Genomic DNA, 56662 nt, shown 5'->3' with positions numbered 1-56662 from the left:
AACTCACCGAGTCGGTCCTGCCGGTCGGTCCGCCGCCGCACCGGAAGGGCGGTCCGGTACTGCATGTCGGGACCACCGGGCCGAAGACGATTCGTAGCGCGGTTGATTGGGCGGACGGAATCGCCGGAGTCACCCTTGATCTCGATGCCGGCAAGCAGAACGAGCTCTTCGATGTTGCCCGGTCGGCATGGGCGGATGCCGGTCGGGCGGCACCGCATCTCGCGACGTCGTTCTGGTTCGCGATCGGTGAGGGCGACGGTCCCCGAGCGCAGGTGACCCGGCACCTGCATCACTACATGAACTGGATCCCGTCGGAGTTCGTCGACGCGATCGCACCCACCACCGGGTGGGCGGGCACCGAGGCCGAGCTCGCCGAGGTCCTGCGGCGGTTTGCCGACATCGGTACCGACGAGGTGCAACTCATCCCGACGAGTTCGGACCCTGATCAGCTCCGGCGCGCCGCGGACGTGGCGGCGGCGTTCTCCTGACGACGCGGCGTCCCGAGATCTAGGGTGTGGCGGTGGCCTCCCTGCGCCGGATGCTCGGCATCGGCAAGCTCCCAGACGACCTCCGTGCGCAGGTCGTCTCCGACGGCGCCTACCTCATCGTCGAATTCGTGCCCGTGACACTGAGATTCAGCGGGCAAGTGCCCGGTCGATCGGCGCAGGGCAACGTCCGGCCCTTCACCGGTGCTGTAGTCCTGACGCCTCGACGCGTCCTCGCGACGATGTCGAGCGTGCCCGGTCGGGCGGGTCGTGCCATCGACCACGAGTGGACGACCCCGCGCGGTTCGATGGTCCGCGCGGTCATCGACGACGGCGGGCTCGTCATCGAGATCCCGGCGCTCGAGCGCGTGAACCCCGACTTCAGCGGAACATTGAGTCTGACCTACTTGACCGAGCTGCCCGGCTCGGTGCTCCAGCAGGCCCCGGTGCGCGAGGTGTGGTTCGACGTCCCGGCGCGCTACGTCACCTCACTCGTCGGGGGCCGCCGGAGCTGACGGACCGACCGGCGGTCAGCCCGCCGGCTGCTCCTCGACGGCCCGCCCGGGGCGCAGCATCACGAGTGCGAGGATCGCAGCGGCCGCGGTGAGCACGCCGGAGAACGTGAGGCACAGACGCATTCCGTCGAGGAAGGCGTCGCCGACGGCGCTCATCACGGCCGGGGCGTCGGCGCCGAGGTTCAGGCCGCTCGCGGCGGCCAGGCCCTCGGTGTCGACCGCACCGATCACCCGGTCACGTACCGGCTCGGCGACACCGGCATCGATCAGCTTCTGCGGCAACGAGTTCACCGCACCGGCGGTCAGGAGGGCGCCGAGCACGGCCGGGCCGAGCGCGCCGCCGACCTGACGGAAGGCGTTGTTCCCAGCCGCGGCCATCCCCAACAGGTGGTAGGGCACGGCCGACACCGCGGTCGCGGTCATCGGCGCCATCACCAGTCCCATCCCGAGCCCGAGCACGACCAGACGCCACGAGATGGCGGCGAAGGAGGTGTGGGCGTCGAGGGTCAGCAGCGCGAACTGGGCGCCGGCGACCATCAGGAGTCCGCCGCCGATCAGGAACCGGGCGTGAATTCGATGCATCATCTTGCCGGCGAGCCCGCCGACCAGCATCGAGGCGCCGTTCATGAGGGCCAGCCGCCAACCGGCCTCGACGGTGCCCAGTTGCTGAACCAGCCCGAAATACATGCTCAGCACGAAGATGAACCCGATCAGAGCCAGGAAGGCGATCATCGCGACCAGGGTGGTGGCGGTGAAGGCGCGGCTCCGGAAGAGGTCGAGGTCGAGCATCGGACTCGCCGAACGCTTTTCGATGACGACGAACCCGACTGCGGCGACCGCGGCGGCCAGCAGCGCGGCGACGACGCGGGGGTCGCCGAAGCCGTAGACGCCGGCCTCGATGACGCCGAAGACGAGTGCCGTGACGGCGATCGCGGCCGAGATCTGGCCGGACCAGTCGAGGCGACGGGCATGGGGTGCGCGGGATTCCGGGAGCATCGTCGCGGCCACCGCCAGCGCGATGAGGGCGATCGGGATCGGCAGCAGGTAGATCCATCGCCAGCCGGCGGACTCGGCGACCGGACCCGCGACCAGCGGCCCGACGGTCAGCGAGAGCATGAGCGCCGACGCCCAGATGCCGATGAACTTGCCCCGTTCCCGGAAGTCGGGGACCGCGTGACTGATCAGTGCCAGGGTCGTGGGCAGGAGGGCGGCCGCGCCCGTTCCGGCGAGCGCCTGTCCGATCCACACCATGCTGATCGATTGCGCACACAGCGCCACCAACGCGCCCGACGCCGTGAGGCAGAGCCCCACCAGATAGACCTTGCGACGGCCGTGCACGTCGCCGAACACCCCGGCGGTGAGGATGAATGCGGCCATCGGCAGGACGAACGCGTCTTGTACCCAGGACAACTGGGCGGTCGAGGCGCCGAAGGCGGTGCCGATCGCCGGCAGGGTGACGGCGACGCTCGTGATGGGCAGGTAGGCGACGAAGACGCCGAGGCAGGCCATCACGACGGTGGCCGTCCGGCGTGCCGGGGGAGTCGGTACGCCGGTGGGAACGGGGGAGATGGTCGCGGTCAACGCGCTCGCTTTCGCAGGTCGATGAGGGTCGCCGAACGGCGCAGGAGTTCATTGTCTGGTCCGCGTCTGCGAAACCACGCACAGATGCTGAGTGCCGGTATCGATACGGCACTGTGGGTCGCGCGGCGATACACTTCCTCCACCATGGACGACATCGACGGCACGATCCTCCGTGCGCTCCAGGTGTCGCCGCGTGCGACGTTCCGCCAGCTGGGTGAGGTGGCCGGGATCTCGGAGCAGACCGCGGCGCGCCGCTACCAGGCGATGCGGCGGGCCGGCGTGATGAAGGTCGTCGGGATCATCAAGCCGTCCGTCCGCGGCCAGTCGGAGTGGGTGGCGCGGGTGCGGTGCCGTCCGGACCGGATGGAACCGCTCGCGTCCTCGCTCGCCCGCCGGCGTGATGTCGCCTTCGCGTATGTCGCGTCCGGTGGTGCGGAGATCATCTGTCTCATCCGGGCGCCGCTCGGCGTGGCCGGTGAGGAGGCCATCGCCAAGACGTTCCCCGCCCGAGCCTCGGTGACCGACGTCCGCATCGATCTCGTCCTGCACGCCTTCGATCCCGGTCACCCCGCGTCGAGGTGGACCGGATTCGGTGGCCACCTCTCTGATCGGGACCGCGACCTCCTCGCTTCCGCTGCGGCTGCTGTGGTCGACGACCTACCGGAGGACCCCGAGCAGGACGATCCGTCGTCGGATGCCCCGGCGGGTGGCGCGCGGTTGACGGCCGACGATGCCGTGCTGATCGACGCACTGACCCAGGACGGTCGGCGAGCGCACCGCGAACTGGCCCGGATCTGCGGATGGACGGTCGGACGAGTGCGCCGCCGGCTCCGCACGCTCGAACGCGGGGGTGCGCTGTTCTACGACGTCGAGATCCTCCCCGACCGGCTCGGCTTCGGCCTGAGCGCCACGCTGTGGTTGACGGTGACCCCTTCGGCTCTCGATCAGGTGGGCACCGAACTCGCGGCTCACGACGAGGTGGCGTTCGCGGCGGCGGTCAGCGGCGAGTGGAACCTCATGGTGTCGGTGATCTGCCGGGACACCGCGCATTTCCACGACTATCTGCGCACCCGGGTCGCCGCGATCGGCGGCGTCACCGGGTACTCGGTCAGCATCCGGATGCGCCGGCTGAAGCAGAACGCCTCGCTTGTGGTGCAGGGGCGGTTGATTCAGCCGGTGTGATACCCGCGGCGGGGTAGCGTCCACGTGTGATCTCGCCACAGCGTGCCGACCGCGGCCTGGTGCGGTTGTGTCTGCTGGCGGTCATCGCCGGTCTGCTGACCGGCGTACTCGGTGGAGCCTTCCGCTGGTGCCTGGACCACCTGGACCGCTGGCGGGTCGAGATGCTCGACTGGTCGGCGGGACTCGGTGTCCCCGGGTGGCTGTTCCCGATCGCGGTCACCGCGACCGGTGCGGCGCTCGGCGCGCTCGCCGTCCGGCTGGTGCCGACCGCGGCGGGAAGCGGTATCCAACACGTGGAGGCCGTCGAGCGCGGTGAGGCGTCACCGGCGCCCCTGCGCCTCATCCCGGCCAAGTTCGTCGGCGCGCTCGCCGCGATCGGGTCGGGACTCGTGCTGGGCCGCGAAGGTCCGACGGTGCACATGGGTTCGGTCGTCGGTGCGGAGACCGGCCGGCGCGGCGGTCTCGACGACGCCGACGTCCGGGTGATGCAGACGTCGCTCAGCGGCGCCGGACTCGCGGTGGCGTTCACGGCTCCGATCGGCGGCGCGCTCTTCGCACTCGAGGAGGTCGGCCGCTCGGTCCGGTTGCGCCTCGTGGTGCCCACGGTGTTCGCCGTGGTGGCCGCCGTCGCCGCCGGACGGGTCATCCTCGGCGACCGCCCGGAGTTCGACGTCCCCGCCCTCGACGTCCCGTCGGTGACGGTGCTGCCCGTCTTCGTGGTCTTCGGGCTCGTGTCCGGAGTCATCGGGATCGCCTACAGCCGAGTGGTTCTCGGCACCCTCGGCTGGGTCGGCCGGTTCTCGCGGGTGCCGCCGATCGGTCGCGCTGCCCTGATCGGCGCGGTGATCGGTGCGCTTCTCGCCCTCGACGCTCGCACCGCGGGCGGCGGGGACGGCCTCACCCAGGCGGTCGTCGACGGTGGTGTCGTACTCCCCGCACTCGTCGCGCTCTTCCTCGTCCGGTTCGTCGCGGGTCCGCTCTCCTATGCCGCGGGCACACCGGGTGGCCTGTTCGCACCGCTGCTCGCGCTCGGCGCCCTGTGGGGTGCCGCCTTCGCCGAGGTCGCCGACATCATTGTGCAACAACCGGATTCAGGTGCGTCGGGACTCCGGGGCGCGATGATCCTCGCCGGGATGGCGGCGCTGTTCGGCGCGGTCGTCCGGGCCCCGCTCACCGGGATGGTCGTCGTGATGGAGATGACCGCGACGACGACGGTCGCCCTCCCCATGCTGGCCGCGACGGCCGCCGCGGTGCTCGTCGCCCATCTGTCCGGGTCGCCGCCGGTCTACGACTCTCTTCGCGAGCGGATGCTCGCGAAACCGGCTGGACGAGAAGAGCCTCCCCCCGCTCCCTGATCGGATCAGGGCGCGGTGGGGGTAGCGCGGGTCCGGGAGTCCAGCGGCACGATGAGCGGGCCACCGGTGATCGGATCGGTCATGACGTGCGCCCGGAGGCCGAACGCCGCGTCGAGGGTCTCGGCGTCGATGACCTCGGTGGGCGAGCCGGTGGTGACGATGGCTCCGTTGCGCATGACGAACAGCGAATCGCTGTAGCGCGCGGCCAGATTGAGGTCGTGCAGCACCATTACGACGGTCTTGCCGTGCTCGTCGCGGAGCCGGCGGACCAGGTCGAGGACGTCGATGGAGTGCGCGAGGTCGAGGTAGGTGGTGGGCTCGTCGAGCAGGATGAGATCGGTGTCCTGCGCGAGCGTCAGCGCGATCCAGACCCGTTGCCGCTGACCGCCGGACAGGGCGTCGAGGGTGCGGTCGGCGAGGTCGAGGGTGTCGGTCATCTCCATCGCCAGCGCTACCGCCGCCTCGTCGGCCGCGCTGGCCTGCGCGAACCAGCGCTGGTGCGGATGACGTCCCCGCCCCACCAGATCGGCGACGGTGAGCCCTTCGGGCGCGATGGGATTCTGCGGCAGGATCGCCAGGGTGCGGGCGACCTGTTTGGGCCGGACCGAGGAGATGTCGTCGCCGTCGAGGTAGACCGCACCGGCCCGGGGTGGCAACAGCCGTGCGAGACAACGCAACAGTGTCGACTTGCCACATCCGTTGGAACCGATGATCGTCGTGACCTGACCATCGGGGATGTCGATGTCGAGGCCGTCGATGACGATCCGTTCGTCGTAACCGACGGTCAGTCCGACGCCCCGCAATCGGGCGGTGGTGGCAGGGGATTCGAGGGATGACGCGGTCATACGCTCGCCTTTCGGGACATGACGATCATCAGGTAGATCAGGAACGGGCCGCCGATCGCCGCGGTGACGATGCCGACCGGGAGGCCGCCCGGCAGAACCGTACGCACCAGCAGGTCGCCGCCCAGTACCAACGACGCACCGATGACACCGGACACGAGCGGCGTGGGCACGGCGGTACCGGCCAGCCGCAGCGCGATCTGCGGGGCCAGCAGCGCGACGAAAGCGATCGGCCCGGCCGCGGACACGCTCAGCGCGCTCACCAGAACCGCGGTCAGGAGCAGCGTCGTCGACACCGCGCCGGTCCGGACTCCGAGTCCGCGGGCGAGATCGGGTCCGAGGCTGAGCATTCCGATCTGGCGGGCCAGGACGACCACCACGATGATGCTCGCGACGACACCGGCGGCGACCGGCCACACGTTGGACCAGCCGACGTTGGACACCGACCCGACGATCCACACCTGCGCACGAGCCACATCCCGGATGTCGGCGCGCGAGAGGAGGAACTGGGTGAGCGCCTGCAGCAACCACGTCATCCCGACGCCGATCAGCACGAGCCGGAACGGGTTGATGCCGCTGTTGGCCTTGCGACCCGGCCAGGCGAGGACGTACATCGCGACCGCGGTGAGCAACCCGCCGATCATCGCCGCCGCCGGGACGCCGAGATCGCCCAGCCAGGCACCCCAGCTGGTGGTCGAGAACGCGATGGCGGTCACCGCCGCCACGCTCGCGCCGGCGGTGATGCCGAGCATGTCCGGTGTGGCCAGGGGATTCTGGGCGATCAGCTGGGTCATCGAACCCGCAAGGCCCAGACCGAATCCCACGAGCAGGGCGACCAGCGCACGGGGCAGCGCGACGTCGAAGACCACCACGTTCTCGACGCGGGTGCCGCCGCCGAGCAGGATGCGGGCGACGTCGACGGGGGTCAGCGGGAAGTCGCTGACACCGACGCTCGTGAGGAACAGGACGACCGTGACGGCCGTGGACACGACCGCGACGGTGAGCATCCGTGGTCGCACCACCATCGACAGCGGTTCGACGGCGATCCGATAACCGCCGGGGTGCGGTGCGATCCGGCCCTTCGTCGTGGTTCTGGACGTGATGTCGGTCTTGATGGAGGTCGGCGGATTCACACGGTCCCCAATCTCTGTCGGCGGACCATGACGATGAGGAAGGGTGCGCCCACCAGTGCCAGCATGACGCCGACCTGCACTTCGCCGGGACGGGCGACGATCCGGCCGAGGATGTCGCATCCGACGAGCAGGATGGCGCCCAGCAGAGCGGAATACGGGATGATCCACCGATAGTCGGCGCCCACGAAGGCGCGGGCGATATGCGGTACGACCAGGCCCAGGAACACGATCGGCCCGCACGCCGCGGTCGCCGCGCCGATGAGCAGCGTGATGGTCAGGACGCCGAGGGCGCGGATGAGCACGACACGGGAACCGAGGGCCTTGGTCATGTCGTCGCCCAGGCTCAGGACGTTCAGGAAGAAGCCGCTCGCCAGCGCGAGGACGAGGCCCACCGTGATGAACGGCAGGCTCGCCCAGAACACGTCGATGCCCCGACCCGCGGTGGAGCCGACGCTCCAGAAGCGCCACTGGTCCAGCGAATTGGTGTCGACGAGCACGATCGCGGACGTGATGGCGGTCAGCATCGCGGTCAGGCCGGTGCCGGCGAGGACCAGGGTCAGTGGGCTCGAGCCGCTCAGCGACGACAGTCCGAACACCACGGTGGCGGCGATGATCGCCCCGACGAGACCAAAGAACATGAACGCGATCGGACTGGTGATGCCCAGCAGGTAGATGCCGCCGACGACCGCGCAGGCGGCACCCGCGTTGACGCCGAGCATGCCGGGATCGGCGATCGGGTTGCGGGTGTGGCCCTGGGTGATGGCACCGGCCGCGCCGATCGCGAGTCCGGCGGCGAGGCCGAGCAGAGTGCGCGGCACGCGCAGATCCCACACGATGCCGTCGACATCGGAATCCTTGGGCACCTGCGGCATCCGTAGGTTGATCAGCGCGTTCCAGATCTCTTCGACACCAGCGGTGAAGCTGGGCCAGATCTCGTCGACCGGGACCGGTCGGGTGCCGAAGAGAACCGACGCGACGACCAGCGCTGCGAGGACCGCCAGGAGCAGCGGGATTCCGAGAAGTCGGAGGGATCGGCGCACGAAGGTAAACCTTACCAACCTTCTTCGACGCGGCGTCGCGCGCAGCGTCGAGCGCCTCGGCGGGTGTCGTTCGTATAACGAATTGCCGACGAAACCTGAGGGATCGCTGTGCGCGCGGTAACACTTCGCTCAGGCTGGGTCGATAGTCCCGGTGTCGGTGGGCATCTCGGGCCGACCGCAGCAAGACCGGTCGTCGGTGGGGTGGCGTGAACCGCTCCCACGACGGCGACGTCGGGAAACACAGTGTCGCCTACGAACGAGGAGGATCGATGAAATCGCTGAAACGGGCTCTCACAGGGGTTCTGGTCGCTGCAGGAATCGCCGGTGGATCGCTGGTGGGTGCCGCGCCGGCACAGGCCGCCGTTCCCAACCTCCAGATGACGGGCGGGGTCTACTGCCAGTTCGCAGCCCCTGGAACGCCGTGGAATCAGGCGTGGAGCATGACCCGGTTCATGCGCGTCACCGCGCGTGACGGCGATTTCCGCAACGTCACGCTGCAGGAGATCAACGGCGCGACGAAGTTCAAGTCGCTGCTGAAGAAGAACGAGTCGCTCACCATCAAGACCACCTGGTTCGGCTGCTTCCCGTCCTCCATCGCGGGGTACGCGATCTCCGATTACGCCGAGAACCTGACCGACAACGCCGGTTTCTGGTGGAACGTCCGGCGCATCGACAACCCGTTGGACCGATTCGGTACGGGCTCCTCCGCTTCAGCGGCCGCCCTGACCGGCGGTGGCACCGACGTCGCCGGCGTGCCGGCGATTCCGGGTCGCTGACCTCATCCGACGACAGTTGAGAATGCACCACAACTGAGCCATTCGCGCCGGGCGGCGTGCGGGGAGGACGCCCCCGCACCCGCCGGGCGCATGCGAAAGAGCGGCGACCGAGAGAACTCGGCCGCCGCTCTTATGGCTTCGACAGGCTCAGCCGGCGGGGGTGGACTCAGCCGGCGGGGGTGGACTCAGCCGGCGGGAAGCGGGGTCATGCGGAAGGGCGGGACACCTTGTCCGGCTCCGATGCGGCGAGCATGTCCTCGCGTTCGACGACTTTGACGCGTTCGCGGCCTTCGGCGGCGCCGAGGGCGCGTTCGTGTTCGTCGAGGCGGTACCAGCCGTCCCAGGTGGTGAACGGGATGTTCTTGGACTCGAGGAGTTCGACGATGGCGTCCTCACCGGGGTGGGCCGGTTCGAGCAGCGTGCCGGCTTCCATGTCTTTGAGGATGCAGTCGACGGTCTCGTTGGCGTCGCCCTTGGTGTGGCCGATGAGGCCGACCGGGCCGCGTTTGACCCAACCGGTGGTGTAGATACCGGTCAGCTGCTGCCCTTCGTCGAAGACGCGTCCGGCCTCGTTCGGGATGACCCCGGCCTGGGAGTCGAACGGGATCTGCGGCAGGTTGTCCGAGAGATACCCGACCGCACGGTAGACCGCGCCGACCTCCCAGTCGGTGGTCTTGCCGGTGGGCTTGACGTTGCCGGTGCCGTCGAGCTGGGTACGTTCGGTGCGCAGACCGACGACCTTGCCGTCGGTGCCGAGGATCTCGGTGGGGCTTTCGAAGAAGTGCAGGAACAACTTGTGGATCGCGCCCTGCTTGGGTTCGCGGATCGCGTAGTTCTCGATGATCGTGGCGACCTGGTCGGTGATCTTCGACCCGCGGCGCGCGACGGCCGAACCCTCGTCGTAGTCGATGTCCTCGGGGTTGACGATGACCTCGATGTTGGGGGAGTGGTCGAGTTCCTTCAGTTCCAGCGGGGTGAACTTCGCCTGGGCGGGACCGCGGCGGCCGAACACGTGGACCTCGACGGCCTTGTTGGCCTTGAGTCCCTCGTAGACGTTGGCCGGGATCTCGGTGGGCAGCAGTTCGTCGCCGGTCTTGGCGAGCACGCGGGCGACGTCGAGGGCGACGTTGCCGACGCCGATGACCGCGACCTTCTCGGCCTCGAGGGGCCAGGTGCGGGGGAAGTCGGGGTGGCCGTCGTACCAGGCGACGAACTGGGCGGCGCCGTAGCTGCCGTCGAGGTCGATGCCGGGGATGTCGAGGGCGCGGTCATCGGTGGCGCCGGTGGAGAAGATCACCGCGTCGTAGTGGGCGCGTAGTTCGTCGATGGTGATGTCGGTGCCGTAGTCGACGTTGCCGAGCAGGCGGACCTGGGGCTTGTCGAGGACCTTGTGCAGGGCGGTGATGATGCCCTTGATGCGCGGGTGGTCGGGTGCGACGCCGTACCGGATCAGACCGAACGGAGCGGGCATGCGCTCATACAGATCGATGCTGACCCCGCGGTCCTTGGCGGTGTCGGACTTCATCAACGCGTCGGCGGCGTAGATCCCGGCGGGACCGGCACCGACGATCGCAACCCGCAGCGGGCGGCTGTTGTCGCTCATGGAGTAGGTGTCTTCCGTTGCTCAGCACGCGAGGACAAGCAAATCTCGGTGACCCCCATGTCCGCGCGTATGGATAAGGCCTATCCCTTCTACGGTAGGCGCTCGCTGTCCCCGACCAAAATCCGTCTGTGAGGTAACCCTCACCTGAACGGGTGATCGACCGCCGCGGTCCCGGGCCGGTTCACGACTTCGCCGCGGCGGCCGCGATCGGTCCGACGGCCTGCTCGGCGACCCACGGGATCGTCAGGACCGTCGGCACCGACATCGCGCTGCCGACCTCCTGGGGCAGATAGACGACCCGGCCCGACTGCGCGACCGCCAGCCGGTTGAACGCCGCGTTGGACTTGAGCTGGTCGTTGGACCCCTGCCAGTCGACGGCGACGACGACGTCGGCCGAGTCCAGCAGGTTCAGGCTCTCGGCCGGCAGGTCACCATAGAAACCGCTGGTCACCGAGGGTTGCAGCGCGGGCGGGAAGGTGAGTCCGTAACCGGTGAGGGTCTGTCCGCGTCCGTCGCCGGGGCCGTAGATCGACACGCCGCCGGTGGGGCTGGCGGTGACCACGACCGCCGTCTTCCCGGCCAGCTGCGGGTTCTGCTCCCGCACGTTCGCGAGGAACTGCTCGGTCTCGGTCACCTTGCGATCGGCGAGTTCGGGCAGGCCGACGGCGGTACCGATCTGGCGGGTCTGCGCGTCCCACGGCACCTGCCACGGCTGGAACTGGGCGGGCCGCAGGATCGTCGGGGCGGTCTTGCTCAGCAGATCGAACTGGTCGCGGGTGGGATCGGCGCCGACGGCGGTGATGAGGTCGGGCTCGGTGGCCAGCGCCTTGGGGATCTCATCGCCGAACGCGCCGGACGCGTTCGGCAGCACCACCGGGTCGGAGTCCGCAAGGAGTTCGGCGTTCCACGGCGCCGACGCCTGGTCGGGGTCGGCGAACGGGGCGATCGTGGTGGGGGTGACGCCGAGTGCGAGAAGGGTGTCGCCGTCACCCACGCCCATCGCGGCGACGCGCTTGGGTGCCTGGTCGACGGTCGCGGGGGCGTAGGCCTGCTGCACGGTGACCGGGATCGCGCCGGCCTCGGGCGCGGGGACCTGGGCCGTGCCGGAGTCGACCGTCTCGTCCGGCGGCGAACACGAGGTCACCACCAGGGCTGCCGCGAGCAGCCCGACGAGAAGGGTGAGTGAACGGTGGGTGGAAGCGCGCATCCGGGTCCTCGCTGGTCGTTGCGGTCGGCGACGTCGTTCGCCGCGGAACTTAGGGCCACCTTACGCAGGACGTGTTCGATGTCGACGTCGTTCGGCGCTCCGCCCGGTGCGTCCGGGCTCCGACGACGCCGGTCTCAACCGCCGCCGGGACGCTCGATAGACTGCCCGCCATGGCCGAAGCTGCAGGTGAGGGCGACCAGAAGCCCCCGTCGTGGAAGAACGCCTGGCCGTTCTTCGTCGCGGCCGGCGTCGTGGGAATCGTGGTGCTCGGCGTCGTGCTGTCGAATGTGACCCGTCCGGCCGAGGACCGGGCCGGCGACTCGGCTCAGGTCCAGTACGCGATCAACGACATCTACACCGCGCGCAACGGTCCGAACTTCGGCGAATACCGGGCGAACACCTGCGCGGCCGACGTCGAGGCGGCCGACTTCGTCTCCGAGGAACAGTTCCTCGCCGACAACCGGGAGTCGCTGCTCGCCAACGGTCACATCGAGATCCCGGAGATCACCGAGCTGGTGGTCGACGGTGACCGCGCGACTGCGAAGGTTCATTGGCACTATGACAAGACCCCCGATGACGTGAACGTCGTGGACACGATCGTGGTGCGCGAGAACGGCGAGTGGAAGGTGTGTTCCTCATGAGCTATGCCGGTGACCTGACCCCGCGCGAGGCGTGGGAGAAGCTCGAGAACAACCCGGATGCGGTGCTGGTCGACTGTCGCACGCAGGCGGAGTGGTCGTTCGTCGGCGTGCCCGACCTCGAGGTCCTGGGCAAGCGCGCGATCTTCGCCGAGTGGACCACCTTCCCCGAGGGGCGTCGCAACGACGACTTCGTGGCACAGCTGCGTGATTCCGGTGTCTCCGACGACCAGGAGGTCATCTTCATCTGCCGTTCGGGGCACCGGTCGATCGGCGCTGCGGAAGCCGCGACCGCCGACGGTATCGCGAAGGCATACAACGTGATCGACGGGTTCGAAGGCGCCCTCGACGAGAACGACCACCGCGGGACGTCGGGCTGGCGTGCCGAGAACCTGCCGTGGAGGCAATCGTGAGTTCTGATCTGCCCGTCAGTCGTGAACTGCCTGAAGGGCTCTCGGCTGACACGATCGCGGTTCGCGGCGGGCTGGCGCGTTCGGGTTTCCACGAGACGGCCGAGGCGCTCTATCTCACGAGCGGTTACGTCTACGACTCCGCCGAGGCCGCCGAGCGAGCCTTCACCGGCGAGGACGAACGATTTGTCTACTCGCGCTACGGAAATCCGACCGTCGAGATGTTCCAGGAGCGGTTGCGCCGGCTCGAGGGCGCGGAGGCGTGTTTCGCCACCGCGAGCGGCATGGCCGCGGTGTTCGTCGCGCTCGGTGCACTGTTGAAGGCCGGCGACCGTCTCGTCGCCGCCCGCAGCCTGTTCGGTTCCTGCTTCGTGGTCTGCAACGAGATCCTCCCGCGCTGGGGGATCGAGACCGAGTTCGTCGACGGTGAAGACCTCGAGCAGTGGGAGCGGGCCCTGTCCAAGCCCACCGACGCGGTGTTCTTCGAGACACCGTCGAACCCGATGCAGAGTCTCGTCGACGTCGTGAAGGTCTCGGAACTGGCGCACGCCGCGGGCGCACAGGTGGTGCTGGACAACGTCTTCGCCACCCCGCTGCTGCAGCGGGGTCTCGAACTCGGCGCCGACGTCATCGTGTACTCGGGCACCAAGCACATCGACGGCCAGGGGCGCGTCATGGGTGGCGCGGTACTCGGAACCAAGGAGTACGTCGACGGTCCGGTGCAGCAACTCATGCGACACACCGGTCCGGCACTCAGTCCGTTCAACGCCTGGACCCTCGTGAAGGGGCTGGAGACGATGCGTCTGCGCGTCGACGCCTCGGTGTCGTCGGCGCTGCGGATCGCCGAGTTCCTCGAGAGCGATCCGCGCGTGCGCTGGGTCAAATACCCCTTCCTGCAGTCACACCCGCAGTACGACTTGGCGAAGTCGCAGATGTCCGGCGGCGGCACGGTGGTGACCTTCGAGCTCAACGACCACGATGGCATCGACGGCAAGAAACGCGCCTTCGAGGTCCTCAACGGCCTGCGGATCGTCGACATCTCCAACAATCTCGGAGATTCGAAGTCGCTGATCACGCATCCGGCGACCACCACTCATCGTGCGATGGGTCCCGAGGGACGCGCGGCGATCGGTCTGAGTGACTCGGTGGTGCGGCTGTCGGTCGGCCTCGAAGGGGTCGACGACCTGTTGGGCGACCTGGACCACGCGCTGGGCTGAGGGTACGCGCTGACGTATTCCGTTGCGGCACAGCGCGAATCCGCCTCGGTGAGCGGGGCCGAGTCCCCGGAGGGTGGTGCCATTCAGTCGTTCCGGCGATCCCAGGCCGCTCGCACCGTACTCGGGATCCGTCCCTTGGAGGGCACCTCGATCCCTTGGGCGCGAGCCCACGCCCTGATCTCCGACGGTGTCGCCGGTGGACCGTGCAGGCCCTGCACGATGGGCTCGCTGCCGACGGTGAGCCGCCATTCGTGTAGCGCGGCACCGAGCCAGCGGTAGGTCCATTCCTCGGCGAGTTTGCGGTTGTCGCAAAAGACGATCGGCACGGTCGGAAACCGGACCTGCGCCTCGGCGACCGCCTCGGCCAGCGCGGCGCCGCTGACGTATTCGCGCGTGAACACCTTGCTGTATGAGGCTTCGACGACCACCGCGGCGCGTCGGAGTCCCGCGAGACCTGCCAACTGGTAGGTGAGAGTTCCCTTCATGAGACCGTTGCCGAGGTCGTCGATCGACTTGCGTTCGACGGCGGCGACCACCTGGTCGTCCTCGACGATCGCGTAATCGCCGGCATCGAGGCGGTGTCGAGTGGTGGTCGCCTGTTGATGACCGAAGGAGTAGGCGTACTTCTCGCCTGTGTCGACGACGATCTCGAGCGCCTGGCCGTGTGCCCGAGCCTTGGGAAGCGTGACGTTTGGACGCGCCTGCTTGGTGGTTTTGCGCGTCTGCCAGAAGATCATCTCGCGTCCGCGAGCCCGCGTGACGACGAACTGTGACCGATTCTCGCGAGCGCGGTCGAGCACCAGATCGATCGCCGCCCCGCGCCGCGTCACCGACCGAACCGGAAGACGTTCGACGATCTGCGGTGTGGTCGGCCATTCGTCGGCGCGATGACAATAGACCTTGCTGGTTCGCGGCCAGGTCTCCCTCACCTTCAAGACGATCCCGTCACTGCCGAGCGGAATCCGGACCAGAAAGGGCAGTGAGGAGCCCTGTTCCGGATTTCGGGCGATGATCAGGTCGTCGGGCATCATCGACGAGCGTAACGGGCGAAGATCGCGCGCGTCCGCAATTGATCCGCTCAGTCGAGTGCGGCGATGCCCAACGCGTTCAGGACCGTCCGCAGCTTGAACGCCGTCTCCTCGAGTTCGCCCTGCGGGTCGGAGTGTTCGACGATACCGCCGCCGGCCCACGTCCGGAGGCTGCGACGATCGGCCTCGAGTTCGAGGCACCGGATGGTGACCATCCACTCCCCGTCGCCGGCGGCGTCGCACCAGCCGACCGCCCCCGCATAGAAGCCGCGCTCACCCTCGACCTCGCGGATGATCTGCGCAGCAACATCACTCGGCGTGCCGCAGACCGCCGGGGTGGGGCCGAGCAGGAGTGCGAGATCGAGCGCAGTGGTCGCCGGGTCCCGAAGCCGCGCGCGGATCGGGGTGGCCAGATGCCAGACCTCCCCGGTCGACTGCAATTGCGGGGTCGACGGCGCGTCGACGTCGTCGCAGAGGTGTCCCAGCCGGTCTCGCAGGTGGTCGACGACGAAGGCGTGCTCGGCGAGATCCTTCGCCGAGGAGAACAATCCGTCGGCAGCGGCGCGGTCGACGACCGGGTCGGGTGACCGCGGCGCCGATCCCGCGTACGGGTGGCAGGTGACGACGGAACCCGACTTGCGCAGCAGCACTTCGGGACTCGCGCCCAACAGCCACGAACCCGAGCCGGTGGCCGCGCCGAGATCGACAATGAATGCGTTGTGTCCGGCATTGCCGCCCGCCAATGCGTCGAGAAGTCGCAGAGGCTCGACCTCGGCGTCGAGCACGATGTCGACGCTGCGGGCGAGGACAACCTTGCCGACGTCGCCGGCGACGATCCGCTTCACCGCGTGCGCGACCCGTTCGCGGTGCTCGTCGGCCGTGGGGTACAGGGTCGTCGACACCGGCGTGCGCGTCAGTGGCGGCCCGCCCGCCAGCGGCGCCGCGTCGACGTGCAGGACTTCGGGCACCACCAGCGCGGCGGGGTCGGCGAGGTCGAAGGGGATCGCGCCGGTCAGACCGTCGACGGTCCCGGCGCGCAGGGCGGCCGAGGCGGCGTCGACGTCGGTGAACGCACGGACCGCGCCCATGCCCCGCACGGTGCCGTGCGGGCGGGACAACACGAACACATCAGTCGCTGACACCCCTGACACGCTACAGGTAAGTGTGCCCTAACTTCCGATCACGTTGAGTGAAAATTGACACGTCCGCGCGAGATCGACGACCCTTGGTCGTAGGTCATGAGTGCCAGTGACAAGCCCCGGCTCGCTGGTCGGCAACCCTCCTTCGCGGTGGGGTGCTCCGGGTGACGACCCGGCCGCGTACCGACCGGACGCGGCAAGCGCGAATTGTCTGAGGAGTTTCCTGCCGTGACCGCTGTCCTGTCCGCACCCGCCGGTCGCCTGTCGCCCGCAGTCGACGTCCGCTTCGACGCCGCCCGGGAATCGGTGCGGCAGTTCGTCCGTGCGCGGGTCGACGACACCGTCGTCTTCACCCGCGATGCCGCCGTTGCCCTCGACCTCGCGGCGCGCATCACTCCCGGCGACGTCGTCGTCCTCGACGTCGGGCAGGGCGCCGACCTGCTGCGGTGGTGCTCACCACGGCAGGGGCGCGACCGGGCGCGGTTCGTCCCGGCCTGCGAGACCATCGAGGACACCTTGGTCGCGCTGGAGACCGAGCTCGCCTCGGCGCCGGCATCGCTCCTGGTCGTGGCCGCAGTATCGGACATCACCGGCGAGGTGCTGCCGATCGGCCGGCTCGCCTCGCTCGCGCACCGGTCCGGGGCCCGCATCCTGGTCGACGCCGCGCAACTCGTCGGGCACCGGCCCGTCTCCGTCGTCAGCCACGGCATCGACTACCTGGCGTTCGGTGCACCGGGTCGGAAGACGGACGGCGCCGGCGTCCTCATCGGCCGTCGTGACTGGTTCGACGCCGCCGACGTCGACGTCTCGCCCGACGCCGACGGCGTTTCCGGGGCGATCGCGGTCGCCGAGGCGTGTCGGGTGCTCGCCGATCTCGGACCCGAGACGATCGGGCTGCACGAACGCCGCCTCGCCGAACGTCTCGACGCCGGCCTGGCCGCGATCGGCGGCTTCACGCCGCTGCGGATCTTCACCGATTCCACGGACCGCGCGGGGATCGCGGGCTACACCGTCGACGGCCTCGCACCGCCGGCCGACAAGGTGCGCGCGAGTTTCGGAGCGGGCACCACCGTCGACGACATCGACCGGATTCTCGATGCCTTCCGGGCGCGAACCGAACAGACCGACCGAACTCGACCAGGGGTGAATAGATGACCATCGAACTCGACGCACGTGCTGACCGCGGCACCGTGATCGCCGCACCGACTGCCACCCCGACGGCCCCGATCAGCATCGGACGTCCGGGATTCCAGATCGCGCTCGCGGGAGACGATCTCGCACAGACGTTTCCGATCGTCGTGCGGCGTGAGACCCTCCGCGAGGCGCAGCGCGCCCGCTCCCTGCTGCGGGCCGGCAGCCACGATCAGGCCAAGTTCGTGGTCGCACTCGAGGTGGAGGTGGCCGTCGCCCCGGACGCCGCGTCGGCGCGCACGGCCGCTGCTGCGGCGGTGGACGCGTCGTCGGAGACGGGCTCGGGGACCATCCGCTACATCGGGACGACACACGGACTGATCACGCTGGTCCGCGACATCTACGCAGCCGAGGTCGCCGACGCCGTGATCCTCATCCCGATCGACGGCGCGGCCACCGAACGCCGCATCCGCGAACAGATCCTGCCGGTGCTCGCCGAGCAGCGGCACCGCGTGGCCTGACCCACTGCTGGTTGAGCCGGCACCGAGCGTAGCCGCCGGGCCGAGCAAGCGACGAAGGAGCGCGTCGAGGTCGAGGCGCCGAGTCGAAGCCACCTGGTGACCAGACAAGACCGCCGACACCATCTCGGATGATGGTGCCGGCGGTCTCGTGTGTGGGAGAGATCAGCCGCGCGAGGGCTCGTTGGCCGCGTCGGGGTGCGCAGCGAGGCGATCGATGGCCTCCTGTGCGATCTTCTCGGCCTGGTCGCGGCCGACCCACCCGCCCGGGTCGACCTCCTTGCCCGGCTCGAGGTCCTTGTAGTGCTCGAAGAAGTGGGCGATGGGTCCCAGCTCGTATTCGGACACGTCGGAGATGTCCTTGATGTGGTCCCAGCGCACGTCCTTGGCGGGGACGCAGAGGAGCTTGTCGTCGCCACCGGCCTCGTCGGTCATGGTGTACATGCCGACGACCCGTGCGCGCACGATGATGCCGGGGAACACCGACTCGGGGAGCAGGACCATCGCGTCGAGCGGGTCGCCGTCCTCACCGAGGGTGCCGTCGATGTAGCCGTAGTCGGCCGGGTAGCCCATCGAGGTGTACAGGTAGCGGTCGAGGTAGACCTTGCCCGTCTCGTGGTCGACCTCGTACTTGTTGCGGCCACCTTTGGGGATCTCGATGGTCACATCGAATTCCACAGTTCCTCCTGGCAGTCTTGATCGGGGATGCCGCGTCGGGCCGAAACGCCCGCACGCTGCCCCAACGATACTGTTGGTCCGGCGACCTCGATGTTCGTACCCCTTGTTGTGCGTATGTCCGGGCCGTTCCATCGACCGTCAACCGCGAGAGACCCGGAGGCTTTGTGGGCGCATCCACCCGAAACGGCGGTCGTTCCGGTCGGAGACTCCTGTGGTGGACGATCACCGCGGTGGTGATCCTGGCCCTCGTCGCGACGGCCTCGGTGATCATCGCGCTCCGGCTCGACCGGGAACCCGAACTGCCGCCGGGGGTTCCCCCGCAGCCCGCCGCGATCGCCGTCGACCCCCGGATCGACCCGGTGGTCGCCTCCGCGCCGGAGCCCACGCCGAGCGGTGTGTCGCGGGCCATCGCGCCGGCACTGCGGAATCCGGCGCTCGGCGAACTCACCGGCATGATCAGCGACTCGCTGACCGGCGCGGTCCTGTGGACCGGCAACCCCGAGCGTCCGCGGATCCCCGCGTCGAACGCCAAGATCCTGACCGCGGCTGCCGTGCTCGAAGCCGTGCCGCACGATCAGCGACTGACCACGACGGTGGTGGCCGGCAGCAACGGGCAGATCATCCTCCGAGGTGCGGGTGACCCGACCCTGTCCGCACAGCCCGCCGGCACCGACACCTTCTACACCGACCCCGGTCGCATCGCCGACCTGGCGCGGCAGATCGAGGACACCGAGATCCCGGTGACGTCGGTGGCCGTCGACCTGCGCGCGTTCTCGGGTCCGACGATGGACACCACCTGGGACCGCCGGGACATCCAGGGTGGCGACATCGCGCCGATCGAATCGCTGATGGTCGACGGCGCCCGGCTCGAACCGCTCGACGAGTACTCGCCGCGCACCGCGGCCCCGGGCATCATGGCCGGCGAGGCGCTGGCCGCGGCTCTCGGCGTCGAGGGTCCCGTCACGGAGGTGACCGGTTCCGGCGCACCCGCATCCGGGAACGACCGCGTCATCGCGAAGGTCCAGTCGGCGCCGCTGGTCACCCGGGTCAACGACATGCTGCGCTACAGCGACAACGTGCTCGCGGAGACGCTTGCCATCGAACTGTCGGTGCACCGGGGCGGGCCGCCGACGCACGCCGGCGGCGTCGAGGCGATCGAACAGGTGCTGTCGTCGATGTTCCCGGACCAGTGGGCGGGTACCACCCTGCACGACGCGTCGGGGATCTCGTACGCCAACCGCACCACGCCGGAACTGCTCGACGCCGTGATGACGGCCGCGAGCGGACCCAGCCGGCCGGCGCTGCGCCCGATGCTCGACGGGCTGCCGATCGCCGGTGGCACCGGCACGCTCGCGGACCGGTTCGACGCCCCCGGCAACCCGGGCGCGGGCTGGGCGCGCGCCAAGACCGGAACACTCACCGGGGTCAGTTCGTTGACCGGCATAGTGCAGACAGTCGACGGCCGCGTGCTGTCGTTCGCCCTGATGTCCGGCGGCACCTCGCCGGCGGACGCGCGACCCGCCCTCGACGCCGTGGTGGGTCAACTGAGAGAGTGCGGGTGCCGATGACCACTTCAGGAACCGCCGGGTCGGACGTCACCGACGCCGGGACCACAGAGGTCGCCGAGACCGCCGACCGTCAACCGGGCATCGGGTCGCAGATCGACTGGTCGCTCGCGGCGTCAACCGCGAAACGTCTCGCCCGTCCCGGTCCCAAGACCACGGCCTACACCTACGAGGCGGCCCGTGCGGAACTGGCCGACGCCGCGACCCGGGCCGAAGCCCCGGTCCGTGAGGTCACCGGGCTCGCCGACGGCCTGCGCGTACCGACCACCCGGGTCCTCGACCGGGCCGGGTGGATCGACGCCGCGTCCCGGTCGATGCGCTCGATGCTCGGCTCCGACGAGTCGATCGATGCGGGATCGCCCGGACTCGGGGCCCGATTCGGCGGCCTCCAGGCCGGCGGGTTGCTCGCCTTCCTCTCCACCGCGATCCTCGGCCAGTACGACCCGTTCACGCCCGACCCGGAGACCGGCGAACCGGGTGTGCTGATGGTGGTGACGCCGAACATCATCAACGTCGAACGTCAGCTCAAGGTGATCCCGTCGGACTTCCGCCTGTGGGTGTGCCTGCACGAGGTCACCCACCGGGTGCAGTTCTCGGCCAACCCGTGGCTGCGCGACTACATGCAGGACAACGTGGCCGTGCTGACCTCCGACGCCGGCGAGTCGACCACCGAGATCGTCACGCGGATGACCAAGGCGCTCAAGGGTTCCGACGGTCCGCGCGAAAAGGGTGTGATCGGGGCGATGCAACTGCTGCAGAGCCCGGAGCAGCACGCCGCCTTCCAACGCATGATGGTCCTGGGCACGCTGCTCGAGGGTCACGCCGACCATGTCATGGACGCCGTGGGTCCGGCGCATGTGCCGTCGGTGGCGAGCATCCGAGCCGCGTTCGACAAACGACGCACCGCTCCCCAGAACCCGGTCCAGCGACTCATCCGGGCGCTCATCGGGATGGACGCCAAGCTCGCGCAGTACATCCGCGGCAAGGCCTTCGTCGACGTGGTGGTCGAGGCCGTCGGGATGGAGCGGTTCAACGTCGTGTGGACCTCGCCGGACACGATGCCGCTGCCGAGCGAGATCGACGACCCGCAGGCATGGATTCAGCGGGTCTTGTGAGACGGGCGGTCGCGGAGTTCGCGGCCGCTCATCTCTCGGGGCCGCAGGTCTGTGTGGGCCTCTCCGGCGGACCGGACTCGCTCGCGCTGACCGCAGCCGCCGTCGGCGCCGGTCTGGACGTCACCGCGCTGATCGTCGACCACGGACTGCAGCCGGACTCCGCACAGGTCGCCGCGACGGCGGGAGAGGTGGCAGGGGGTCTGGGCGCCCGCGTCCGGGTGCTACCGGTGCGCGTCGGGCGCCGTGGCGGCCTCGAGGCCGGTGCGCGCGACGCCAGGTATGCGGCGCTCGACGAGGCCCGTGCGGATCGTCCCGTCCTGCTCGGCCACACCGCCGACGACCAGGCCGAGACCGTGCTGCTCGGGTTGGCCCGCGGGTCCGGGTCCCGCTCGATCGCGGGTATGCGTGCGTGGAACGACCCCTGGGCCCGGCCGTTGCTCGGCGTCCGCCGGCGGCAGACGCTGGCGGCCTGCACCGAACTCGGTCTCGCGCCCCATCGCGATCCGCACAACGACGATCCGCGGTTCACCCGTGTCCGACTGCGAACCGAGGTGCTGCCGCTGCTGGAGGAGGTTCTGCACGGCGGGGTCGTCGACGCGCTGGGTCGCACCGCCGAGGGCCTGCGGGCCGACAACGACGCGCTGGACGAGTGGGCGGCCGGTGTCCTCGCCGGGGCCGGCCGAGACGAGGGGCTGGCGATCGCGCCGCTGCTCGCCGTGCCGCTCGCGGTCCGGACGCGTGTCCTGCGAGCCTGGCTGCTCGGCGTCGGCGCCACCGAACCGACGCACCGCGTCATCTCGGCCGTCGACGATCTGATGGCGACCACCGGGAACGCCCGGTCGCAGGTGGCCATCGGCGGCGACCCCGAAGCACGACGCGTCGTGGTACGTGCCGGGGAAACACTGACGGTCCGCCTCACCGCGAGGTGAGACGGACCGTCGTGTGGTTACTGGCGATCAGCGACGCGGCGGGGTGAACGGCGAGTTGATCGTCTGGAAGTAGTGGATGCCGGCACCGATGAGCGTGCCGCCGCCGGCTAGGGCGAGGCCGGCAAGTGCTCCGGCGGCGGTGCCGAACGGGATCGCTATCGGGCATCCGATTCCAAATCCAGCGAGCGCGCCCGTGAAGCAGCCGAGCGCGCCGCCGATGATTCCGCCGACGACGGTTCCCACCAATGTTCCGATGGACGTGCCAGCAGAAAGCTGGGACCGGAATCGGTCGAGTGCCTGGTCGTCACGTTCCTGGCGCGTTTGCGGCGCCGCGACATTGTGTCGGGCCACCCCGCGTAATTGATCGACCGCGGTCGGATTGAGTGCCGTCGAACGTGCGACCTCACGGGACGGAATGAGGGTCACCTTGTTTCCCGTGGTCCGCGTGTCGATCGGGAACTGCCGATACTCGCTGCGATACATGAGCGGCATGCGGAAGAGTTCCGCGCCGGCGGTGTCCCGGATCGTCAGATTTCCGTTCTCCGTGCTGACCGATGCGTTGTGCACCGTGAGAGTGAGGGCCGAGGCATTCCACGACGCGTCGTAGGTCGGAGCCGCGGCCCGCTGAGGTGCAGCTTCGGCGGTCGCGGCGAAGACGGTGACGACCGCGGTGACCAGGCAGAGAATTGCGCTGAAACGTATTTTGCGCAGGGGAGAACGCGAAGTGGGGAACACGAGCGCTCCTTCTTGTCCGCACGGGACAGGGCGTGAGAAGGGGAGGGGAATTCAGAGGTCTGTTGCTCAGCACTCTGTTTCCGAGAATGTCAGACGCTTGATTTACTTCGAAACGCAACCACTCGGAATGGTGCCGGTGTGATGAGTTGTTATGGGACCGTTATGCACATAGCAATTCCGCGAAATGTCGGTGTGAAAGGTCAACAATGATTTGAGCAGGCATTTCTCGATAAAACCGCAGGTCGATGCTTGATCATTTCTCCGACCGACGGTCGCGGCCCTCGGTGCAACCCCCGTTCGCCGCGGTATCGGCAAAACATGACAAGCTGGGACCGTGCAGTTTGCCGATCCGTATGCCGCTGACATCGACGCTGTCCTGATCACCGAGGAAGAGATCAAGCAGCGCACCGCCGAACTCGCCCAGTCCGTGGCGTCGCGCTATGCCGACATCGAGGAGGATCTGGTCCTCATCGGTGTCCTCAAGGGCGCGATCATGTTCATGACGGACTTCGCCCGGTCGCTGCCGATCCCGTCGCAGATGGAGTTCATGGCGGTGTCGAGTTACGGATCGTCGACCTCGTCCTCGGGTGTGGTCCGCATCCTCAAGGACCTCGACCGCGACATCGAGGGACGCGACGTCCTGATCGTCGAGGACATCATCGACTCCGGTCTGACGCTGTCCTGGCTCATGAAGAATCTCGCCACACGGTCGCCACGCAGCCTGGAGGTGTGCGCCCTGCTGCGCAAGCCCGAGGCCGTGCGGTCCCCGGTCCGCGTCGCCGATGTCGGATTCGACATCCCCAACGAGTTCGTCGTCGGATACGGCCTCGACTACGCGGAGCGATACCGCGACCTTCCCTACATCGGACGACTGAAGCCGTCGGTGTACACGCACTGATCCATCGCCGGCGCATGACGCGGCGCCCGCGTGTCCGACCTGCGAGGGAACGGTTTCACCAGCGCGATCGTTGACCGGTAGCCTCAATGTGTACGTCGACGGGAAGGACATGGGAACGGCGTCGGCACCGGGACTCGATCCCGTGAGCCCGCACGACCCCCACCAACTGGCATGAACCGTAAGACAGTCTTCCGCAACCTCGCCATCCTGGCGCTCATCCTGCTCGCCCTTTGGGGCTGGAGCGTGATGAGCGACTCCGGTCGGGAGTACCGCGGCGTCGACACCTCTGTCGCACTGCAGCAACTCAACGACAAGAACACCAAGTTCATCAGCATCGACGACCGCGAGCAGCAGCTGCGCATCGAGCTGAACACCCCGATCAAGGTCAACGACGCCGACGCCGACAAGATCAGCGCCAAGTACCCGGCGCAGGCGGGGGACCAGGTCTTCGAGGCCGTCCAGGGCACCGGCGCCCCGTACACGACCAACGTCAACGAGCAGTCCGTCCTGTGGCAGATCCTCATCTTCGTGCTGCCGATGATCCTGCTGTTCGGTCTGTTCTTCTTCGTGATGAGCCGTATGCAGGGCGGTGGCCGCGGCGGCGTGATGGGCTTCGGCAAGTCGAAGGCCAAGCAGCTCACCAAGGACATGCCGAAGACGACCTTCGCCGACGTCGCGGGCGCCGACGAGGCCGTCGAAGAGCTCTACGAGATCAAGGACTTCCTGCAGAACCCGACGCGGTACCAGGCGCTGGGCGCCAAGATCCCGCGCGGTGTGCTGCTCTTCGGCCCTCCCGGAACCGGCAAGACGCTGCTGGCCCGCGCGGTGGCCGGCGAGGCGGGCGTCCCGTTCTTCACGATCTCCGGTTCGGACTTCGTCGAGATGTTCGTCGGCGTCGGCGCGTCGCGTGTGCGTGACCTGTTCGAGCAGGCCAAGAACAACAGTCCGTGCATCATCTTCGTCGACGAGATCGACGCCGTCGGCCGACAGCGCGGCGCGGGTCTCGGCGGTGGTCACGACGAGCGTGAGCAGACGCTCAACCAGCTCCTCGTCGAGATGGACGGGTTCGGCGACCGCTCGGGCATCATCCTGATCGCGGCCACCAACCGCCCCGACATCCTCGATCCGGCTCTGCTGCGCCCCGGCCGTTTCGACCGGCAGATCCCGGTCGGCAACCCCGACATGGCGGGTCGCCGGGCCATCCTGAAGGTCCACGCCAAGGGCAAGCCGATCGACTCCGACGCCGATCTCGACGGTCTGGCCAAGCGCACGCCCGGCATGTCCGGAGCGGATCTGGCCAACGTCGTCAACGAGGCAGCGCTGCTCACCGCACGGGAGAACAAGCAGACGATCACCGCCGAGGCCCTCGAAGAGGCGGTCGACCGGGTCATCGGCGGTCCGCGCCGCAAGTCCCGGATCATCAGCGAACACGAGCGCAAGGTCGTGGCCTACCACGAGGGCGGCCATACCCTCGCTGCCTGGGCGATGCCCGACCTCGACCCGATCTACAAGGTCACGATCCTGGCGCGCGGGCGCACCGGCGGCCACGCGCTCGCCGTCCCCGAGCAGGACAAGGACCTGATGACCCGCTCGGAGATGATCGCGCGGCTGGTGATGGCGATGGGCGGCCGTGCCGCCGAGGAACTGGTCTTCCACGAGCCGACGACCGGCGCGTCGTCGGACATCGACCAGGCGACGAAGATCGCGCGTGCGATGGTCACCGAGTACGGCATGAGTTCGAAGTTGGGTGCGGTGCGCTACGGCCAGGACCAGGGCGATCCGTTCCTCGGCCGGTCCATGGGCTCGCACACCGACTACTCCGCGGAAATCGCGAGCGAGATCGACGACGAGGTGCGCCGGCTCATCGAGGCCGCGCACACCGAGGCGTGGGCCATCCTGACCGAGTACCGGGACACGCTCGACGTGCTCGCGACGCAGCTCCTCGAGAAGGAGACGCTGACCCGCAAGGACCTCGAGAAGATCTTCGCCGACGTCGACAAGCGTCCGCGGATCACCGCGTTCAACGACTTCGGCGAACGCACTCCGAGTGACAAACCGCCGGTGAAGACGCCGGGAGAGCTGGCGATCGAACGCGGTGAGCCGTGGCCGCCGCCGGAGCAGGCCAAGATCCCGGAACCGGTGGGTGCCGGCTATCCCGGTGGGCCGCAGGTCCCCGGCCAGGTGCCGAACTACCCGCCGATCTATCCCGAGCCGGGCGGTCCGACACCCCCGACGCAGGGCAGTCCCGAACCGCGGTACCCCGACCACGGATATCCGCCGGCCGATCCCGGCCCCCACTATCCGAATCCCCAGTATCCGAACCCCCAGTATCCGAACCCGAACTACCCCAACCCGCAGTATCCGGACCCGGGCAACGGCCGGACGGCACCCGGGTCGGGCGGGCCGTACGGGGGCGGCACGCGTCCGGATTACGGCGCGCCGCGCGACTGGTCCGCACCCGGTTGGCCGCCCGAGCCCGACCCGCGGTCGGGTCGCAACGGCGACACGAACGGCTGGGGCCATCGCGCCGGTGACGACGACTCGCGTCCGAGTTCGTAAAGTGGCCGGATGAGTATCAGCGAGCGGCGGGACGCCGTACTCGAGGGACCCCGGTCCGACTTCGACCAGGCACGCGCCGAAGCCGCGGTCCGCGAGTTGCTGCTCGCCGTCGGCGAGGACCCGGATCGGGAAGGTCTGATCCGGACGCCCACGCGGGTGGCGAACGCCTACCGGGAGATGTTCGCCGGCTTGTACACCGAGCCCGACGAGGTCCTCGCCACGACGTTCGACGAGGACCACGACGAGCTGGTGCTGGTGAAGGACATCCCGATGTACTCCACCTGCGAGCATCACCTGGTGTCGTTCCACGGCGTCGCCCACGTCGGCTACATCCCCGGGGCGTCGGGCCGGGTGACCGGGCTGTCCAAGTTGGCACGCCTGGTCGACCTGTACGCGAAGCGTCCGCAGGTCCAGGAGCGGCTCACCAGCCAGATCGCCGACGCGATGATGCGCAGACTCGAGCCCCGCGGGGTGATCGTGGTGATCGAGGCCGAGCACCTGTGCATGGCCATGCGCGGTATCCGCAAACCCGGCGCGACGACCACCACGTCGGCGGTGCGCGGCATCTTCAAGACCAGTGCGGTGTCCCGCGGCGAAGCCCTCGACCTGATCACCCGGTGACGCAGGCGCACGCAGTCCCCGCCGGCGGCGGTGTGCACCGGACTCTCGTGATGGGCGTCCTCAACGTCACCGCCGACTCCTTCTCCGACGGCGGCCGCTACCTCGACGCCGATGCGGCCATCGCGCATGGGCTCGAACTCATCGAGCAGGGTGCCGACCTCATCGACGTCGGTGGCGAATCGACCCGGCCCGGCGCGGTCCGGGTCGACCCCGGTCTCGAGGCGGAGCGCGTGGTCCCGGTGATCGGCGAACTCGCCGCGCGCGGGGTGACCGTGTCTGTCGACACGATGCGCGCCCCGGTCGCGGCCGCCGCGATCCGGGCCGGCGCCGCGATCGTCAACGACGTGTCCGGCGGGCGTGCCGACGCCGACATGGCGCGGGTCGTCGCGGACGCGGGATTGCCGTGGATCCTGATGCACTGGCGCCCGGCCGGGGACAGCACGGACCGGCGGTTCACGCACCGCAGTGGAGACGTCGACGGGTACCGGGACGTGGTCGCCGAGGTGAGTGGGGAACTGCTGGCCCAGGTCGATGCGGCGGTGTCGGCCGGCGTCGACGCCGACCGCCTCATCCTGGATCCGGGGCTGGGCTTCGCCAAGACCGCCGAGCACAACTGGGCCCTGCTCAACGCATTGCACACCATCACCGGGCTCGGCTTCCCGGTGCTGGTCGGAGCCTCCCGCAAACGCTTCCTCGGGTCGCTGCTGCGTCGCGACGGTGCGGATCGGCCGCCCGCCGGACGCGATGTCGCCACCGCGTCGGTCTCGGCGCTGTCCGCCGCCGCGGGCGCGTGGGGGGTGCGCGTCCACGACGTCGCGAGCAGTCGCGACGCGGTCGCGGTCGCGGCGGCCTGGCGCACCGGCGGTTCCCGAACCTCGTCCTCGGTAGGAGACTCGAATGGCTGACCGGATCGAACTGCGCGGCCTCAAGGTGCGCGGCAATCACGGTGTGTTCGACCATGAACGGGCCGACGGCCAGGACTTCTACATCGACGTCGTGCTCTGGCTGGACCTACGGGCCGCCGGCGAGTCCGACGACCTCGCCGACACCGTCGACTACGGCGCGCTCGCGCAGCAGGTCGCCGGCATCGTCGGGGGCGAACCGCGCAACCTCATCGAGAAGGTGGGGGCCGAGGTTGCGGAGTCGATCATGACCGACGCGCGCATCGATGCCTGCGAGGTGACCGTGCACAAGCCGTCGGCGCCGATCCCACTGACCTTCGACGACGTCGCGGTGGTGACCAGACGTTCCCGCAAGGGGACGCGATGAGCCGCGCGGTGCTCTCGGCCGGTTCCAACATCGGTGACCCGACCGCGCACCTGCGTTCGGTCGTCGAGGCTTTCGCCGACGACCTGGTCGCGGTGTCCGCGGTCTATTCGACGCCGCCGTGGGGCGGGGTCGAGCAGGAGGACTTCCGCAACATCACGCTCGTCGTCGACGGCCCGCACGATGCGCGCGGATGGCTCGAGCGCGGATTCGAACTCGAGCGGGCGGCCGAACGGACGCGCGAGATCCGCTGGGGGCCGAGAACTCTCGACGTCGACGTGATCACCGTGTCCGAGTCCGGCCAGGTCGTCCTGTCCGGGGACCCGGACCTGACACTGCCCCATCCCCGTGCCGCGCAACGGGCTTTCGTCCTCGTCCCGTGGCTCGAGATCGAACCCGATGCCACCCTCTGGACCCCGGACGGTACGCGCGCGGTGTCCGATCTCGTGGCCGGGCTCGACGCCGCAGAGCGGGACGCGGTGCGTCCGGTCGGCCGCCTGACCGGGGTCGACTCGTGACCGCGCCGGATCCGCGCCGGCCGGATCAGGACGACGAGGAGACCGGTCTCGGTCCCACCCGGGTCCGCGATCTCGCCGTCATCGCGGCGGTCACGGCGATCGTCGCGTGGATCCTGGTGCGGTACAACTACTCCGATTTCCCGCCGCTGCCGTTGCTCGCCGGTGTGGTGCTGTATGTGCTTGCCGCACTCGAGATCGTCATCGCCTTCGTCGTCCGTTCCCGGGTCGATTCGCGGGATGTCGGTCGCGCGCGGGGACAACTCCATCCACTCACGGCCGCGCGAGTGCTGGCCCTGGCCAAGGCTTCTGCGATCCTCGGCGCGATCGCCGTCGGGGTGTGGCTGGGTCTGCTGGCCTTCCTGCTCGGCCAACACGATCTGGCCGCTGCCGACCACGACCGGCCGGGCGCGATCGTCGGACTGATCGGCGGGGTGGTCCTCGTCGGTGCCGCGCTGTGGCTCGAGTACTGCTGCCGAGCACCCGACGATCCGTCCGCCGTCGGCGGTCCGTGAGGGTCGGGGCGAGTGTCGGTCGCCCCGCGCACTCGTCGCCTAACATGTCGACTATCGGAGAAACTCCGCACCCGCCTGCGGTCCGAATGCACTCACAGCGGGTAAATTCACGATCATGACGACCTCGAACGGCCGTGCCGCCGACTCGCGCCGCTCGAGTCGGTCGACGGCTCAGTGGTTGCTCGGCCTCTTGATCGTGCTCGCATTGATCGCCAGCATCCTGATGGTCTTCACCGACAGGCTGTCGATCACCGGCTCGCTGGCAGTCATCGCGGCGTTGTGGGCGGCCGTCATCGGCGCGATCCTGGTGACGAAGTTCCGTCGACAGGCCGAGAGCGCCGAGGCGAAGAGCCGTGACCTCCGGTTGGTCTACGAACTGCAGCTGGAACGCGAGATCGCCGCGCGTCGGCAGTACGAACTCGATGTCGAGACGACCATCCGCAAAGAGGTCACCGCCGAGTCGAACGAAGAACTCTCCGAGCTCAAGGCCCAGGTGCTGGCGTTGCGTTCCAGCCTGGAGATGCTCCTCGGTGAACCGCTCCCGGATCAGCGGGTCGCCCTGTCGAGTGAGAAGATGCGCGAACTGGCCTCGGGCCTGAACGACGAATCACGCGCGGGTCGTCGATCCGGTGCACCCTACGGCGGTGGCTTCTCCGGTGATATCGGTGGCGTGTCCTCCTACGGCGCCACCTACGCCGACGACGGGGTGCTCGCCGCGCGCGACTTCGCGGCGACGGCTCCGACCGCGGACGACGGCAGGCATACGGGACCGGTCGATCCCAACGAGATGACCGAGGTGATCCCGGTCGTCACCGACGACCCGATCTCGGGCCGCATCGCCACCGAGGTATCGCCCGACGAGCCCGCGGCGACGAGCGCGCCGGCAGAACCCTCTGCCGCGACGGGGACGTCCGGGAGGACGTCCGACTCAGACGTCTCCGACGCCGAGATCGTCGACACCGATCACGCCGACGGCCCGAAGGCCTCCGCAGGCGCCGAGACCTCGGGTGCGGACGGTGCGTCGACCGGCGCCGGAGAGTCCGCGTCATTGCCGTTCTCCGGGGGCTTCTACCTCGGGAACGACACCGACGCGGCGGATACCCGAGGCCCGGGATCGCAGTCGCCGGTCGCGGACGCGAATCAACCGCTCTACACCGACGACACCCCGACCGACGAATGGTCGACCCGGGCGGCGTCGGGCGAAGCACCCGAGAGCGATGAGACCCCGGGCGTCGCGGATGCTTCCGACGACGTGGAGCCCCCGCCCTTCCTCGGGTCCGCTGGACGACACGAGAATCAGCCGGGCGGTCGGCCCGCGGAGTCCTTCGGCGGTGGTCGTCGACGCCGTGCGGTCGCCGACGACGCGGAATCGGCACACTCGGCGGGGTTGCCCGTCTCCGAACTCCTGAGCCAGCTGCGGTCACAGACCGAGTCCACCGGCGGCGGACGTCGCCGACGCAACGGCTGATCCGCCCGGCCGCTTGCGACACTTCCGGGTTGCGGTCACACGCCCCTGTCATCCGTCCGGGTGCATCTGCGGCGTTGCCGCGGATTCGCCGATACGAGTTGGACGATCGCCCTAGTATTCCCGTATGAGCGAGACGCTCGCGGGTGGGGAGTTCGGTCTCGGGCCGGGGTCCGATCCGTCGATGGCCGCGATCCGCCACACCGAACGCGGGAACGCCGTCAAACAGTCGTTGGTGAGCACGGCGGTGTTCCTGCCGGTCATCGCGTGGTGGCCGACGGTGTTGTGGCTCTTCACCTTCGACCCGCTCGACGGCACCCCGTTCCCCGAGTACCACGCGAACCTCCAGGCCAACGGTCCCGAGGCGAGCCTGTTGCTCATCTGGTCGCTGACCGCTCTGATGCCGCTGTACATGGTTCTCGTGCTGGGGATCTGGGCTCGTGACCCGCTACGGTCGGGGATCGCGGTGGTGATCGGCGCGGTCGGGGCACTCGGATTCTGGGGTGGGCAGGTCCCGGTCCTGGTGCGATCGGGAGAATACCCGGTGCTCACGTTCTGTTCGGAGCACATGCCCGCCTTCGTCGTGATGCTGATCGTGGCGTGGTCGGTCGCGCGTCGTCGTGGATTCTGGTGGGTGCTCGCCATTCCGGTCATCACCCTGCTGGCGATCAACGCCTATGAGGGCTGGGCGTCGAACCCGGTCGACGCGATCGTCGACGGCACCGGGAGACTCCTCGACGTCCCGGCCTCGCAGGTACTGGACCCGTTCTCGCCGAGATTCCGTTCACCGTTTGACGACGTGGTCGACATCGTGGCGGGCATCCTGACCCTGTGGGTGGTCGACGCCGTGTTCGGCGCGTTGTCCAGGCAGGCGCGTGAGCCGCAGCAGTCCCGGCCGGGGAGCTGGCGCTGACGAAATCCGTTGCCATGACGTCGAAGTCAGAACTGCATCGCCACGGCGCGTCCGACGGTGAACGCGATGAACCCCAGGCTCAGCACGACGCCCAGGACGCACAGCACGCGGGCGAACCGCCCGGCCGAACCCGGCTGACCACGGCCGGCGAGATACCAGCCGGCCACGCCGACCGGCAGGCCCAGTCCACCGACGACGCTCAACGGGATCGCCGCCACACCGCATGCGAGCGACGCGGTGGTCCGCCGGGTCGCACCCGCGCCGGGCCGAGGTGGGTCCAGCACCGGTAGATCGCGCGAGGCGCGGACCGTCGACGACCCGGGATCATGCTGTGGGACAGCGTGTCCGGGGAGTCCGGAGTACGCCGTCGCGCCCCGTGCGATGGTGGGCCGAGGGCCGTCGTCTCCCGGTTGGGTGGCACCGGCGACCGGGATCGCAGCGGTGGGTGCGAAGGCGGTCGGGGGCAACGCCGGCGGTCGTGGTCCGGACATCGGTGGACCGAACGTCGGTGCCGCGGCGTGGCCGCGCACGGTGCGCTCCGGCCGCGGTGGCGCCGGGGCGAACACCGTCGAGTCGATCGCCGAACGGAGTTCGGCGGCAAAGGCCCCCGCCGACGACGGACGGTCCGTCCGGTTCTTTGCGAGACCGGAGCGCACCACGTCGGACACCGCCGGCGGCACGTCGGGCCGGAGGTCGGACAGCTCCGGGGGCGGGGTGCTGAGGTGGTGGTGGATCATCATGGCGGGCGTCCGTGCAGCGAACGGCACTGTGCCCGTGATCAATTCGAAGACGGTGCAGGACAGCGAGTAGACGTCGCTGCGGGCATCGAGGGTCTCGGCCGAGAGCTGCTCGGGTGACGAATAGGGGAACGAGCCGATGACGAGATCCGTCGAGGTGAGCGAGGTGGCACCACCGTCGGTCGGGCGCGCTATCCCGAAGTCCGCCAGCCGGATACGCCGGCGTGTGACGTGCTGGGGGAGTCGCGGATCGGACTCCTCGGGGCTGATCAGGATGTTCGCTGGTTTGACGTCGCGGTGGAGCAGTCCGGAGCGGTGTGCGTGATCGAGAGCGGCGCCAATCGCGTCGCCCACGGCCGCGACGTCGGCGAGCGGGAGCCCGCCGGGGCTGGTGGCGAGCAATGCCGCGGCGTCCGTGCCGGGCACGTACTGCATCGAGATCCAGAGTCGTCCGTCCACTTCGCCCCGGTCGTAGACACTGACGATGCACGGGTGGTCCAGCTGGGCGGCGAGGTCGGCCTCGCGGGTGAACCGGGCGCGGAAGATCGGATCGTTCGACACCTGCTCGGCGAGGACCTTGATCACGTCATGGCGCGGGAGCCGGGGATGGCGGACGAGGTACACCTCACCCATCCCGCCCGCACCGATCCTGCGCACGACCCGGTAACCGGCGAACTCTGTGCCCGGTTCCAAGCTCATGGGCGGGACCTTCGTGTGCGCGGGTGTGTCGATGTCGTCCGGGCCGGCAATCCTGGGCGGACTGCGGCTGTCTCAGACTACGCCGCGTCGGCGCAGGTCACCGGTGGTTCGGTGGATCGGTCGGCACGACCGGCGGATCAACCGGGCGCCCTCGAGGTGACACCTGTCACAGACGTTGGCACCGGTCGCGGTGTCGGACCTACTCTTGCTCTGCAACGTCTGGTACCCGTGCCGACGCCGCCGCGATGACTCCGCTCATCCGACGGACGTCTCGGCAGAGGCGGGACTGGAACGACACTCTGGAGGACAGCGGTGACCTCACCGAGCGGTGATGCCGGTATGCCATCGGCACGGCGAACCGGTGGCGATGACGCCTTCGTCGATGGCTCGCACCTCCGTTCCGGTCTCACCGACCAGTTTCCCGGCATGACGAATCTGCCGACGCCCGCTCGCCTCACCGTCGGCCTCGTGTCCGCCGGCCGCGTCGGGACCGCTCTGGGCGAGGCGCTCGAGAAGGCCGGGCATGTGGTCGGAGCCGTGGTGGCGCGGTCGCCCGAGTCCCGGGCCCGCGCGGTGAGTCGACTCCCCGATTCCGAGGTCCTCGACCTCGACGCGGTCGTCGCGCGATCCGAGTTGCTGCTGGTCAGCGTGCCCGACTCCGAGCTCGCCGCCGTGGTCGACGAGATCGCGGCGTCCGACTCGCTCCGTCCGGGGACGATCGTCGCGCACACCGCGGGCGCGCACGGGGTGGCCGTGCTGCAACCGCTGACCGACCGCGGTGCACTCGGGATCGCACTGCATCCGGCGATGACGTTCGTGGGTTCGGAGGACGACACCGCGCGCCTCACCAACGCCTGTTTCGCCATCACCGCCGTCGATGCGGTCGGCGAGGCCATCGCGTCGTCGCTGGTGCTGGAGATGGGCGGTGACCCGGTCCGGATCGCCGAAGCCGATCGCACGCTCTACCACGCCGCACTGGCCCACGGCGCCAACCACCTGATCGCCCTGATCTCCGACGCGGTCCTCGCTCTCAACGCCGCCATCGACCACTCCGGCCGCGACACCGCGACCGTCGACGGACACGGTAACCGCCTCGCCGAACGCATCCTCGGGCCGTTGGCCGCGGCGTCGCTGCGGAACGTGCTGGAACTCGGCCCGTCGGCGCTGACCGGGCCCGTCGCCCGCGGTGACGCGCCCGCGGTCGCCCGACACCTGGCGGCGTTGCGCACCGTCCCCGCCGGCCCGGGACCGCACGGCATCGCCGAGGCGTACCGCACACTCGCCCGGCGCGCCGCGGATCACAGCCACGCACCGCAGGCGTTGATCGACGCATTGGAGGACCGATGACATCAAGCGGAGGAGACGGCGTGAGCGGCCCGTCCGACGCACAGCCCACCTACTCGGCCGGCAAGATGACCGTGCATCGAGAGCCGTCGTCGCTGAGCCGCGTCACCCGTGCGCTGCGGGCCGCGGGCAAACGTGTCGTGCTCGTCCCGACCATGGGTGCCCTGCACGCCGGCCATCTGCAGCTCGTCCGGGCCGCCAAGGCGAAGGGCAACACCGTGGTGGTGGTGTCCATCTTCGTCAACCCGTTGCAGTTCGGCGCCGGCGAGGACCTCGACGCCTACCCGCGCACCCTCGACGCCGACCTCGCGCTCCTCGAGCCGCTGGGCGTCGAGCTGGTGTTCGCGCCGTCCGCGTCGTCGATGTACCCGAACGGCCCGCGGACGACGGTGCACCCGGGCGAGGCGGGCCGAATCCTCGACGGGATCTCGCGGCCGACACACTTCGCCGGAATGCTGACGGTGGTCCTCAAGCTGCTCAACATCGTCGGACCCAATGCGGCGTTCTTCGGTGAGAAGGACTATCAGCAGCTGGTGCTCATCAAGCAGATGGTGACCGACCTGAACCTCGACGTCGACATCGTCGGCGTCCCGACCGTCCGCGAGTCCGACGGGCTGGCGATGTCGTCACGCAACCGCTATCTCACCCCGGAGCAGCGGGAGCTGGCGACGACGCTCTCGGCGTCGCTCGTCGCGGGGGCCCATGCGGCCGAAGGCGGACGCGATGCCATTCTCGCCGCCGCACGGTCGGTGCTCGCCACGGTCCCGGAGATCGAGGTCGACTACCTGGACCTGCGCGGGCGTCAGCTCGAGGAACCACCGGAGAAGGGCGCGGGACGGCTGCTCGTCGCGGCCCGGCTCGGCGGCGCTCGCCTGATCGACAACGTCGGCGTGACCGTCGGCGGCGTCGCCGCGCTCGAAGAAGAAATCGCCTGGACCAATGCCACCACAACCACGACAGAGGGACGATGACCATGTTGCGCACCATGATGACCTCGAAGATCCACCGCGCCACCGTGACCCAGGCCGACCTGCACTACGTCGGCTCGGTGACCATCGACTCCGATCTGCTCGACGCCGCGGGCCTGCTCGAGGGTGAGCAGGTCACGATCGTCGACATCGACAACGGCGCCCGGCTGGTGACCTACGCGATCGCCGGCGAGCGCGGCAGTGGTGTCATCGGGATCAACGGTGCGGCTGCGCATCTCGTCCACCCGGGCGATCTCGTCATCATCATCGCCTACAGCATGCTCGATGCGGCCGAGCTGCGTGAGTACTCGCCGAACGTGGTGTTCGTCGACGCGCAGAACCGCATCGTGACCACGGGCGACGATCCGGCCGACGTACCCGCGGGGTCGGGCCTGCTCGACCCGCGTCACCTCGACGGTCCGATCTTCGCCGACGCCTCGCTCTGACGCGGCGACGACCTTCGATGCTGCTCACCGTCGACGTCGGCAACACCAACATCCATCTCGGCGTGTACGCCGGGGTCGGGGATCACGCGCGCCTGGTGCGTGATTGGCGAATCCACACCGACCCGCATTACACCGCCGACGAACTGGCGTGGGCGTTCCGCGGCATGCTCGGCGACGACATAGAGCAGGTGACCGGGGTGAGTGCGCTGTCGACGGTTCCGTCGCTCCTGCGCGAACTGCGCGTGATGGTGCCGCGCTACTTCGGCAACGGGCCGCACGTGCTGCTCGAACCCGGTGTGCGGACCGGGGTTCCCCTCCTGGTCGACAACCCGAAAGAGGTCGGCACCGACCGGGTCGCCAATTGCCTTGCCGCGCACACGGAATTCGGCGGACCCTGCATCGTGGTCGCGTTCGGTACCGCAACGGTCGTCGACGCTGTCTCCGCGACGGGCGAGTTCCTCGGCGGGGCCATCGCACCGGGCGTCAACCTCGCGGTCGAGGCGCTGTCGGAGCACACCGTGACCATGCGGAAGGTCGAGTTGATGCCGCCTCGCAGCGTGCTCGGCAAGAACACCGTCGAAGCGCTCCAGTCGGGCATCCTGTACGGCTTCGCCGGTCAGGTGGACGGGTTGGTCGACCGCGTCTGCGACACCGTCCCGGGATTCGACGGCGACGACGTGACGGTGGTCGCCACCGGGTTTCTCGCGCCGCTGATGTTCGACGAATGTCGTTCCCTCACCGATCATCACCCGCACCTGACCCTGGATGGCCTGCGCCTGGTCCACGAACGGGCCAAGGCGAGTCCGCGTCGCGGGAAGTAGATCTCGGCGAACCGAACGGCGGCACTGGGATTCGGCGTGTCATCGGTGCGCGCGGAGTGCCGCCTCGGTGTAGGCCGTGATGCGGTCGGTCAGTTCGCCGGCGGTCAGGTCGGTGCCGGCCAGCTGGTGGATCTGGGCGTCGACAGCGGCGAAGGCGAGCCGTAGGTCGGCGGCCGCGGACTGCGCCGTCCAGCCGTCGGCGACGAGATGAGCGCTCAACCGGTCGATCAGCGAATCGATCAGGGTTGTGTACTCCGTGGCCAGGCGTGTCGGGTCGGCCAGTTCGCGCAGCCGCCCATGGGCGCGGCCGTGTGTCGAGTTCTCGCGGACCGCGACCTCGATCACCGCATGAAGCACCTCCGGCCACGGGCACGAACCGGGCGGGTGGTCGTCGAGAACGGCCGTCATCGCCCCGGCGGCCGCGTCGAGATGGCGGAGCGCCAGTTCGTCGAAGATCGCCTGCTTGTCGTCGAAGTACTGATAGATCGAGCCCACCGACACCCCGGCCTTCTCGGCGATGCGGTTGGTCGTCATCTCCGCGCCCTCGGTGTCGAGAAGCTGGGTGGCCGCCTCGAGAATCGTGTCGACGGTGAACGAAGAGCGTTGTTGCCGTGGCTTTTTGCGCATCTTCTCGGTTCCTCGCGTTCGCGCGGCGGAGGAGTGGACTCACCGACCGATCGAGAGGGTCAGCAGGGCCCCCGATTCGGTTCCGGCCACGAGGCGACCGGCCGAACCGGGTACCGCTGCGAGGGCGGTCACCGGGTGCCCGACGTTCGCGGTGCAGATCCGAGCGGAATCGAGGTCCACGAGGTGGACCTGGCCGGTGGTCGACGACACGGCGAGCCGCCCGGGGGCCACCTCGGTGAGATCGTCGAGCACACCCGGCAGGGGTGCGGCGAGATCGGCCGCCACCGAGTATGCGGCGGGATCGTCGAGCGGGACGCGCAGCACGCGGCCCGTCGCGCTGACGGTCAGCGTGACGTAGAGATCCCGACCGACGATCACGGCGCCGTTGACCCCGGTTCCGTTGACCGTGGCACTCGGACTCAGATTCTTCGGCGCCGCGGCCGACCAGGCGCGATCGATGGAACCGTCCGGGCGGATCCGGACGACCCCGAGCCGCCCGTCGGAAACGTACACGTCGCCGGTGCGGTCCACGGCCAGCCCGTTCGGCATGCCGAGTCCGCGTGCGAAGACGGTCGCCGGCGTAGAGGGCGTGCGCGGGTCGATCCGCAGCACCTCGCCGACCAGCGGGGACCCCGGCAGCATGTTGACCGGCGAGTCGCCCGAGGCGATGTAGAGGAGACCGTCCGGGCCTCGGCGAACGGCGCCGGGTGACTCGACGCGGACGCGCGCCGTGACCCGGCCCTGCTGGTCACGTCTCTCGACGACGTTCTCGAGAATCCGCGACACCCACAGGTTCCCGGCTGCGTCATAGCCGACGTTCTCCGACCATCCGGTCGGCGTCGGCGACGGAACGACCTCCGTCACCATCACGTGGGCGCATCCGGGCGCCGCCGCGGCCGTCGGCGCCTGGAGTCCGAGAACCGCCGACACCATCACCACCACCGCCACCGCACCCACTTGCGAAGACACTCGCATCGCACACCGCCTCACCGTCGGCCCACACCGTATCGCGTCGCAGTTCGTCGACGCCCGACATTCTCGCCGATGTGATGGATCGTCGGCTCCGTGCCCCTCGGCGTCGAGAAGCTGAGTGCGTGCCCCGGAGACCAGGTCGATGGTGAACGAATGCTGTTGGCGCGGTAGACGTTTCCTCATCGTCTCGACCCGGGTGGAATGCGAGTTGTCTGTCTTCCTCTGGGGTTCGACGATGGATACATGATCCGCCGATCCGGAACCCCCGAGTCCTACCTTCGGTTCCTGCCCGAGCCGTGGCGGTCCGTCGCCGCCGGGGTCGCGGCCGAATCCACCTGGTGGACCTGGCCGTCGAGTTCCGGCCGGGCGTGCGGGGAGGTCGACGTCCACATCCTGCGGGCGCGCCGGAGCGCGGCACCGCTGCGCGTGTTGCTGCTGCACGGCGGTGGCGGACACAGTGCCCTGGTCTGGCCGCTGGGCGCGATCCTCGCGGACGAGGGGTTCGAGGTCCTCGCCCCCGATCTGCCGCAGTACGGACGCACGCGGGTGGCGGATCCGGGGAGGGTCCGCTACCAGGACTGGGTCGATCTGATCTGCGATCTCGTGGTGGCCGAGACCGACGACGATCCGCGTCCGCTCGTCGTGCTGGGTGCGAGTCTCGGGGGGATGCTCGCCTACGAGGTCGCGAGCCGGACCGGACGGGTGACCGCGGTCGTCGCGACATGCCTGCTCGATCTGGCGGGCGACCCCGCTGCGCGCCGGGCGGTCGCGCGCACGCCGGCGCTCGCGCGGCTGATCCCGCTCATGCCGGTGCTCGCCCGGGTCGGTGTTCTGGCCCGCGCGCGTTTCCCGATCCGCTGGGTGGCGCCGATGTCGACGATGAGTCGCGACCCCGAACTGTCTCGGGTCTGCGTCGACGACCGTCTCGGTGCCGGATCGTCGGTCTCGCTGGGATTCCTGGCGGACCTGATGACGCACGAGGTGCCGGACCCTGAGGAGTATCGGGGTCCACGGGTGCTGCTGGTCCATCCGGCGGCCGACTCGTGGACGCCGCCGGCGGTCAGTGCGCGCTTCGCGCGGCGGATCGCGGCGCGCGCCGACATCCATCTGCTGACCGGCTGCGGGCACTTCCCGGTCGAACAGCCCGGTGTCGACGAGCTCGCGGCACACCTCCGTGCGCTGGCCGCCGATCTCATCGGGACGCAGTGACATCCGGGATCGTCAGCGGAACGCGCGCAGCAGGGGAGTGGGATCGTGGTCGGCGTCGGTGCCGTCGGAGTTCCGCAGGAGGGCGTCGAGGACGAGGCCGTCGAGCGCGGCGACCAGTTGCCGGGCCTCGGTACGGGTCAACCCGCCGTCGACGAGTCCGTCGACGTAGCGCTCCCGATGCCCGACCATCACGTGTCGCAGGTCCTCGTCGCGCGTCGCCAGGAGCATGAGCTCGTACCGCGCCCTGGTGCGGACGCGGTCGGTGCCCAACCAGCGGACGATCACCTCCTGGGTCGACTCGCCCTCCGCAGCGCGGTCGGCGCTGAACACATGCTCGACGAGAGCCGCGAGAAAACCGCTCTGACCGCCGAAATGATGCCGAACGCTCCCGTGTGGCACCCCGGACGCGTCTTCGACCGCGCGTGCCGACGCCTGCCGGCTGCCGACGGTGCCGATCAGGGTGATGCCGGTGTCAAGCAGTAGGTCACGCGTCGACCCGTTGGGTGATTTCTCCACGCGGAGAAGTTTATCTGCTAACTTCTTCTCCATGTGGAGAACAGTCTCATGAAGGTCGTCGTGGTGGGAGCCGGGATCGCCGGCCTGTGTACCGCGGTCGGACTGGCATCGACGGGTGCCCGGGTAACGGTCGTCGAGCGCGCGCCCGAGATACGCGGCGGGGGTGCGGGCCTGAGCATCTTCGCCAACGGGGTCCGTGCACTCGATGCGTTGGGTATGCGGTCGGTCCTCGGCGACGCCGCGGCGCCGACCCCGCCGGCGAGCGGAACCCGGACACCGGGCGGGCGATGGCTCAGTCGGTTCGACCCGGCGTCGCTGACCGACATGCGCGTCGTCCGCCGCACCGATCTCCACGCGGCCCTCCTCGCGGCCGCGGCCGACGTCGTGGACATCAGGACCGGTTCCGGCGTCGATGACACCATGTCCGACCGTGGTCTCATACGACTGGCCGACGGCACCGAGATCGGTGACTGCGATCTGATCGTCGGCGCCGACGGTCTGCGCAGCCGGGTGCGTGCCGCGGTCGTCGAGGACCCCGGCGCCCGGCGATGTGGCTACTCCGCGTGGCGGGCCATCACGACGACCCCGGTGTCGGTCGACGCGGCCGGCGAGACGACCGGACGTGGGGCGCGTTTCGGGATTGCGCCGCTCCCTGACGGGCATGTCTACTGGTTCGCCTCGGTGTCGGACGACGGGGATGACGCGGCGGGCGGGCTCGATGCAGTGCGGCAACGGTTTTCGGGGTGGCATCGACCGATCGGGCAGCTGCTCGACGCCACCGATCCGGCGACCGTCGGATACCTGCCGATCGAGGAGCTCGCCAAGCCGCTGCCGACGTTCGTCAGAGCGGGCCGGGGGTGCGCGAGTGTTCTCATCGGCGACGCCGCGCACGCGATGACCCCGAACCTGGGGCAAGGTGCCAACCAGGCGATGGAGGACGCGGCCACCCTGACCGCGCTGATACGTCGGCACGGCCGCGGTGACCTCGACAAGGCCTTGCGCACCTACGACCGGCTCCGACGCCCGCGGACCCAGCAGATCGCGCGGCAGGCGTCGATGATCGGCCGGGTCGGGCAACTGCGTGCCGGCCCCGCGGTCTGGGCGCGCGACCTCGCTCTGCGCATGACGCCCGACGCCGTCCTGAACGCGCAGATGCGACGCGTGCAGCGGTGGCAGCCGCCGGAAGTGTGACGACGTCGGTGTGACGACCTCGGTCGGGTGGAGGTCTGGCCGGAGGGGGCGTGCTGTGGCATACTCGTCGCCGTGATCACGAGCTGTCGGGAGTGTTGTCAGGGCTAGTACCGCGTCTGCGGCTGCCCTCCTTCGCGCTCCCCGCTCGATCTCGATCACCTGAGGACTCCCTCTCATGACCGCTTCGGTTGCTTCTTCTGTTCGTCCTTCTTCCGCCGGTACGGTGTTTGCCCCTGCTTCGGTGTTTGCCGCTGTACCGCCGACCGTCGCCCCGGCCCCGTCTGCGCCGCTGTCGTTGCGGGTCGAGGACTACGCGTTCGCCGTCGCCGCCGGTGCCACCCCCGTCGACGTCCGCTCCCACCGGCGCCGTCAGCTCGACGGCGCACTGTTCGGGGCCCTGGCCATCGACGCCGTCGAGGTTCTCGACCGGCTCACGCCGGACACCCCGGACTCACTGCGCGTCGCCCGGCCGGAATCACGATGGATCCTCGTCAGCGAGGACGGGCACGAGGCCGAATGGCTCGCCTGGCACCTGCAGGCGCGCGGGGTGCACGGCGCGGTGTTCGTCGTCGGCGGGCACCGTCGGATGCGGTCGGCACGGGTCAACGGTCGGATTCGGCCCGACGACCTCGCTGTCATCTCCGCCCACGAGAGCTGAACCCGCCCAGCGCGACCCGGTTGTGTCCGCGGTCACCGCGAGGCAGTGAGTTGGAGTCGATGACCGGCCCCGATAGGGTGCGTGGGGTGAGTGACAGCCCGACCAGCACCGCCATCCCCGAAGCGACCGACGAGCAGACGCCCGAGCAGTTGCGCATCCGCCGCGAGAAGCGTGAGCGGATCCTGGCCGAGGGTCGCGAGGCCTACCCGGTCGCCATCCCGCGCACCCACAGCCTCGGTGAGATCCGCGCCGCCTACCCCGACCTCGAGGCCGGTACCGAGACCGGACAGCACGTCGGCGTGAGCGGACGCGTGATCTTCCTGCGCAACAAAGGCAAGCTGTGCTTCGCCACGCTGCAGGAGGGCGACGGCACGCAGCTGCAGGCGATGGTCAGCTTCAACGGCGTCGGCGAGGAAGCGCTGGCGCGGTGGAAGTCCGAGGTGGATCTCGGGGACATCGTGTTCATCTCGGGCGAGGTCATCAGCTCGCGCACCGGCGAACTCTCGGTGATGGCCGACGGCTGGCAGATGGCGTCGAAGTCGTTGCGGCCGTTGCCCGTCGCGCACAAGGACATGAACGAGGAGACTCGCGTCCGGCAGCGCTACGTCGACCTCATCATGCGCCCGGAGGCCCGCAGCATCGCCCGCACCCGGATCTCGGTGATCGCCGAACTCCGTGCGGCGCTGGGCCGTCGGGGTTTCCTCGAGGTCGAGACCCCGATGCTGCAGACCCTGCACGGTGGGGCGGCCGCGCGACCGTTCGTCACGCACTCCAATGCCTTCGACATCGATCTGTTCCTGCGCATCGCACCGGAGCTGTTCCTCAAGCGCTGTGTGGTCGGCGGCATCGAGCGCGTCTTCGAGATCAACCGCAACTTCCGCAACGAGGGTTCCGACTCCACGCACTCACCGGAGTTCGCGATGCTCGAGACCTATCAGGCCTACGGCACCTACGACGACTCCGCCGTCATGATCCGCGAACTGGTGCAAGAGGTTTCGCAGGCGGCGCTCGGCACCCAGACCCCGACCATGCCGGACGGTTCCACCTACGACCTCTCGGGCGAGTGGACCGCACTCGAGATGTACCCGTCGCTGTCGGAGGCGCTGGGCGAGCAGATCGTCCCGGCCGGCGCCGACGGGGAGACCACCGTCGAGCAGCTGCTGGCCATCGCGGCGCGCGTCGGCCTCGAGATCCCGAAGGACAAGGGATACGGGCACGGCAAGCTCGTCGAGGAACTCTGGGAGCACATGGTCGGCGAGAAGCTGGACCGCCCGGTCTTCGTCCGCGACTTCCCGGTCGAGACCTCGCCGCTCGTCCGCGCACATCGGTCGCAGATCGGCGTCGTGGAGAAGTGGGACCTCTACGTACGCGGCTTCGAGCTGGCGACCGGATACTCCGAACTCGTCGACCCCGTCATCCAGCGCGAACGCTTCGCCGATCAGGCCCGCCTGGCCGCCGCCGGCGACGACGAGGCGATGGTCCTCGACGAGGAGTTCCTCGCCGCGATGGAGTACGGCATGCCCCCGACCACCGGCACCGGCATGGGCATCGACCGCCTGCTGATGGCCCTCACCGGCCTCGGCATCCGCGACACCATCCTGTTCCCGCTGGTGAAGCCCCGCTCCTGACCGGGATTTCGTAGCGCGGATACGCGCTATATCCGCATCTACGCTACGGATTTCCGTCGTAGGGCTGTACGGATCTGACGAGGTCGTTCTGTCGGGTGCGGTCTCGCTGGAATGCGACGGCGTCACTATGGAATGCCATCCCATCGATCTCGATGGCGATCTTCGACGCCTCGAACGCGAAGTCGAGGACGTAGCCACACGCCGGCGTGTTGGCCGACCACCCCGTGAACCCGCTGCCGTCGAGTAGCTTCGCGGTGATCCGCTCCGCCTCCGACCTCGCGCCCGACGACATCGCCTCCAGCATCGCCCGCGCGCGTGGCGAACCCCGGCGAGCCGCATCCGCATCCGATCGTCGACCGTCCGGTCGGCCACCCGGAAGACACCTCGCGTGACCCGGACCCACTGTCCGGTCCGAACCCGATGCCGGATGCCGTCGGCCGACACCCCGTGCGAGTGTGCCTGATGCGTGGTGAAGACGCCGTCGTGGGAAGCGATCATGGCGCGCAGGTCGTCGGTCATACACACTTCGACGCACCGCACGTCCGGCCGGTTCCCAGCCCCGAATTTCGTAGCGTCAGTAGGTGAATAGCGCGCATTGGCGCTACGAAATCCCGGGGTCAGGTGAGGTTGCGCTTGAGGATCTTGCCCGACGCGTTGCGGGGGAACTCGTCGACGAAGACCACCGACCGGGGGATCTTGAAGTTGGCGAGGTGCTCCTTGGCGAACGCGATGACCTGCGCCTCGTCGAGGTCGGCGTCCGCCCGGACCGTCAGGTAGGCGCGGCCGACCTCGCCGAGCCGGTCGTCGGGCACGCCGACGACCGCGGACTCGGTGACACCGTCGAGCCGCGCGAGGGTCTGCTCGATCTCCGCGGGGTAGACGTTGAACCCGCCGCAGATGTACATGTCTTTGAGCCGGTCGGTGATCTTGAGGTTGCCGCGCTCGTCGAGGATCCCGATGTCGCCGGTGTGCAGCCACCCGTCGGCGTCGATCGTCGCGGCGGTGGCCTCCGGGTCGTCGAGGTAGCCGACCATCACCATGTCTCCGCGCGCCAGCACCTCACCGTCGTCGGAGAGTCTGATTTCCATGCCCGGGAACGCACGTCCGCAGGTGTTGGCGACGGTCGCGTCGTCGTCGTCGGGGGTGCAGGTGGAGACGAAGCCGCTCGCCTCGGTCAGGCCGTAGGCGGTGATGACGGTGTCGACGCCCAGGTCGTGCTGGAGGCGTTCGACGAGGACGACGGGCACGATCGCCGCGCCGGTGATGACGATGCGCAGGCTCGAGAGATCGTGGTCGGCGCGCTTCGGGTCGTCGAGGATGGTCTGGAAGATGGTGGGCGCGCCCGGGAAGACCGTCGCGCGCTCGTCGGACACGAGCTTCATCGCCTGGTCCGGTGAATAGACGGCAAGTGGCAGCATGGTCACGCCGAACAGCACGCTCGGCAGGATGCCCGCCTTGTACCCGAAGGTGTGGAAGTACGGGTTGACCATCAGGTAGCGGTCGTCCGGGCCCAGGCCGGCATTCGCGCCCCAGCCGTACGAGCCGGTCAGGGTCTGCCGGTGGGTCGCCAGCACACCCTTCGACTTCCCGGTCGTGCCGGAGGTGAAGAGGATGTCGGAGAGATCGTCGGGGGAGACGGCATCGGCGCGTCGGTCGGCTTCGGCGAGTGCGTCGGGGGTTGCCGCCCGACTGAGGAACTCATCCCAGTCGACGGCACCGTCGAGCGGGGCGGCGTCGTCCGTGAGCGACACCCGGATCACGACGTCGGGCATCGTGGCGCGGTGATCGCGCAACAACTCGGCCACATGATCGGCACCGAGGAACTCGCCGGACACGACGACGGCCCGGGCCCCGGACCGTTCGATGATCTCGATCGCCTCGCCCGCGGTGTAGCGCGTGTTCAAGGGGACGAGCGTCGCACCGGCGTAGTGGATCCCGAGCGCCGCAATCGGCCAGTGGAAGCTGTTCGGCGACCAGATGGCGACCCGGTCGCCGGCCTCGATACCCGAGGCCACCAACGCTGCCGCGAAATCCCGGACGGACTCGTGGAGACGGGTCCAGGTCGACTCGATCCGCGGATGCGTCGAAGACTGCCACTGACCGTCGACGAGAGCGATACGGTCGGGCCAGGTCTGCGCCGCCCGGCGCAGTGCGGCCGGGGTCGTGGGCGTGGGGAGGACCTCGTGCAGTGGGGTCTGCGCCATGCGCCCAACCTAGCACTTGCTTGGTGCGTTATGCTAGCGCCCATGACCACGACGAATCTCGCCGATCGTGCCGTCGACCTGGGTGAATGGGCGAAATCGACACCGAACGCCACCACCGAGTTCGCGGCCGCGGTGCGTGCGTGGCTCGACGAGAACCTCGCTGGCGACTTCGCCGATCTGAAGGGTCGTGGGGGGCCGGGCAGCGAACACGAGTTCTTCGCCGAGCGCCTCGAATGGGATCGTCACCTCGCGCGCGCCGGGTGGACCTGCATCGGCTGGCCGGTCGAGTACGGCGGTCGTGGTGCGACGCTCGAACAGCGCATCATCTTCCATCGCGAGTACGCACGTGCAAACGCACCTGCGCGCGTGAATCATCTGGGCGAGGAACTGTTGGGCCCCACGCTCATCGCCTACGGGACCGACGAGCAGAAGCGGCGTTTCCTGCCCGGCATCGTCGATGTCACCGAGTTGTGGTCGCAGGGTTATTCCGAGCCGGGCGCCGGATCGGACCTCGCGGGCGTGTCCACGTCGGCGCGGCTCGAAGACGGCAAGTGGATCATCAACGGCCAGAAGATCTGGACCTCGCTCGCCCACGTGGCGCAGTGGGTGTTCGTGATCGCGCGTACCGAGAAGGGATCGTCGCGCCATGCCGGACTGAGTTTCCTGCTGGTGCCGCTCGACCAACCGGGCGTCACCGTCCGTCCGATCCAACAGCTCACCGGCACTTCGGAATTCAACGAGGTGTTCTTCGACGACGCGGAAACCGATGCCGATCTCATCGTCGGTGACCCGGGCGACGGCTGGAAGGTCGCGATGGGGCTGCTGCAGTTCGAGCGCGGGGTGTCGACGCTGGGTCAGCAGGTCGGATTCGCGCGCGAGCTGGGCAATCTCACCGATCTCGCGCGAGCCAACGGGGCGCTGGACGACCCGGAGATCGCGTCGCGGCTGGCCCGGGCGGACATCGGGTTGACGGTCATGCGCGCCCACGCCCAGCGGACACTCGACGGCGATGTCACTTCGCAAGCCGGCGCGGCGTCGGTCTCGAAGCTGTTGTGGGCGAACTGGCATCGCGATCTCGGCGAACTCGCCATGGACGTCGTCGGCGCACCGGCGCTGATCGGTCCCGTCGCGACGGCGGAGGGTCGGGCCAACGACATCACCGACCCCGAGCACGTCGAACTCGACGAATGGCAACGGCTGTACCTCTTCACGCGCGCCGACACGATCTACGGCGGCTCGAACGAGGTGCAGCGCAACATCATCGCCGAGCGGGTGCTCGGCCTACCCCGAGAGGCACGCTGAGATGACCGGAATCGACTTCAACGGGGCGCATGTCAACGGCCGGGCGGTCTCTCCGCTGGCCACACCGCCGGACGAGATCGCCGGGCACGGCCTGCTGCTGGGCAAGAAGGTCGTGGTGACCGCCGCCGCCGGAACGGGCATCGGCTTCGCGTCGGCACGTCGCGCACTGCTCGAGGGTGCGGACGTGCTCATCAGCGACTGGCACGAGCGGCGTCTCGGTGAGGCCGCCGAGAAGCTCGCGGCCGAATTCCCCGACCGCACGGTCACCCAGCGCACCTGCAATGTCCAGGTCACCGCCGAGGTGGACGCGCTGATCGCCGACGCCGCAACCCAACTCGGACGCATCGATGTCCTGGTGAACAACGCCGGGCTCGGCGGCGAGACCCCGGTCGCCGAAATGACCGACGAGGAATGGGACCGCGTCCTCGACATCACCCTCACCGGCACCTTCCGTGCCACCCGTGCCGCCCTGCGGTACTTCGGCTCGGTCGAGCACAACGGGGTGATCGTGAACAACGCCTCCGTCCTCGGCTGGCGTGCCCAGCGCGGACAGGCGCACTACGCCGCGGCCAAGGCGGGCGTCATGGCGCTGACCCGGTGCTCCGCACTCGAAGCCGCCGACGTCGGGGTGCGCATCAACGCGATCGCGCCGTCCATCGCCAAACACCCGTTCCTGGCGAAGGTCACCAGCGACGACCTCCTCGACGAACTCGCCTCCCGCGAAGCCTACGGGCGTGCCGCCGAGGTCTGGGAGGTCGCCGCGACCGTCGCGATGCTCGCCAGCGACTACACCACCTACCTCACCGGCGAGGTCGTCTCGATCTCCAGCCAACGCGCTTGACGGACAACGACTTCCACCGAACCAAGGAGCACCGACCATGACCACACCCCAGGCCTACATCGTCGACGCCGTCCGCACCCCGGTCGGCAAGCGCAACGGCTCACTGGCCAAGACCCACCCCGCCGACCTCGGCGCCCACATCATCTCCGCCCTCGTCGAGCGCACCGGCATCGACCCCGCGGCCGTCGACGACGTGGTGTTCGGCTGCCTCGACACCATCGGTGGCCAGGCGGGCAACGTCGCCCGGACCGCATGGCTCGCAGCCGGTCTCCCGCTCGAGGTGCCCGGCACCACCGTCGACCGGCAGTGCGGGTCCAGCCAGCAGGCCATCCACTTCGCAGCGCAGGGCATCATGAGCGGAACCCAGGACATCGTCGTCGCCGGCGGCCTGCAGAACATGAGCGCCATCCCGATCTCGCAGGCGATGATCTCCGGCAAGGAGTTCGGATTCACCACGCCCACCGCCGAATCCGCCGGCTGGCAGGAACGTTTCGGCGACGCGCAGATCTCGCAGTTCCTCGGCGCCGACATGATGGCGAAGAAGTGGGACATCAGTCGCGAGGACATGGAGCGCTGGGCGCTGCAGTCGCACGAGCGGGCCCGGGCCGCGATCGCCGACGGCAAGTTCGACAACGAGAACGTCGCCCTCGGTGACTGCGTCGTCGATGAATGCCCGCGCGAGACCTCGATGGAGAAGATGGCCGGCCTGCAGGTCCTCGCCGATGGTTCCCGGCTCACCGCGGCCGTCGCCTCGCAGATCGCCGACGGGTCGTCGGCGACCCTCGTCGTCTCCGAACGCGCGCTGAAGGAACACAATCTGACACCGCGAGCCCGCATCCACCACCTGTCCGTGCGCGGCGACGACCCCGTGATGATGCTCTCCGCGCCGATCCCGGCCACCAAGTACGCCCTCGACAAGACCGGCATGTCCATCGACGACATCGACGTCGTCGAGATCAACGAGGCGTTCGCGCCGGTCGTGCTCGCGTGGCTCAAGGAGACCGGCGCGGACCCGGCGAAGGTCAACCCCAACGGTGGCGCCATCGCACTCGGTCACCCCCTCGGCGCCACCGGGGCCAAGCTGTTCGCCACCCTCCTCAACGAACTCGAGCGCACCGGCGGGCGCTACGGACTCCAGACGATGTGCGAGGGCGGCGGGACCGCCAACGTCACGATCATCGAGCGGCTCGGCTGAGCGACCCCTCTGCTACTCGAGCCAGAGTTCACCCCTCGACGTTCCCCTCTCGAGGCCGTACCATTCTGACAACAGGCGTGCCCACATACGGGTGTGATCTGGCGCATACTATTGTGTGGCACAGGCGGACCATTTCGTTCCAACCGCCGCACGTCAGGTGCAGCACGACCTAGCTGAGGGGATCTCGATGACCAAGCCTGCTGAGCACACCAGCACCGGCGCCACCGGCGCGACGCGTGGCGTCTCGTCGGAAGCGCATAGTTTGACCGAACTGGTCGAGATCCAGCGCGCGGCGTTCCTGCGCGACGGGATCCCCGACGCGGACACCCGCATCGACCGCATCACGCGGCTCGCGGCCCTGCTCCTCGACAACGCCGACGAGATCGCCGCCGCGCTGGCCGAGGACTTCGGTGCCCGCCCGCGCGAACTCTCGCTCGCCGCCGATGTGGCCGGCTGCATGATCGACCTCGCCCACCAGCGTCGCGGGGTCAAGGAGTGGATGGCCGAGTCCAAGGTCGCGAAGGTCCAGGGCCTGCTCGGATACAAGCAGAGCATCCGCCACGACCCGCTGGGCGTCGTCGGCATCATGGGGCCGTGGAACTTCCCGCTGCAGCTGACGGTCGTGCCCGCGGGTTCGGCGTTCGCGGCCGGCAACCGGGTCATCATGCGACCGTCGTCGGTGACCGCGAAGACCACCGACGTGATCGCCAAGCACGCACCGAACTACTTCTCGATCGAGGAGTTGGCGATCGCCACCTCCAAGCACGGCTCCGGATCGGACTTCGCCAAGCTCAAGGTCGACCACATGTTCTTCACCGGCTCGCCCGGCGTGGGCGCCTCGGTGGCCCAGGAGGCCGCGAAGAACCTGATCCCGGTCACCCTCGAACTCGGTGGCAAGAACCCGGCCGTCGTCGACGTCGACGCCGACATCGACAAGGCCGCGACGATGCTCGCCGACGCCCGCATGGTCAACGGCGGCCAGGTGTGCCTGTGCCCGGACTACGTCTTCGTTCCCGAGGCCAAGCTCGGTGAGTTCACCGACAAGGTCGTCGCGCGGTGGACCGAGAACTTCCCGACGATCATCGACAACGAGCAGTTCACGTCGACGATCAACCAGAAGAACTACGAGCGGATCCTCGGGCTCATCGACGACGCCGAGCAGCTCGGCGCCACGAAGCGTCAGGTGATCCCCGGCGGCGAACCGCTGCCGGACGCCGAACGCCGCAAGATCCCGCCGACGCTGCTCACCGGTGTCAAGGCGGGTATGAAGATCGAGGAGGACGAGGTCTTCGGTCCGGTGCTGACCGTGTACCCCTACCGCGACCTGTCCGAGGTCATCAGCCAGATCGGCTCGCACCCGCATCCGCTGACCATGTACTGGTGCGGCGATCAGAACGAGCGGTTCCAGAAGCTGGCCGACAACACCCGCAGTGGTTCGATCAACGGCAACGACTTCGCCATCCACCTGTTCAGTGGCGAACTGCCGTTCGCCGGCGTCGGTAACAGCGGAATGGGCGGGTATCACGGCCGCACCGGTTTCGAGACCTTCAGCCATGCTCGGGCCGTCGCGTTCTCGACGCTGCCGGTCAGCGTTGCCGAGATGATGTCGCCACCGTTCCTGCCCAAGGACACCAGGCTGACCAACAACCAGCTGAAGCTGTGGAAGTTCTTTAACAACCGCGCCATGAAGAAGGTGCGCAAGCGCCTCGGCGCATAACATCGGTGCTCTTGGCCGGGATCGTCGTGCGACGGTCCCGGCCAAGCGCTTGCTAGGGTGAGCGCAGACTCTTCCAGGAGGATGCGCTTGTCACCACGAGGTCAGACCAGGATCGACGCGACCGGACGGACCGCTGCGAGCACCGCCGACGCGCCGACTCGTTCGTCGCGCCGGGACGAGTTGTTGGCGACCGCCGGGCGCATGTTCGCCGAGCAGGGACTGCGCTCGACGACGGTCCGGGACATCGCCGACGCGGCCGGAATCCTCTCTGGGAGTCTGTATCACCATTTCGACTCGAAGGAGTCGATGGTCGACGAGATCCTGCGGGGTTTTCTCGACGACCTGTTCGCTCGCTACCGGCAGATCGCGGCGTCGAGCAAGTCGGCGACCGAGACCCTGCGGGGGCTCGTCATCGCGTCGTTCGAGTCCATCGATGCCGAACGCAACGCGGTCGCGATCTACCAGGACGAGGCGAAGCGTCTCTCGGGCCAGGAACGTTTCGCCTATATCTCCGAACTGAACGTCGAGTTCCGGCAGTTGTGGCAGTCGGTGCTGCAGCGCGGCGTCGAAAACGGGGAATTCCGGGCCGATCTCGACGTCGAACTCGTCTACCGCTTCATGCGCGACACCGTGTGGGTCGCCGTGCGGTGGTATCGGCCCGGGGGCTCGATGACGGTCGACTCGATCGCCGATCAGTACCTGTCGGTGGTCCTCGACGGCATCCTGCCGCGCTGACCACGCGCGTCGAAGTTAGGGTAGCTTTCCTTTCCCAGCGTCTGGCCGTTATTGTGCGCGTATGACAATTGGCGGAACCGATGTGGCCGCGCCGGCACCAGTCTCCGACGTCGACGTCGAACCCGACGATCCGAAAGCCGCGCGCGCTCAGGCCAAATCCGAGTCCAAGGCGAAAGCCGCTGCCCTCGCCGACGTCCTGGCCCCGGTGAAGAAGCGCACGCTGCTCGCCCAGTTCGTCCAGGTCTTCGCCTCCGCCGCCACGGTGGTGCCGTTCATCGGGATCGTCGAACTCGGGCGCATCCTGCTCGAACCGGGACCGGTCGATTCCGGGCGCGTCTGGATGGTCGTGTGGCTGGTGGTCGGTGGGCTCGGCGCTCGCGCCGCCTTCAGCTTCCTCGCGCTCGCGATCACCCACTTCGCCGATCTCGATCTCCAGGCGCAACTTCGAATCCGCATCGCGGACAAGCTGGGTCGGCTGCCGCTGGGGTGGTTCAGCCGGACCAGCTCGGGTGCGGTCCGCAAGTCGGTGCAGAACGATGTCGCCGACCTGCACTATCTCGTCGCGCACGCGACCGTCGAGGCCACGGCCGCGATGCTGTCGCCGATCTTCGCGCTGATCTACTGCTTCTACCTGGACTGGCGCCTGGGGCTGCTCGCGATCGCGACGGTGCCGCTGTACGCGCTGACCTACTCCTACATGGCTCGTGACCTGACGACCGAGATGGAGAAGATGGACAAGGGCGTCGCGCGGATCAGTGCCACCATCGTCGAGTTCATCTCGGGCGTCGCCGTCGTGAAGACCTTCGGACAGACAGGCAAGGCGCACCGGCGGTTCGTCGATGCCGCCGACGAGTTCAACGACGACTTCGCCGGCTACATGGGGCCGATGCTCCGCGTACAGGCGGTCACCACCGTCCTGATCAGCGCGCCGCTGATCCTGCTGGTCAACCTCGGAGTCGGGTACTGGCTCGTCGACAACGGGTGGGTCCAACCGATCGAGCTCGTCGGGTCGACGCTGATCGCGATGGTGCTCCCGACCGCGCTGCTCACGGTCTCGACCGCGGTGCACACCCGTCAGCAGGCCTCGGCCGCCGCCCTGCGTATCGCCTCGTTGCTCGCCGAACCAGAGCTGACGGTTCCGGAGAACCCCCAGGTGCCCGCCGGGCACGATGTGCGGATCGAGAACGTGCACTTCACTTACCCGCCGCGCCTCGGAGTCCCGTCCGGGGTGAAGGCGCTCGACGGGGTCAGTGTCGAACTGGCCGAGGGAACCGTGACCGCTCTCGTCGGGCCGTCGGGAAGCGGTAAGTCGACGCTTGCGACGCTGCTGCCCCGCTTCGGCGATCCCGACTCCGGTGCGGTGCGCATCGGTGGGGTCGATGTCCGCGACATCGCGCCCACCGAGCTCTATCGCCACGTCGGGTTCGTGCTCCAGGACGTGCAGCTGCTGACGATGTCGGTGCGCGACAACATCCGGCTCGGCCGTCCGGACGCAAGTGACGAGCAGGTCTACGACGCCGCCCGCGCCGCCCAGATCCACGACCGCATCCTCGAGCTGCCCGACGGCTACGACACCGTGGTCGGCGACGGGGCACACTTCTCCGGCGGTGAGGCGCAACGTGTCTCGATCGCGCGGGCCCTGCTCGCCGACACCCCGATCCTCGTCCTCGACGAGGCCACCGCCTTCGCCGACCCGGAGTCGGAGGCGCAGATCCAGCAGGCCATCGGCGCGTTGATGGTCGGGCGCACGGTGCTCGTCATCGCGCACCGTCTGGGCTCGATCACGCACGCGGACAACATCGTCGTCCTGGATCGGGGTCGGGTCGTCGAACAGGGTCGGCAGGACGAACTGGTCGCCCGCGGCGGGTTGTACGCGTCGATGTGGGCCTCCTACGAGGCCGGGACCACCAGGCAGGACGAGGAGATCGCGCGGGGCGCGGTCACGAGCAGCGAGGCGGCACGATGATCCGCGGTTTCTACACGATCCTGGGTTCCGAACGGGCCCGGATGGTCGTCTTCCTGACCTGGGTGGTCGTCTACGGCGTCGCGCAGGGGCTGGCGATGCTGACCCTGGTCCCGATCGTCGAACACCTGCTGACCGGTGACCTCTCCGCCGCCGCGATGTGGTTGTGGCCGTTGGCCGTTCTGGTCGCCATCTGTGCGGTCAGTGCCTACGTGCAGTCGCTCAAGGGCATGACGATGGCGCTCTACGCGATGCGCATGCTGCACCACCGTCTCGGCGATCACATGGTCACGCTGCCGCTCGGCTGGTTCACCCGCGACCGCGTCGGTGACGTCTCCCAGATCGCGGTCAAGGGAACGATGTTCGTGGGCAGTACCGGCGCGCACTACATCACCCCGGTCGTCGTCAACATGGTGAGCTCCGTCGTGGTCGTCATCGGTATCTGCTTCTTCGACTGGCGCATCGGTCTTCTGATGGTCGCAGGGACGCTGCTGCTGATGTACGTCGGCAAGCTGTCGAGTTCGTTCCTCGCGAAGTCCGAGGGCCGTAAGCGTGCCGAGGCCGTCAAGGTCAACAACCGGGTCCTGGAGTTCGCCCGCTGCCAGGCGGTGCTGCGGGCCTTCGGCGACTCGGACTCCGCGCACAAGCCGCTCGCCGACGCACTCGGACAACAAGCACGCGTGGGCAAGTCGATGCTCTGGCGCTCGATCCTCGGCATCCTGCTGAACGGACTGTCGGTGCAGGTCGTCTTCAGTGCCGTGCTCGCGCTCGGCGCGGGGCTGGCCGTGGCGGGCCACATCGAGCCGGCCCTGCTGATCGCCGTCTTCGGCCTCGCGGCCCGCTTCTTCGGCCCGATCGGCGAACTCGCCGAACTCGGTTCGACGCTGCGCATGTCCACCGACGAGATCAACCGCATCACCGGGGTGCTCGACACCGACCGGATGCCCACCCCCGATCAACCCACGCCGATCACCGAACCGGGTGCTGTCGAACTCGACGGTGTCGCTTTCGGGTACGAGACCGGCGCGCAGGTCCTGCGCGATGTGTCCCTGCGAGCCCGCCCCGGCACGATGACTGCACTCGTCGGCCCGTCGGGGTCGGGTAAGTCGACGATCTTCCGTCTCATCGCACGGTTCTACGACGTCGACGGCGGCGTCGTGAAGGTCGGCGGCGTCGACGTGCGGGAGCAGGAGACCGGTGCACTCATGGGCCAGTTGTCCCAGGTGTTCCAGGACGTCTACCTCTTCGACGACACCCTGTGGGAGAACATCAAACTCGGACGGCCAGATGCGACCGACGACGAGATCCGAGCAGCCGCCGAGACCGCGGGGGTCACCTCGATCGTCGACCGGCTGCCCGATGGCTGGCAGACCGTCGTCGGTGAGGGCGGTTCGGCCCTGTCCGGCGGTGAGCGGCAACGAGTCTCGATTGCACGCGCCCTGCTGAAGAATGCGCCGATCGTGCTGTTCGACGAGGCGACGAGCGCTCTCGATCCCGAGAACGAGTCCCACGTCGCGGAATCCATCCGCCGGCTCGCCGACCGCAGCACGGTGCTGGTCATCGCGCACAAGCTGTCCACCGTGATCGCCGCCGACCAGATCGTCGTGCTCGACGATCAGGGCGGCGTCGACGACATCGGCACCCACGACGAACTGCTCACCCGCGGTGGGCGATACACCGAGTTCTGGAACCAGCGGACAGCAGCCGCCGGCTGGACGCTGACGCCGTCGGTGTAGAGGTCCCTCTGGACAGCGGGAACTGGGTGTGGTCAACCCCCGCCCCCAGCGGGATCTCATAGCGCAAGAGATGCTACTTGTCTTCGCTCGCTCGCTACGAGATCCCGGTGGGTGGGCCTGATTTCACACTGTGGAGTTGTCAAAGGTCGTGTGGCGTCGGAGTCGACGCCGGAGGGGCAATGGGTCAGTGGCGGTTACACGAGGGCGTCGTCGAGTCGCATTGTCCGTCGGTTGTAGGCCGGTCGGGGTGAACGTCGCGGGTCGATGCAGGCGGGCGGGATCAACCATGGATGACGATCAGGACCCATCACCACCTCCCAGCCGTGATGGTGCACTTGGGTGTGACAGCGCTGGCACAACAGGCAGCCGTTGTCCAGGTCCGTCGGACCGCCGTCAGCCCATGGCACCAGATGATGCACCTGCGTATGCGCTGCTGGGGCACCGCATTTCACACAGTACACATCGCGCACGATGATCGCTTGGCGCAGATGGTGGGGGAACAGTCGTCTCGTGGTTCCCATCCGCAGCGGCACCCCTTCGGCGTCGAGGACGATCTCAGCGACCCCGCCGTCGCACGACAACTGTCGTGCCGTCGACGCTGACACCGCTCCGACCCACTGCAACCGCGCCGGATCAACACCATCAGCAGGAATGGTGACCAACATCTGCGTGCGCGGTGCACCCGCAGTCGTCATCGCTGCACCGATCGCGGCCTGATCGAGCAGGAGTTCCAATCCGTCGGCGCGGCGTTGGGCGGCGTCGCGGCGGTCGTCGGCGCCGTCGGGTTCGGGTCGTGGGCAGGAGCGTTCGTCGATCATCGTCAGAAACTTCTCGCCGATGACGGCGGTCACGTCGGCGGTGATTGCGACTCTGCCTTCTTCGGTCACCCGGGTGTGCACGGTGTTGAGCGACGCATCATCGGCTGCGGCTACCGCGTCCGGGTCAGCGTCGTCGGCGACCCGCACGGCGATACCCCGGGCGTGGGTGTTGATCTCAGCGGGGGAGGCGCCGGAGAACGCCTGCGCGAGCAGATAGCTTTCGAACGCCGACCGGTCGTCATCGGACAACGGTGCCGCGGCTCTTTTGTCGATGAACGCCATCCCTCGGACCACCGCGTCAACACACTCGGCCGCGAGGTAGCCGTCGGCGGCGCAGTCGGCGACCTTCGGCAACGAAGACAGGGCGCCGCCGATCCGCGTCCCACGGTGCGCAGTCGATGGCGGCATTCCCATCTCGATCAGCCACGATCGGGTCGTCGAGCCCGCACGCTTAGCCGCACCCGATGCCTCTAACAGGGCTATGTGGAGGGCGATCTGATGATCGAGAACGTTGCGCAACACGCGTAGTTCGTCGAGACGGTCGACCACCGCACGACCACTCCCGTCGTCGGGTGGTGATGGCAGTGAAATGAGGGTGTCGCGGAGCTCGGTGATCGAGGGCATGACACCAAGGTACTCGCCAAAATGTGGATCTCGTGACCTGAAAGTGGGCGGTTTTCGGTCAGTTTCGATGTGGAAGTTCCGGGCATGCGCCACCCCTGGTGAGGTTCGCCATCGCGATCAAAGCGTCAGGTGTGTGA

General features: G+C 68.7%; 53 protein-coding genes, 2 pseudogenes and 1 riboswitch (1 of these 56 cut by a window edge). Of the genes and pseudogenes, 37 read left to right on the top strand and 18 right to left on the bottom strand.

Going from position 1 to position 56662, the window contains the following annotated elements; all coding sequences use genetic code 11:
- Both FFS52_RS13325 and FFS52_RS13320 read left to right on the top strand, forming a co-directional pair.
- Positions 1–488 carry the 3' portion of an LLM class flavin-dependent oxidoreductase gene (locus FFS52_RS13325; RefSeq protein ID WP_137809964.1) on the top strand. It extends 394 nt beyond the left edge of the window, so the window shows 488 of its 882 coding nt (coding positions 395–882); its start codon lies beyond the left edge, outside the window; the stop codon is at positions 486–488.
- Between the two features lie 32 nt (positions 489–520).
- Positions 521–1000: a hypothetical protein gene (locus tag FFS52_RS13320; protein ID WP_223258887.1), complete on the top strand. Its 480-nt coding sequence runs from the start codon at positions 521–523 to the stop codon at positions 998–1000.
- Between the two features lie 15 nt (positions 1001–1015).
- On the opposite strand, the gene FFS52_RS13315 is transcribed toward FFS52_RS13320, so the two are convergent.
- Positions 1016–2581, bottom strand: a complete 1566-nt coding sequence (locus FFS52_RS13315; protein ID WP_068970720.1) for an MFS transporter — start codon at positions 2579–2581, stop codon at positions 1016–1018.
- A gap of 144 nt (positions 2582–2725) precedes the next feature.
- On the opposite strand from FFS52_RS13315, the gene FFS52_RS13310 reads away from it, so the two are divergent.
- Together FFS52_RS13310 and FFS52_RS13305 are read left to right on the top strand one after the other, a co-directional pair.
- Entirely contained in the window at positions 2726–3763 is a 1038-nt protein-coding gene (locus tag FFS52_RS13310; protein WP_137809963.1) for an AsnC family transcriptional regulator, read from the top strand.
- Positions 3764–3789: 26 nt separating this feature from the next.
- A complete protein-coding gene (locus FFS52_RS13305) occupies positions 3790–5118 on the top strand; it encodes a ClC family H(+)/Cl(-) exchange transporter (protein ID WP_137809962.1) in 1329 nt (442 codons plus the stop codon).
- A gap of 5 nt (positions 5119–5123) precedes the next feature.
- Here FFS52_RS13305 and FFS52_RS13300 read toward each other — a convergent pair whose 3' ends face one another.
- Genes FFS52_RS13300 through FFS52_RS13290 form a run of 3 tightly spaced genes read right to left on the bottom strand, consistent with a single transcriptional unit; the run spans position 5124 to position 8133 of the window.
- The gene (locus tag FFS52_RS13300) at positions 5124–5963 is read right to left on the bottom strand and encodes an ABC transporter ATP-binding protein (protein WP_065629583.1); all 840 of its coding nucleotides are present in this window, start codon (positions 5961–5963) and stop codon (positions 5124–5126) included.
- On the bottom strand, positions 5960–7093 hold the full coding sequence (locus tag FFS52_RS13295) for an iron ABC transporter permease (protein ID WP_137809961.1): 1134 nt from the start codon (positions 7091–7093) through the stop codon (positions 5960–5962). The genes FFS52_RS13300 and FFS52_RS13295 overlap by 4 nt, the downstream gene beginning before the upstream one ends.
- The gene (locus tag FFS52_RS13290; protein ID WP_137809960.1) at positions 7090–8133 is read right to left on the bottom strand and encodes an iron ABC transporter permease; all 1044 of its coding nucleotides are present in this window, start codon (positions 8131–8133) and stop codon (positions 7090–7092) included. The genes FFS52_RS13295 and FFS52_RS13290 overlap by 4 nt, the downstream gene beginning before the upstream one ends.
- 269 nt (positions 8134–8402) lie before the next feature.
- Between FFS52_RS13290 and FFS52_RS13285 the strand changes: the two genes are divergently transcribed.
- On the top strand, positions 8403–8909 hold the full coding sequence (locus FFS52_RS13285; RefSeq protein ID WP_078112747.1) for a hypothetical protein: 507 nt from the start codon (positions 8403–8405) through the stop codon (positions 8907–8909).
- Positions 8910–9114: 205 nt separating this feature from the next.
- Here FFS52_RS13285 and FFS52_RS13280 read toward each other — a convergent pair whose 3' ends face one another.
- Positions 9115–10512 (bottom strand): FAD-dependent oxidoreductase, encoded by a 1398-nt coding sequence (locus FFS52_RS13280; RefSeq protein ID WP_137809959.1) that lies wholly within the window; start codon positions 10510–10512, stop codon positions 9115–9117.
- 181 nt (positions 10513–10693) lie between these two features.
- Positions 10694–11719, bottom strand: coding sequence for an ABC transporter substrate-binding protein (locus FFS52_RS13275; protein WP_137809958.1), 1026 nt, complete (start codon positions 11717–11719; stop codon positions 10694–10696).
- A gap of 170 nt (positions 11720–11889) precedes the next feature.
- Between FFS52_RS13275 and FFS52_RS13270 the strand changes: the two genes are divergently transcribed.
- Genes FFS52_RS13270 through FFS52_RS13260 form a run of 3 tightly spaced genes read left to right on the top strand, consistent with a single transcriptional unit; the run spans position 11890 to position 13984 of the window.
- Positions 11890–12360 (top strand): hypothetical protein, encoded by a 471-nt coding sequence (locus FFS52_RS13270; protein WP_137809957.1) that lies wholly within the window; start codon positions 11890–11892, stop codon positions 12358–12360.
- Positions 12357–12770, top strand: coding sequence for a rhodanese-like domain-containing protein (locus tag FFS52_RS13265; RefSeq protein ID WP_058249965.1), 414 nt, complete (start codon positions 12357–12359; stop codon positions 12768–12770). Before FFS52_RS13270 ends, FFS52_RS13265 begins: the two co-directional genes overlap by 4 nt.
- Positions 12767–13984 carry an O-succinylhomoserine sulfhydrylase gene (locus FFS52_RS13260; RefSeq protein WP_137809956.1) on the top strand — a complete coding sequence of 406 codons (1218 nt, stop codon included), beginning with the start codon at positions 12767–12769 and terminating at the stop codon, positions 13982–13984. Before FFS52_RS13265 ends, FFS52_RS13260 begins: the two co-directional genes overlap by 4 nt.
- 83 nt (positions 13985–14067) lie before the next feature.
- Here FFS52_RS13260 and FFS52_RS13255 read toward each other — a convergent pair whose 3' ends face one another.
- Both FFS52_RS13255 and FFS52_RS13250 read right to left on the bottom strand, forming a co-directional pair.
- Entirely contained in the window at positions 14068–15012 is a 945-nt protein-coding gene (locus tag FFS52_RS13255; RefSeq protein WP_058249882.1) for an ERCC4 domain-containing protein, read from the bottom strand.
- A gap of 50 nt (positions 15013–15062) precedes the next feature.
- The gene (locus tag FFS52_RS13250; protein WP_137810002.1) at positions 15063–16139 is read right to left on the bottom strand and encodes an isochorismate synthase; all 1077 of its coding nucleotides are present in this window, start codon (positions 16137–16139) and stop codon (positions 15063–15065) included.
- 107 nt (positions 16140–16246) lie between these two features.
- A riboswitch (SAM riboswitch) is annotated at positions 16247–16360 on the top strand.
- A 73-nt stretch (positions 16361–16433) separates the two neighbouring features.
- Between FFS52_RS13250 and FFS52_RS13245 the strand changes: the two are divergent.
- Positions 16434–17306, top strand: a pseudogene (locus FFS52_RS13245) (aminotransferase class V-fold PLP-dependent enzyme); the annotation flags it as partial.
- Positions 17303–17803: a hypothetical protein gene (locus tag FFS52_RS13240; protein WP_137809954.1), complete on the top strand. Its 501-nt coding sequence runs from the start codon at positions 17303–17305 to the stop codon at positions 17801–17803. The pseudogene FFS52_RS13245 and the gene FFS52_RS13240, both read left to right, overlap by 4 nt.
- Positions 17804–17965: 162 nt before the next feature.
- Here the strand turns inward: FFS52_RS13240 and FFS52_RS13235 are convergent, their stop codons facing one another.
- Positions 17966–18478, bottom strand: a complete 513-nt coding sequence (locus FFS52_RS13235; protein ID WP_058249886.1) for an inorganic diphosphatase — start codon at positions 18476–18478, stop codon at positions 17966–17968.
- Positions 18479–18642: 164 nt separating this feature from the next.
- Between FFS52_RS13235 and dacB the strand changes: the two genes are divergently transcribed.
- Genes dacB through tilS form a run of 3 tightly spaced genes read left to right on the top strand, consistent with a single transcriptional unit; the run spans position 18643 to position 22087 of the window.
- Positions 18643–20046, top strand: coding sequence for a D-alanyl-D-alanine carboxypeptidase/D-alanyl-D-alanine-endopeptidase (dacB, locus tag FFS52_RS13230; RefSeq protein WP_137809953.1), 1404 nt, complete (start codon positions 18643–18645; stop codon positions 20044–20046).
- Positions 20043–21158 (top strand): zinc-dependent metalloprotease, encoded by a 1116-nt coding sequence (locus FFS52_RS13225; protein ID WP_137809952.1) that lies wholly within the window; start codon positions 20043–20045, stop codon positions 21156–21158. Before dacB ends, FFS52_RS13225 begins: the two co-directional genes overlap by 4 nt.
- Positions 21137–22087 (top strand): tRNA lysidine(34) synthetase TilS, encoded by a 951-nt coding sequence (gene tilS, locus FFS52_RS13220; RefSeq protein WP_171011630.1) that lies wholly within the window; start codon positions 21137–21139, stop codon positions 22085–22087. Before FFS52_RS13225 ends, tilS begins: the two co-directional genes overlap by 22 nt.
- 27 nt (positions 22088–22114) lie before the next feature.
- Here the strand turns inward: tilS and FFS52_RS13215 are convergent, their stop codons facing one another.
- Entirely contained in the window at positions 22115–22822 is a 708-nt protein-coding gene (locus FFS52_RS13215) for a glycine zipper family protein (protein WP_137809950.1), read from the bottom strand.
- Between the two features lie 334 nt (positions 22823–23156).
- On the opposite strand from FFS52_RS13215, the gene hpt reads away from it, so the two are divergent.
- The 9 genes from hpt (at position 23157) to FFS52_RS13170 (ending at position 31574) form a co-directional block, all read left to right on the top strand.
- Complete coding sequence (gene hpt / locus FFS52_RS13210) at positions 23157–23720, top strand: hypoxanthine phosphoribosyltransferase (protein ID WP_137809949.1); 564 nt, start codon at positions 23157–23159, stop codon at positions 23718–23720.
- 171 nt (positions 23721–23891) lie between these two features.
- Positions 23892–26279 carry an ATP-dependent zinc metalloprotease FtsH gene (gene ftsH, locus FFS52_RS13205; RefSeq protein WP_137809948.1) on the top strand — a complete coding sequence of 796 codons (2388 nt, stop codon included), beginning with the start codon at positions 23892–23894 and terminating at the stop codon, positions 26277–26279.
- 9 nt (positions 26280–26288) lie between these two features.
- On the top strand, positions 26289–26900 hold the full coding sequence (folE, locus tag FFS52_RS13200) for a GTP cyclohydrolase I FolE (RefSeq protein ID WP_137809947.1): 612 nt from the start codon (positions 26289–26291) through the stop codon (positions 26898–26900).
- Between the two features lie 50 nt (positions 26901–26950).
- Entirely contained in the window at positions 26951–27805 is an 855-nt protein-coding gene (folP, locus tag FFS52_RS13195; protein WP_137810001.1) for a dihydropteroate synthase, read from the top strand.
- Positions 27798–28169 carry a dihydroneopterin aldolase gene (gene folB, locus FFS52_RS13190; RefSeq protein ID WP_137809946.1) on the top strand — a complete coding sequence of 124 codons (372 nt, stop codon included), beginning with the start codon at positions 27798–27800 and terminating at the stop codon, positions 28167–28169. The genes folP and folB overlap by 8 nt, the downstream gene beginning before the upstream one ends.
- Positions 28166–28684 carry a 2-amino-4-hydroxy-6-hydroxymethyldihydropteridine diphosphokinase gene (folK, locus tag FFS52_RS13185; protein ID WP_137809945.1) on the top strand — a complete coding sequence of 173 codons (519 nt, stop codon included), beginning with the start codon at positions 28166–28168 and terminating at the stop codon, positions 28682–28684. The genes folB and folK overlap by 4 nt, the downstream gene beginning before the upstream one ends.
- Positions 28681–29196, top strand: coding sequence for a DUF3180 domain-containing protein (locus tag FFS52_RS13180; RefSeq protein ID WP_068971963.1), 516 nt, complete (start codon positions 28681–28683; stop codon positions 29194–29196). Before folK ends, FFS52_RS13180 begins: the two co-directional genes overlap by 4 nt.
- Positions 29197–29311: 115 nt before the next feature.
- Positions 29312–30664: a DUF6779 domain-containing protein gene (locus tag FFS52_RS13175; protein ID WP_137809944.1), complete on the top strand. Its 1353-nt coding sequence runs from the start codon at positions 29312–29314 to the stop codon at positions 30662–30664.
- A gap of 124 nt (positions 30665–30788) precedes the next feature.
- Entirely contained in the window at positions 30789–31574 is a 786-nt protein-coding gene (locus tag FFS52_RS13170; RefSeq protein WP_137809943.1) for a hypothetical protein, read from the top strand.
- 26 nt (positions 31575–31600) lie between these two features.
- On the opposite strand, the gene FFS52_RS13165 is transcribed toward FFS52_RS13170, so the two are convergent.
- The gene (locus FFS52_RS13165; RefSeq protein WP_137809942.1) at positions 31601–33010 is read right to left on the bottom strand and encodes a serine/threonine-protein kinase; all 1410 of its coding nucleotides are present in this window, start codon (positions 33008–33010) and stop codon (positions 31601–31603) included.
- 312 nt (positions 33011–33322) lie between these two features.
- On the opposite strand from FFS52_RS13165, the gene FFS52_RS13160 reads away from it, so the two are divergent.
- From FFS52_RS13160 to FFS52_RS13145, 4 genes are read left to right on the top strand one after another with little or no spacing between them, the layout of a single operon-like run.
- Positions 33323–34357, top strand: a complete 1035-nt coding sequence (locus FFS52_RS13160; RefSeq protein ID WP_137809941.1) for a DUF2520 domain-containing protein — start codon at positions 33323–33325, stop codon at positions 34355–34357.
- Between the two features lie 20 nt (positions 34358–34377).
- The gene (panC, locus tag FFS52_RS13155; protein ID WP_137809940.1) at positions 34378–35325 is read left to right on the top strand and encodes a pantoate--beta-alanine ligase; all 948 of its coding nucleotides are present in this window, start codon (positions 34378–34380) and stop codon (positions 35323–35325) included.
- A gap of 2 nt (positions 35326–35327) precedes the next feature.
- Positions 35328–35768 carry an aspartate 1-decarboxylase gene (gene panD / locus FFS52_RS13150; RefSeq protein ID WP_065629606.1) on the top strand — a complete coding sequence of 147 codons (441 nt, stop codon included), beginning with the start codon at positions 35328–35330 and terminating at the stop codon, positions 35766–35768.
- A 17-nt stretch (positions 35769–35785) separates the two neighbouring features.
- Positions 35786–36589: a type III pantothenate kinase gene (locus FFS52_RS13145; protein WP_137809939.1), complete on the top strand. Its 804-nt coding sequence runs from the start codon at positions 35786–35788 to the stop codon at positions 36587–36589.
- A 39-nt stretch (positions 36590–36628) separates the two neighbouring features.
- Here the strand turns inward: FFS52_RS13145 and FFS52_RS13140 are convergent, their stop codons facing one another.
- Both FFS52_RS13140 and FFS52_RS13135 read right to left on the bottom strand, forming a co-directional pair.
- Positions 36629–37216: a TetR/AcrR family transcriptional regulator gene (locus FFS52_RS13140; RefSeq protein ID WP_137809938.1), complete on the bottom strand. Its 588-nt coding sequence runs from the start codon at positions 37214–37216 to the stop codon at positions 36629–36631.
- Between the two features lie 39 nt (positions 37217–37255).
- On the bottom strand, positions 37256–38191 hold the full coding sequence (locus FFS52_RS13135) for a hypothetical protein (RefSeq protein WP_171011629.1): 936 nt from the start codon (positions 38189–38191) through the stop codon (positions 37256–37258).
- Between the two features lie 240 nt (positions 38192–38431).
- On the opposite strand from FFS52_RS13135, the gene FFS52_RS13130 reads away from it, so the two are divergent.
- Positions 38432–39397, top strand: a complete 966-nt coding sequence (locus FFS52_RS13130) for an alpha/beta hydrolase (RefSeq protein ID WP_137809937.1) — start codon at positions 38432–38434, stop codon at positions 39395–39397.
- A 12-nt stretch (positions 39398–39409) separates the two neighbouring features.
- Here FFS52_RS13130 and FFS52_RS13125 read toward each other — a convergent pair whose 3' ends face one another.
- Entirely contained in the window at positions 39410–39913 is a 504-nt protein-coding gene (locus FFS52_RS13125) for a TetR/AcrR family transcriptional regulator (protein ID WP_137809936.1), read from the bottom strand.
- A gap of 48 nt (positions 39914–39961) precedes the next feature.
- Here FFS52_RS13125 and FFS52_RS13120 point away from each other — a divergent pair, with 48 nt between their 5' ends.
- From FFS52_RS13120 to lysS, 3 genes are all read left to right on the top strand, one after another.
- Entirely contained in the window at positions 39962–41104 is a 1143-nt protein-coding gene (locus FFS52_RS13120; RefSeq protein ID WP_137809935.1) for an FAD-dependent oxidoreductase, read from the top strand.
- 175 nt (positions 41105–41279) lie between these two features.
- Entirely contained in the window at positions 41280–41762 is a 483-nt protein-coding gene (locus FFS52_RS13115) for a rhodanese-like domain-containing protein (RefSeq protein WP_249356475.1), read from the top strand.
- Between the two features lie 59 nt (positions 41763–41821).
- Positions 41822–43390, top strand: a complete 1569-nt coding sequence (lysS, locus tag FFS52_RS13110; RefSeq protein WP_137809934.1) for a lysine--tRNA ligase — start codon at positions 41822–41824, stop codon at positions 43388–43390.
- Between the two features lie 43 nt (positions 43391–43433).
- On the opposite strand, the gene FFS52_RS23905 is transcribed toward lysS, so the two are convergent.
- The 3 genes and pseudogenes from FFS52_RS23905 to FFS52_RS13100 form a co-directional block, all read right to left on the bottom strand.
- The gene (locus FFS52_RS23905; protein ID WP_240199163.1) at positions 43434–43682 is read right to left on the bottom strand and encodes a DUF559 domain-containing protein; all 249 of its coding nucleotides are present in this window, start codon (positions 43680–43682) and stop codon (positions 43434–43436) included.
- 134 nt (positions 43683–43816) lie between these two features.
- Positions 43817–43888 (bottom strand): annotated as a pseudogene (locus FFS52_RS23900) (hypothetical protein); the annotation flags it as partial.
- A gap of 119 nt (positions 43889–44007) precedes the next feature.
- Positions 44008–45594 (bottom strand): FadD3 family acyl-CoA ligase, encoded by a 1587-nt coding sequence (locus FFS52_RS13100; protein WP_137809933.1) that lies wholly within the window; start codon positions 45592–45594, stop codon positions 44008–44010.
- A 42-nt stretch (positions 45595–45636) separates the two neighbouring features.
- Here FFS52_RS13100 and FFS52_RS13095 point away from each other — a divergent pair, with 42 nt between their 5' ends.
- From FFS52_RS13095 to FFS52_RS13065, 7 genes are all read left to right on the top strand, one after another.
- Positions 45637–46896, top strand: a complete 1260-nt coding sequence (locus tag FFS52_RS13095) for an acyl-CoA dehydrogenase family protein (protein WP_137809932.1) — start codon at positions 45637–45639, stop codon at positions 46894–46896.
- 1 nt (position 46897) lies between these two features.
- On the top strand, positions 46898–47737 hold the full coding sequence (locus FFS52_RS13090; protein WP_137809931.1) for an SDR family oxidoreductase: 840 nt from the start codon (positions 46898–46900) through the stop codon (positions 47735–47737).
- Between the two features lie 37 nt (positions 47738–47774).
- Entirely contained in the window at positions 47775–48932 is a 1158-nt protein-coding gene (locus FFS52_RS13085) for an acetyl-CoA C-acetyltransferase (RefSeq protein WP_058249908.1), read from the top strand.
- A 187-nt stretch (positions 48933–49119) separates the two neighbouring features.
- Positions 49120–50649: an aldehyde dehydrogenase family protein gene (locus FFS52_RS13080; protein WP_068971976.1), complete on the top strand. Its 1530-nt coding sequence runs from the start codon at positions 49120–49122 to the stop codon at positions 50647–50649.
- Positions 50650–50736: 87 nt separating this feature from the next.
- Complete coding sequence (locus FFS52_RS13075) at positions 50737–51384, top strand: TetR/AcrR family transcriptional regulator (protein ID WP_283205447.1); 648 nt, start codon at positions 50737–50739, stop codon at positions 51382–51384.
- A 61-nt stretch (positions 51385–51445) separates the two neighbouring features.
- Complete coding sequence (locus tag FFS52_RS13070; protein ID WP_137809930.1) at positions 51446–53350, top strand: ABC transporter ATP-binding protein; 1905 nt, start codon at positions 51446–51448, stop codon at positions 53348–53350.
- Complete coding sequence (locus FFS52_RS13065) at positions 53347–55083, top strand: ABC transporter ATP-binding protein (protein ID WP_137809929.1); 1737 nt, start codon at positions 53347–53349, stop codon at positions 55081–55083. The genes FFS52_RS13070 and FFS52_RS13065 overlap by 4 nt, the downstream gene beginning before the upstream one ends.
- 194 nt (positions 55084–55277) lie before the next feature.
- On the opposite strand, the gene FFS52_RS13060 is transcribed toward FFS52_RS13065, so the two are convergent.
- Positions 55278–56525: an HNH endonuclease signature motif containing protein gene (locus FFS52_RS13060; protein ID WP_137809928.1), complete on the bottom strand. Its 1248-nt coding sequence runs from the start codon at positions 56523–56525 to the stop codon at positions 55278–55280.
- Positions 56526–56662 lie beyond the last annotated feature (137 nt).

Source organism: Gordonia sp. ALPHA1B1 (assembly GCF_005502615.1).
Taxonomy (GTDB): Bacteria; Actinomycetota; Actinomycetes; order Mycobacteriales; family Mycobacteriaceae; genus Gordonia; species Gordonia hongkongensis.
This window is presented reverse-complemented; position numbering and strand designations above follow the sequence as displayed.

Excerpts from the sequence above, each read along its gene's own strand:
- FFS52_RS13310 (WP_137809963.1), top strand. The coding sequence starts at position 2,726 with ATGGACGACATCGACGGCACGATCCTCCGTGCGCTCCAGGTGTCGCCG.
- FFS52_RS13300 (WP_065629583.1), bottom strand. The coding sequence starts at position 5,963 with ATGACCGCGTCATCCCTCGAATCCCCTGCCACCACCGCCCGATTGCGG.
- FFS52_RS13285 (WP_078112747.1), top strand. The coding sequence starts at position 8,403 with ATGAAATCGCTGAAACGGGCTCTCACAGGGGTTCTGGTCGCTGCAGGA.
- FFS52_RS13280 (WP_137809959.1), bottom strand. The coding sequence starts at position 10,512 with ATGAGCGACAACAGCCGCCCGCTGCGGGTTGCGATCGTCGGTGCCGGT.
- FFS52_RS13275 (WP_137809958.1), bottom strand. The coding sequence starts at position 11,719 with ATGCGCGCTTCCACCCACCGTTCACTCACCCTTCTCGTCGGGCTGCTC.
- FFS52_RS13270 (WP_137809957.1), top strand. The coding sequence starts at position 11,890 with ATGGCCGAAGCTGCAGGTGAGGGCGACCAGAAGCCCCCGTCGTGGAAG.
- FFS52_RS13265 (WP_058249965.1), top strand. The coding sequence starts at position 12,357 with ATGAGCTATGCCGGTGACCTGACCCCGCGCGAGGCGTGGGAGAAGCTC.
- FFS52_RS13255 (WP_058249882.1), bottom strand. The coding sequence starts at position 15,012 with ATGCCCGACGACCTGATCATCGCCCGAAATCCGGAACAGGGCTCCTCA.
- FFS52_RS13240 (WP_137809954.1), top strand. The coding sequence starts at position 17,303 with ATGACCATCGAACTCGACGCACGTGCTGACCGCGGCACCGTGATCGCC.
- FFS52_RS13225 (WP_137809952.1), top strand. The coding sequence starts at position 20,043 with ATGACCACTTCAGGAACCGCCGGGTCGGACGTCACCGACGCCGGGACC.
- tilS (WP_171011630.1), top strand. The coding sequence starts at position 21,137 with ATGGATTCAGCGGGTCTTGTGAGACGGGCGGTCGCGGAGTTCGCGGCC.
- ftsH (WP_137809948.1), top strand. The coding sequence starts at position 23,892 with ATGAACCGTAAGACAGTCTTCCGCAACCTCGCCATCCTGGCGCTCATC.
- folE (WP_137809947.1), top strand. The coding sequence starts at position 26,289 with ATGAGTATCAGCGAGCGGCGGGACGCCGTACTCGAGGGACCCCGGTCC.
- folP (WP_137810001.1), top strand. The coding sequence starts at position 26,951 with ATGGGCGTCCTCAACGTCACCGCCGACTCCTTCTCCGACGGCGGCCGC.
- folB (WP_137809946.1), top strand. The coding sequence starts at position 27,798 with ATGGCTGACCGGATCGAACTGCGCGGCCTCAAGGTGCGCGGCAATCAC.
- folK (WP_137809945.1), top strand. The coding sequence starts at position 28,166 with ATGAGCCGCGCGGTGCTCTCGGCCGGTTCCAACATCGGTGACCCGACC.
- FFS52_RS13175 (WP_137809944.1), top strand. The coding sequence starts at position 29,312 with ATGACGACCTCGAACGGCCGTGCCGCCGACTCGCGCCGCTCGAGTCGG.
- FFS52_RS13170 (WP_137809943.1), top strand. The coding sequence starts at position 30,789 with ATGAGCGAGACGCTCGCGGGTGGGGAGTTCGGTCTCGGGCCGGGGTCC.
- FFS52_RS13165 (WP_137809942.1), bottom strand. The coding sequence starts at position 33,010 with ATGAGCTTGGAACCGGGCACAGAGTTCGCCGGTTACCGGGTCGTGCGC.
- panD (WP_065629606.1), top strand. The coding sequence starts at position 35,328 with ATGTTGCGCACCATGATGACCTCGAAGATCCACCGCGCCACCGTGACC.
- FFS52_RS13145 (WP_137809939.1), top strand. The coding sequence starts at position 35,786 with ATGCTGCTCACCGTCGACGTCGGCAACACCAACATCCATCTCGGCGTG.
- FFS52_RS13140 (WP_137809938.1), bottom strand. The coding sequence starts at position 37,216 with ATGCGCAAAAAGCCACGGCAACAACGCTCTTCGTTCACCGTCGACACG.
- FFS52_RS13135 (WP_171011629.1), bottom strand. The coding sequence starts at position 38,191 with ATGCGAGTGTCTTCGCAAGTGGGTGCGGTGGCGGTGGTGGTGATGGTG.
- FFS52_RS13130 (WP_137809937.1), top strand. The coding sequence starts at position 38,432 with ATGATCCGCCGATCCGGAACCCCCGAGTCCTACCTTCGGTTCCTGCCC.
- FFS52_RS13120 (WP_137809935.1), top strand. The coding sequence starts at position 39,962 with ATGAAGGTCGTCGTGGTGGGAGCCGGGATCGCCGGCCTGTGTACCGCG.
- FFS52_RS13115 (WP_249356475.1), top strand. The coding sequence starts at position 41,280 with ATGACCGCTTCGGTTGCTTCTTCTGTTCGTCCTTCTTCCGCCGGTACG.
- lysS (WP_137809934.1), top strand. The coding sequence starts at position 41,822 with ATGACCGGCCCCGATAGGGTGCGTGGGGTGAGTGACAGCCCGACCAGC.
- FFS52_RS23905 (WP_240199163.1), bottom strand. The coding sequence starts at position 43,682 with ATGTCGTCGGGCGCGAGGTCGGAGGCGGAGCGGATCACCGCGAAGCTA.
- FFS52_RS13100 (WP_137809933.1), bottom strand. The coding sequence starts at position 45,594 with ATGGCGCAGACCCCACTGCACGAGGTCCTCCCCACGCCCACGACCCCG.
- FFS52_RS13095 (WP_137809932.1), top strand. The coding sequence starts at position 45,637 with ATGACCACGACGAATCTCGCCGATCGTGCCGTCGACCTGGGTGAATGG.
- FFS52_RS13090 (WP_137809931.1), top strand. The coding sequence starts at position 46,898 with ATGACCGGAATCGACTTCAACGGGGCGCATGTCAACGGCCGGGCGGTC.
- FFS52_RS13085 (WP_058249908.1), top strand. The coding sequence starts at position 47,775 with ATGACCACACCCCAGGCCTACATCGTCGACGCCGTCCGCACCCCGGTC.
- FFS52_RS13080 (WP_068971976.1), top strand. The coding sequence starts at position 49,120 with ATGACCAAGCCTGCTGAGCACACCAGCACCGGCGCCACCGGCGCGACG.
- FFS52_RS13070 (WP_137809930.1), top strand. The coding sequence starts at position 51,446 with ATGACAATTGGCGGAACCGATGTGGCCGCGCCGGCACCAGTCTCCGAC.
- FFS52_RS13065 (WP_137809929.1), top strand. The coding sequence starts at position 53,347 with ATGATCCGCGGTTTCTACACGATCCTGGGTTCCGAACGGGCCCGGATG.
- FFS52_RS13060 (WP_137809928.1), bottom strand. The coding sequence starts at position 56,525 with ATGCCCTCGATCACCGAGCTCCGCGACACCCTCATTTCACTGCCATCA.